The organism is Stenotrophomonas sp. G106K1 (assembly GCF_037969685.1).
Classification (GTDB): Bacteria; Pseudomonadota; Gammaproteobacteria; order Xanthomonadales; family Xanthomonadaceae; genus Stenotrophomonas; species Stenotrophomonas lactitubi.
This window is the reverse complement of the sequence record NZ_JBBPFR010000004.1, coordinates 1-57,671: the sequence shown is the minus strand read 5'-3', so window position 1 is coordinate 57,671 and position 57,671 is coordinate 1. Positions and strand designations below refer to the sequence as shown.

The window sequence follows — 57,671 nt, the reverse complement described above, 5'->3', positions numbered from 1 at the left end:
CAAAGCCCATCGCGTTGGTGCACGCATCCCATCGCGGCGAAGACATGCTCGCGTCCCTGCGGCTTGTGCTGTCGACCATCAGCTCCCGCTTCAACGAAGAACTGTTCCTGCGCTTCCCCTTCATGAAGATGGAGCCGGAGGCCATTGCCGATGCCGTAAGGCAGCCGGTCAATCGCGGACCGGCGGAGGCCTTTCTTCAGGAATTTGCCCGCTACTGCCAGCGACCAGAGGGCGATTGAACATGATCGTTGACGCAGTCTGCTGACAAGGGCTTGCGGTGTCAGCGGTTCACCGGCGCTTGCAGATGGGAATACCCCGCAGCCTCCACGAACTGCGGCAATGTCCACAGCTGGCCGTTGGGCCCCCACGTGCCATCGGTGACATCGCTCACCATGATCGAAGCGGCCAGCCGCTGGGTATCCGGCAAGGCCAGCGATTCCAGAATGGCCTGGTGCACAACCGCCGCGTAACGGGATCGGTGCTGTTCGTCGAGTACGCCGGCGGGTGCGAGGACGTGGACCAGGCACGGAATGAAGTGGAGGAAGTCGGCATTGCCGCCACAGCGCCAGAAGCCGGCCGGCACCTCCTCGGCAATCACCCAGCACAGGCTGCGTTGGCGAGGATCAGGCCCCAGGCCGCTGCATTGCGTTGCAGCGGTATTCACCGCGGCGATCATCCGCTCGCGCTGAAGAGCGGTCAGTGCGTCGGCGGGTGTCTTGATGAGGATGGTGGGCATGGATAGCGCTCGTGGGTGAGGGGGCGCCCATTCAACCGCGCTACGGCGCGGGTCTGAAGTGGCCGATTTGCCAACAATCGCGCAGAATCAGCCAATGCATGATTTCGTCCTGGTGGTGCCGCGCGCACCCTTTGCCTCCAGCGTCACCCTCACCCTTGATCTTCTGACCACCGCGGCCAAGCTGGCGTGCCGGGTCGGGGTTGCACCGCCGCGTTGGCGGGTCTGCGCGGTGACGCCAGGAAGCATTCCGCTTGGCAACGGCATGCAACTGCAGGTGGACAAGTTGCCTGCGCGCTCCTCTGCGCACGAATGCTGGATCCTGCCGGGCCTGGACATCGACGATGCCTGCCAGCTCGACGCTCGCCTGCGCCAGCCGGACATTCCGCCTTTGGTCGCTGCGCTGCGTCGCCATGCCAGAGCGGGCGGCACGATTGCAGCCTCCTGTTCGTCCGTTTTTCTGCTCAACGCAGCCGGATTGCTGGAGGGCCGCTGCGTGACCACAACGTGGTGGTTGGCCTCTGCGCTGCGGCGCGTGGCGCCCACTACCCGTGTGGAACCCGATCGCATGGTGCATGCCGATGGCCCGCTGATCACCGCCGGCGCCGCGATGGCGCACATGGACCTGGTGCTTTACGTGCTGCGCCAGCGCTTCGGCGAGCAACTCACTGCCGTGCTGGGCCAGGCGCTGCTGGTCGAACAGCGTCGCCGCCAATCGCTGTATATGTCGCCGGCGATGATGGTGCCCGGAAACAACCTGATAGCGCTGCTGACCAGCCACATTGCAGAGACACTCCCGGAAACAGTCACGGTGGGAACGCTTGCAGCGCGGGCCAACATGTCCACACGCACCCTCAACCGCCAAGTGAACAAGGTGCTCGGCTACGGGCCGCAGCAGTTGATCCAGTCGGTGCGCTTGAACCGGGCGCGGATGCTGCTGGAAAGCGGCGGGCTTTCGGTGGAAGAGGTGACCGCGCAGGTGGGATTTGGCGATTCTGCGACGCTCAGGCGACTGCTGCGCAGGCGATTGGGCCTGAGCCCCACCCAGGTACGAGGCTAGCAGCGCACGCAAGGCACGGCGCCGTTACCGGAAGAAACCTGTTGCAGGGACGAAGTGACACCGTCTGCCCCCACCGGACGCACGCTACATGAGCAACTGCACGCCCAGCGCAGCAGCGACGCACCACAGCACGACCCATGCCGCCGACATCCGCGCAACCATCAACAGGGCGAAGCCAACGGCAGCGATCGCAAGGTCGACCGGCGTACCCACGCCTTCTGTCCACACCGGGTCATGGAAGGCGGCAGCCAGCAGCCCGACGACGGCCGCGCCGGCCCCGGCCACCGCCCTGGCAGCCCACGGTCGGCGCACCAACCGGTTCCACATCGGTAGTACCGACAGCAGCAGTAGGAAGCCGGGCAGGAAGATGGCCAGCAGCGCAATCGCTGCAGTTGCCACCACCGGCAGGCCCGACGATGTCTCTGCGCCAAGGAACGCAGCAAGCGAGAACATCGGGCCAGGCATCGCCTGGGCGGCACCGTATCCGGCAAGGAATGTGTCCGCACTTACCCAGCCGCTGTCGACCACCGCATGCTGCAGGAGCGGCAGCACGACGTGGCCTCCGCCGAAGACCAGAGCCCCGGCCTGATAGAACGCGCCCGCAATGCCGGATGCCGTTGCTGCCGAAGAGGAGGGCAGCATGACCGATGTCACCAGCCCCGCCAGAAAGAGCGCCAGGCAGACGGTGGCGCCACGAACGCCGTACCGGACCGGAAACACCGCAGCAACGGGTGTCATTGCGCACCTGCACAGGCCCACGCCGAGCACGCATCCCAGTCCCACTGCAATCAGCGACCCCCACGCGTTGCCTGCCAGTACCGATACCGCCAGCGCGACGCAGGCGATCAACGCATGCCGCATATCGGGTACCAGTTGCCGGGCCATCCCCACCAACCCGTGGGCGACCACCGCCACGGCCACCAGCTTCAAACCGTGGATGACGGCCGGGTATGCGCCGTGGTTCAGTCGCGAAGCGGCTACAGCCAAGCCAAGCATCAGCACCGCGGAGGGGAGAGTGAACCCGGCGAATGCCGCCAATGCACCCCGCCAGCCGCTGCGGAACAGGCCAATGGCCAACCCCATCTGGCTGCTGGCCGGGCCCGGCAGAAACTGGCAGACCGTCAGCAACTGGGCGAACCGGACATCATCCAGCCAGCGCCGGCGCTGCACGAACTCGCGATGAAAATAGCCCAGATGGGCGATGGGGCCGCCGAAGGATGTCAGCCCCAGTCTGAGGAAGACAGAAAACACCTCCGTGGCGCTACCGCGGGCCTCCAGCGCGGCAGCGGCATCATGTTCGGGCAGGGGCGGCGATCCGGGCACGGGCCGAGGATACACAGTCTGTCTGTATCTGATTGCAGCACCACACCGGGCAGATGGGCGCGGCGGGCGGACGTCCGAACGGGCCTGGTGGCGCGCATGGATCCGTTCACGGGTACTGCTCTATATTCCGTGCCACAAGGCCGCATACCGTGGCTGGACCGGGAGCATCCCCATGAAAACCGGACATTTGCTTGGCATTGCCCTGGGCGCGGCAGTGGCCCTGGTTGCTGCCCCTGCCTGGGCCGATCCGCCGCACCATGCACGTGGCAACGGACCGCCGCCCCATGCAGGCGGCCCCCACAACCGCGACACCCCCCCGCCGGGCTGGCAGAAAAAGGCATGGCGCCGCGGTGACCGCTTGCCCTGGGCTGAGGTTGACAGGCGCTACTGGGTGGACGACTACGCGCATTACCGTCTGCGCGACCCCGGCCGCGGTCAGCGGTGGGTGCGGCAGTCGGATACGGAATATCTGCTGGTCGAGATCGCCACCGGCGTGATCATCGACGCCCTGCGTCGCTAGGGATTCCGGCATGGGCCCCGGGCGGCGCGCAGCCGCCGCGGGGGTAATGCAGGCACGGCCGCCGGTGGCATCGCGCGCTTACCCCGGCAACTCGCACTTCATCTTGCCATCCACGTAATACGGCTTGGGTACGTTCGGGTTGTCGCTGGTCTTCTCAAAGACCACTTCGAACGATGCCGTGTCGGGCGAGCCCTTGCGGTCGGTGCACGCGTCGTGGAGCTTCTTCTTGGCGGCGGCAATGCCGGCCTCGCGGTTGGCACCGTCGGCGCTGTTGGTCAGGTTTACGGTTTCAGCCAGGGCCAGTGGGCTGAAGGCAGACAGGCAGCCGGCGATCATCAGGGTATGCAGCTTGGTCAACGGGTGCACCTCGCGGAAGTTCAATGAGGCGTTCAGCATAATGCGGGAGCGTTAACAGCACGTGCCCGGTTGCGGCAGTTGGCTTGGCTGACGTTGTTTGGTACAAGCCAAGCTATCGAAGGTCAGAGAATGGGCGCGAGCCATGTCCGAACCCTATTCGGCCCTGCTCAGGCTGCGGCTGCCACGCGAGCGTCTTGCACGCTGGTTGGCCGCGCCGGTGCCTGCGGCATCGAGGTGGAAGGACTGGCGATCGATCGCCGGCCGGTGGCGCCTGCCCGGCGGCATCGATCTGGCTGCGTCCAGTGATGTGGAGTTGGGTGAATTCCTCGCCGATTGCAATGCAATGCTGGCCCGGTATGAGGACAATCACGCAGCGTTGGCCGCCATCCTGGAATCCGCGCAGGCGGAGAACATCAAGCTTGCGGCCTACGATCAGGCAGGGGCGTACTTCGTTGCAGGGTCACTGACGTATTCCGAGAACCTCCTTGACCTGGTCGTGTTTCTGGCCATGGCGCGCGGCGCCGCCGATTTCCTTGAGCCTGGCGAGCACGGCGAGGCACTGGTGCACGACTACCTGTGGGCCGAGGACGGCGAGCGGGAGACGGTTGCTGCGGTCCACCTCGCCGGCAAGGGCGATTCCGGCTTCATGACGCCTGCGCAGTCTGGCGAGACCGCTGCAACTTTCGATGCAATGGTCGAGCTCATGCTGGAGGGAGCGGACGACCCGCAGTTCACTCCACGCAATCAGTTGGACCGTATCCAGGAGCGCGGCCATGCTGCCCAGGAGAACTAGATGACAGACACGGGCATCCGCAGGGATCCGGTCGGCAGGAGAGCGCGCTGCGTGCCCGCCGCCCTTGTGCTCTGCCTCTGCCTGCTGGCGGAGTCCGCGCTGGCCGAGTCGGCACCGGCTGCGCGCACCTGGTTCGTGAGCGGAGCGGAGCTGGCCAGGCTCCTGCAGGGCAAGGGCGAAGGCGGATTCTGCAGCAGTGATCAGTGCCGGGACCTGTCGAGTGCCCGCGCGAGCGCCTATATCCAGGGTGTTGCGGACGCAGGCCGAGGGCAGTGGTGCGGCCAGGGGCAGATCCTTCCCCATGAACTGGCCGACCGGGTGGCTTCGCACATCCGGCAGCTGCCTGCCGAACGACTGCAGCAGGATGCCGCATCTCTGGTCATCGAAGCACTTCAGACCGCGCTTCCCTGCCAACACGCGGCGTCCAGCAGCGACCGCGCCCACGCCGCGCAGAGAGCGCGATGAGCGCGTGCTGCCGCTGCAGGTCGCCGGGCCGGAACGAAGAGAGGGCTGCCGCATGCGCGTGATGGAGACAGCGTTGTCTGCCGATGTGCTGGCCCTGCTGGAGGCCAGCGGCCTGCCAACAGAGGATCTGCGTGCAGGCAGGCCAATCACCCTTCTGGCAGCGACGTTGGATGGAGAGCTGCTCGGCTGTGTGGGCTACGAATCGAGCCGGGATGTGGTGCTCCTGCGTTCGCTGGCTATCCGGCCGATGTCGCAGGGCAGGGGTCTGGGGCGGCACCTGGTTGTGGAACTGGAGCGGCATGCCAGAGCGGCGGGCGGCAGGACGGTGTTCCTTCTCACGACCACAGCAGCGCCGTTCTTCGGGCAGCTTGGCTATGAGCGCGTCGCGCGCGATGCAGCGCCTGGATTCATTGCGGCGTCGACGCAGTTCAGTGGACTGTGCCCAGGCTCAGCCCAGCTGATGATGCGGCGGCTGTAGGGCAACCGGGCCCGGGGCGGTGCTTCAGCCGCCGCGCCCATCGGCGTCAGCGGATTGCCGCGTCGCAATCGGCGATGCCCGCAGTGCAGAGGGCCGCTGCGGTGTCGATACCGAAGCGCGCGTGATCAACCGGTGCGCGAGTACGTGATTGACCGTCGCGCGTCCCGGCGAGGCGGAGTGACGGATTGCCCGCAACAGGATGTCCATCGCGTTGTCGGCCATCTCCGCTACCGGCTGATGGATCGTGGTCAGCTCCGGCCACACCATCGTCGAAGCGGATGTGTCATCGAACCCGACCACCGAAAGATCGCCCGGTACCTGCAGGCCGCGACGATGCGCCACGGAAACGACCGCCGATGCCATGTCATCGTTGCTGGCGAAGATCGCGCTGGGTGGCGGCTGCAGCGTCAGCAGCTGCTCGGCAGCCTCCAGTCCAGACCGGTAGGTGAAGTAGCCCGGTTGGACGAGCGCGTCGTCGTAGACGATACCAGCTTCGGCCAGGGCATCCCGGTAGCCCTGCCAGCGATGCGCACTGGCCGTCTGGTTCGGATCGCCCTTGATGTAACCGATGCGGGTATGCCCATGGGAGACCAGATGCGCCACCATGTCATGGCTGGCCTGGCGGTCGTCGATGCGCACGCAGGAAATCCTGTCGCTGAAGCGGCTGGACGCGATCGAGACCGCGGGAATGCCGGCATTGACGAATACATCGACGATGTCCTTTGACTCACACAGGGGCGGCGGAAGAATCACCCCTGCCACGGTGGTGGAAAGTTGCCGTGCCGCCTCGCGACGTGCCTGGGCGCCCAGTTCATCCCATGCAGCGATCACCAGCTGCGCCGCCGACCGCGTGGACCCGCGCAGTGCGCCGACCAGCAGTTCGCGCAGGTAGCTGGAGCTGGGATTGGTGTAGATCAAGGCGATGCACGTGCGCTGCGCGGCAGCCAGTGCGGATGCGGCGAGGTTGGGCCGGTAGTCCAGTGCGTGCACGCTGCGCAGGACGCGTTCGCGGTTGCCCTCGCGTACCCCGGCGTGGCCGTTGATGACGCGCGACACCGTCATGGCGGAAACGCCTGCATGCGCAGCGACGTCATCGATGGTGATGGCGCTCGCTTTCCGGCGGACCGCTTTGTGGCCGTTCTTCAAGTGTCGATTCCCTTTGCTGCGCTGCATGATGACAAGCGCGATTGCGGGTGAGTAGTCTGCGCCCTGACGCGATGGTAGCGCTACCACTGGACCGGTGTAAGGCCAGCGGATGCCCCCCCCTTTACCGCGCGGCTGTTCCGGCAGGTCTGAAAGCGAGTGTGAGTCGCAGTGGGTGCAAAGCGCACTGCGATGTTCGGTGTGGAAGACGGGCATCGCCCGTGCGTGCCCCCAGGAGGGGCGGTACATCCATTCGATCGTATGTCAGAGGGGAGAGTCATGAGCGCTTTTTCGTTCCGTCGTACCCCAGGCCGGAGGGCTCGTCGATGAGCCGGACGCTGGCGAAGTTCACCTCCAGGGCCATGTTCACCTTTGTCGGTGGGGTCCTGGTCATCAATCCCGCATTCGCACAGGAGACGTCACCCGCCGCGCCTGTCGCCCAGCAGCAGAACCCGCCCAGTCCGAAACAGCTGGATACCGTGCAGGTCACCGGCATCCGCAACAGCCTCAGCCAGGCCATGGATATCAAGCGCGACTCGGCCGGCGTGGTGGATGTGATCAGTGCGGAGGACATCGGCAAGTTCCCCGACACCAACCTGGCAGAGTCCCTGCAGCGCATCACCGGCATCTCGATCGAACGACGTGATGGTGAAGGTGCACAGGTGACGGCGCGTGGCTTCGGCCCTCAGTTCAACATGGTGACCCTCAATGGGCGCCAGATGCCCGGCGCCGATGCATTCGGTGCGTCCGGGCAGGTCGCCATCGGTGGGGTCGACGGCGGTACCCGCGCCTTCAACTTCGCCCAGCTGGCTGCCGAAGCCATCAACGGCATCGAGGTCTACAAGACCAGCCAGGCCAATGTCCCCAGCGGTGGCATCGGTGCCACCATCAACATCCTTACCTCGCGGCCGTTCGACCATGAGGGCATCGTCGCCAGTGCCGGCGCGAAAGCTGTCTCCGACCGCAGCCAGCCATTCGGTGACGACCTGACACCGGAGCTGTCCGGCATCTTCAGCTACACCAATCCGGAAAAGACCTTCGGCGTGGGCGTGAGCGCCAGCTACCAGAAGCGCAAGGGCGGCTCGGTGCAGGCCACCGAGAACTACTGGAATGTGCAGCCGTGGACCGGCACCATGCCGGGCAACCCGAGGGTAGTCAATGCACCGGCGGTGGGCGCGCTGTACGCCCGGCCCAATGACCTGCGCTATGCGTTCTCCGAGTTCGAACGTGAGCGCATCAACGGCCAGGCGGTGCTGCAGTTCGCGCCGACCGATGCGGTGACCCTGACCCTGGACTACACCTATTCGACCAACGAGATCACCGAGAATCGTGGCGAGCAGGGTATGTGGCTGCAGAACAGCAACTACACCGACGTCGAATTCGACACCAGCGGCGCGGTAGCGACCCCGATCTACATCCGCGAGATCGCCGGCACCAAGGACTTCGGCCTTGAGCAGCAGCGCAGCATGCAGAAGTACAAGCTGGGGTCGCTGGGCTTCAATGCGGCATGGAACGTGACCGACCGCTTCAAGCTGACCTTCGATGCGCACAATTCGAAGAACGAAAGCCGCCCGAACGATCCGCTTACTGGCGGTGGCTCCATTTTCATGAGCATTGCCGGCACCAACAACTGCACCACCGGCCCGCATTGCGGCGGCTCATGGGTGCAGGAGCTGAACTTCAACAACGGCCTGCCGATCGGCACCCAGGTCTGGTTCCCGTCCACCGCCGATGCAGCCGCCAATACCAACGGCGTGGTCAACCCGGGATTCGTGCCGGGCGAAATCGGCAGCCAGGTGCTGCGCATCAACTCGCAGACCCAGATCAGCGAGATCAAGCAGGGCCGCGTGGATGGCGAGTGGATCTTTGACAGCGGCCGCTTCCAGTTCGGTGTGGACAGCAGCAAGTCCACCACCCATCGCATCCAGGCCGAAGAGGCCTATTCGACACTGGGTGACTGGGGCGTGGCCAACGTCAATCGTGACACGGCTGGCGGGCTGATGGACCTGATGCAGCCGGTCAACATCGTCGGTCTGTTTGATGATTACAGTGCCAGCAGCTGGACCGCATGGCGCGGCGACGCCGGCCGCCTCGCGCAGTGGGCGGCAAACGAGTATGGCGTGGGCCTGGGCGTGAGCCCCAAGCGCGCCGCCGACAACCTGGTGGAAGAGAAGACGAAGTCGGCCTACTTCCAGGTTGAGCTGGATGGCGAGCTGGGCGGCATGCGTACCAATACCCGACTGGGTGTGCGCTATGAAACGACCGACGTTGTCTCCACCTCGAACATCGCCATCCCGGAAGCCATCGAGTGGCAGTCCAACAACGACTTCCGTGTGGTGTTGTCCGACGAGCAACAGCCGTTCACCGAAAAGAGCAACTACAGCTACATCCTGCCCAACCTCGATTTCAGCATCGATCTTCGCGAGGACCTGAAGGGACGTGTCTCGTTCGGCAAGAGCATCGCGCGCGCGCCGATCGGCAACCTGTATGCCGGCCCGACTGCCCAGCAGCCGTTCGGCTCGGTCCTGATCGACCCGTCCTCGCGGGCCAGCGGCACTGCACAGAACCCGCAGCTGAAACCGTTGGAATCGGACAACCTGGACCTGGCACTGGAGTGGTACTTCGCCGACGCGAGCTACCTGTCGCTGACCTACTGGAACAAATCGGTCGACAACTTCGTCGGCAACACCATTGTCCAGGAAAGCCTGTACGGCCTGCGCGATCCTACCTCCGGTCCGGACGCGCAGGCGGCCCTGGCGTTCCTCAACAGCGGCGCCTGCGTCACCCAGGTGGGCGCTGCCAACGCGGCGGCGTGCTCGGCCAATGACACCTCGCTGTTCACCGCCCTGGCCCTGCTGCGCAACAATCCGGCCGGGCTGGGCGCCTACAACGGCACCGACGCCCAGGTGCTGGCCACCGAGGCAGCCTACGATCTCTACGGCACGGCTGCCGATCCGCTCTACCAGTTCAACGTCAACCGTCCCATCAACCAGAACAAGGCCAAGCTGCACGGCTGGGAGCTGGGTGGTCAGTACTTCTTCGGCGATACCGGCTTTGGCATTCTGGCCAACTACACCCTGGTCGATGGTGATGTGGGCTTCAACAATGCAGGCGATCCGGGCATCGACCAGTTCTCGCTCACCGGCCTGAGCGACACCGCCAATGCCGTACTGATGTATGAGAAATACGGCTGGTCGGTACGCCTCGCCTGGAACTGGCGCGACCAGTACCTGATCCTGGCCAACCAGGGTGCCAGCCGCAATCCGTACTATGTGGAGGCCTATGAGCAGTGGGATCTCAGCGTGAACTACACCCTGGATGATCACTGGTCGTTCGGCCTGGAGGCGATCAACCTGACCGGTGAGGATGTCCGCTGGCGCTCGCGCACCTCGCAGATGATCGTCAAGCTGGCCGACCAGAGCCCGCGGTATATGCTCGGCGTGCGCTACAAGTTCTGAACCGTAGGGGGTGCAGCTGCCACGGCAGCTGCACCGGTTGAAGGCATCTGACCGAACGGGACACGTCCATGCCGCGTTACGAAATGCTCAACAACGTTTCCCACCGCGATCTTCGCGTTGCCACCGGCTTCGGGCCGGAGTTCGGCGATGCGGTCGGCATGGTGCCAGCGTACCCGAGTGAATTTGCAGAATTGCAGCGGGAGTACCCGATCTTCCTGCGCAGGGACGCCGACACCGGTGGCTGGCAGTCGGTGGCTCTGCTGGGCTTCGAGCAGCACGAGAACCTGTTCCTGCAGGGCGACCGCTGGAATGCGGCGTACCTGCCCGGTGCGGCGGCCAAGGGGCCATTCCTGATCGGCTTCCAGGAGAACCACGTTGATGGCGCGCTCACCCGGGAGGCCGTGCTGCATGTGGATCTGGACCATCCGCGCGTGACCGCGATGCAGGGGGAGCCGATGTTCCTGCCGCAAGGCGGGAACTCGCCTTATCTCGAACACGTCGCCGGCGTGCTGCGCGGCATTCACGATGGCCATGCATTTGCCGCGGAGATGTTCGCCGCCCTCGATGCGAACGGGCTGATCCAACCGGTCACGCTGGACGTGCGGATCGACCCGGAGCATCGGGTCGGCGTCAACGGCCTGCACGCGATCGACCGTGATCGGCTGGCGCAGCTGGACGGTGCCGCGCTGGTCGCGCTCAACCGCGCCGGTTATCTGGAAGGCGCCTTTCTGATGCTGGCGTCACTGCACAACATGCGCCGCCTGATCGCCGAGAAGCAGCGGCGACTGCGGGCGCAGGATGCCGCCGCCGCGGCAGGCAGGAACTGACCGGTGCTGGACGGCCTCCCGATGCGTACCCTGGAAGGGCTCGATCCCACGGCGCTGCCGCTGCAGTCGCTGGTGGCTGCCGGCGAACCGGTGGTGCTGCGCGGCATCGCGAGCGGGTGGGGACTGGTGCAGTCCGGTGCACGTTCCCTGCAGGAGGCGATGGCCTACCTGCGTGGCTTCGACGCAGGCATGCCGGTTCCCTATACCTTCGGCGGCCCCGAGATCGAAGGGCGCCCGTTCTACAACGCCGACTTCACCCGCTTGAACTTCGAGGTCCGGCGTGGCGTGCTGACGGAGGTGCTGGACGCAATTGGCGACCATCTCGATTCGCCGAACCCGCCCACCTACTACGTCGCTTCGCTGCTGATCGCACGGGCGCTGCCCGGGTTCGCGCAGCACAACGATGCCAGCCTGGCCGGGCAGGGCATCGATGCCTCGGCCAGCATCTGGATCGGCAACCGGGTGACGGCCTCCTGCCATTACGACATTCCCGACAACCTGGCGTGCTGTGCGGTGGGCCGGCGCCGCTTCACCCTGTTTGCGCCGGAGCAGATCGACAACCTCTACCCGGGGCCGATGGAGCCGACCCCGGGCGGACAGGTGGTCAGCACGGTGGATTTCGAACGCCCGGACGTCGACCGCCATCCGCGCTTCCGTGATGCACTGGCAACGGCGCGGACCGCGACACTTGAACCCGGTGATGCCATCTTCATCCCGGGCCTGTGGTGGCACCACGTGCGCAGCCTGGAACCGTTCAACGTGCTGGTCAACTACTGGTGGCGCAGCGCGCCTGCCTTCCTGGGCTCGCCCGTGCCGGCGCTGCAGCATGCGATGTGGGCCCTGCGTGATCTACCGGCACGCGAGAAACAGGCCTGGGCAAGGATCTTCGAGTACTACGTGTTTGGTCCCGGCGAGCGGGCAGGGCAACACCTGCCCGAAGCCGCCCGGGGGGAGCTGGCACCGTTCGACGAGACGCAGGCGCGGCGCATGCGCGCCCAGCTGCTGGGTCGACTCAACCGCTGATGGGAGCATCGCATTGAACGCTGCGGACACTACACAAGGGCGGATCCGGAGAGTGGTGATCGCCGGTGGCGGCACTGCCGGCTGGTTGGCCGGCTGCGCGCTGGCGCACCAGTTCCGCCAGCAGCTGGACATCACCCTGGTAGAGTCCGAGCAGATCGGTACCGTGGGTGTGGGCGAATCCACCGTGCCGCCCATCCGCACGTTCCACCGCTTCCTGCAGATCGATGAGCAGGAGTTCCTGCGTGCGGTCGCCGGCACGTTCAAGCTGTCGATCTCGTTCGAGAACTGGCGTCGCCCGGGTGAGCGTTTCATCCATCCCTTCGGCACGATCGGGCAGGGTACGTGGGCCACGCCGTTCCATCATTTCTGGCTGGACAGCCTGCGTCGCGGCATGCCTTCGGAACTGGGCGACTTCTGCCTGGAAAGCGCCGCTTCCCGAGCCGACCGGTTCTCGCTGCAGACCCAGCCCCAGGTCAACTACGCGTACCATTTCGACGCCGGGCTCTACGCCCGATTCCTGCGCGGCAAGGCCGAAGCCAATGGGCTGCGGCGGGTGGAAGGCAAGATCCGTGAAGTGCGCCAGCATGCCCATGACGGCTCGGTTGCGTCGCTGCTGCTGGAGGACGGCCAGGTCATCGAAGGCGATCTGTTCATCGACTGCACCGGCTTCCGTGGCCTGTTGACCGAGCAGACCCTGCATACCGGCTATGAAGACTGGAACGAGTGGCTGCCCAGCGATCGTGCCGTTGCCGTGCAGACCGACGCGGCTACGCCACCGGTGCCCTACACCCGTGCCATCGCCCACGAGGCCGGATGGCGCTGGCATATCGCGTTGCAGCACCGGGTCGGCTGCGGCCTGGTGTTCTCCGGCCGCCACATGTCCGATGACGAGGCGCAGGCCAAGCTGCTGCGTGATGTCGACGGACGGCCCCTGCGCGATCCCTGGCTGGTGCCGTTCCGCAGCGGGCGGCGGTTGCAGGCCTGGAACCAGAACGTGGTGGCGCTGGGGCTGGCCAGTGGCTTCATCGAGCCGCTGGAATCGACCAGCATCCACCTGACCATCAGCGCCGTCGTGCGCCTAATCCAGCTGTTCCCGTCCGACGGCATCACCCCTTCGCTGGTGGCGCTGTACAACGACGTCAGCCGCCAGGAGATGGAGCATGTGCGCGATTTCATCATCCTGCACTACCACGCCAACCAGCGCGACGAGCCGATGTGGAAGGCCTGCCGCGAGATGGCGCTGCCTGAAACGCTGCAGGTCCGCCTGCGCGCGTGGCGCGAGCGTGCCCATGCCTGGCAGGACCCCGGCGAGTTGTTCAGGGTCGACTCCTGGACCAGCGTCCTGATGGGCCAGGGCATCCTGCCGGGACCGCCGCATCCGCTTGCGCGTGCGATCGGCGATGCGGACCTGCGCACGCTGTTGCATCGACTCCGCCAGCCGGTGCAGGAAGCGGTGGCGAAGATGCCCTCGCAGGCGGACTTCATCGAACGCTACTGCAAGGCCGCGCCCGGAGCCTGGCAAACGGGGCGGGCCGTGGCGTAGCCGCAGTGTGTGCTGTTGCACAGAATTGGTAGCGCTACCTTTACATCATTACGGGGTGCAGTAGATGGAATTGGTTGCAGGAATCGACGCCGGTACGCAGAGCCTGAAAGTGGTCGTCTACGATCCTGATGCGCGCAGCCTCGTTGCCAGCGCCAGCGCGCCACTGGAACTGACCAGCGCCACCGATGGCAGCCGGGAACAGCGCCCAGACGATTGGGTCGCCGCGCTGCAGGGCTGCTTTGCCGCGATCGATCCGGCGCTGCGCTCGCGCATTGCCGCGCTTGCGGTCTCCGGGCAGCAGCATGGCTTCGTACCGGTCGATGCGGCAGGGAAGGTCCTGGCACCGGCCAAGCTGTGGTGCGACACCAGCACCGCGGCCGAATGCGTGCAGATCATGGACGCGGTTGGCGGTGCCGCACGCACCATCGAACTGGCCGGCAACCCGGTGCTTGCCGGTTACACCGCCTCCAAGTTGCCGTGGACGAAGACGCACCGGCCCGACGCCTACGCCCGGCTGGCCACCATCCTGTTGCCGCACGACTATCTCAATTTCGTGTTGACCGGCCAACGCTTCTGCGAGTACGGCGACGCGTCCGGCACCGGCTGGCTGAACGTGCGCACCCGCACCTGGTCGGACGAGCTGCTGCACGCGACCGATCCGCAGCGAGATCTTGCCGGCTGCCTGCCGCGCATCGCTGCACCCGATGAGGTGTTCGACATTGCGCCTGAAGCCGCCGTGGCATTGGGACTTCCACCCACGGTGAAGGTGGCCGTCGGCGGTGGCGACAACATGATGGCGGCCATCGGCACCGGCTGCGTCGTGCCTGGTCGCCTGGTGATGAGCCTGGGCACGTCAGGCACGTTGTTTGCGTTCTCGGACACCCCCGTGGTCGATCCCGACGGAGCATGGGCCGCGTTCTGCTCGTCCACCGGCGGCTGGTTGCCACTGATCTGCACGATGAACTGCACCGTGGTGACCGGACAGGTCGCCGATGCCTTCGGTTTCAGCAGCCGCGATGGCGACGGCCACCTGCACGCCACGCCGCCCGGCGCCGACGGGCTGGTGATGCTGCCGTTCCTCAACGGCGAACGCACGCCGGACCTGCCGCAGGGCAAAGGGGTACTGGCGGGCCTGGATACGACCAACATGACGCCGGCGCACATCTACCGTGCGGCGATGGAAGGGGCCACCTACGCCCTGAAGTATGGCTACGACGCCTTTGTCCGCGCAGGCATGCAGTTCGACCGCATCGTGCTGACCGGTGGCGGCAGCAACAGCGGACAGTGGCGGCAGCTGGTGGCCGATGTGTTCGGCTTGCCGGTGGACGTACCGACCCAGTCCGAAGGCGCGGCGTTCGGTGCGGCATTGCAGGCGCTGTGGGCCGTCGGTCACGCACGCGGTGACGCCGCCTCGATCGCCGCGATCACCGACCGGCACGTTGCGCTCGACCCGCTGCGGTCGGCGCACCCGGTCCCGTCACGCAGCGAAGCCTACGCCGCCGCCTATACCCGGTTCCTGCGACATCTCGACGCCATCACGCCGCTTTACCGCGGCTGATTCCTCTTTCCGCGACACCTCGCACAACGACAGGAAGACGCACCATGAGCACGCAACCCTTCATCGGCGCCAAGGAATACTTCCCCGGCATCGGCCGCATTCCCTTCGAAGGACGGGGCTCGGACAACCCGCTCGCCTTCAAGGTCTACGACGCCGACAAGGTCATAGGTGGCAAGACCATGCAGGAGCATCTTCGCTTCGCGGTCTGCTACTGGCACACCTTCTGCAACGCCGGGCATGATCCGTTCGGCCCGGGTACCCGCCACTTCCCCTGGGAGGCCGGCTCGCCGATGGCCACCGCCGAGGCCAAGGTGGACGCAGCGTTCGAGTTCTTCACCAAGCTGGGTGTTCCGTACTGGTGCTTCCACGATATCGACCTGGCACCGGACGCCGACGACGTCACGCAGTACGAAAAGAACCTGAAGCACATGGTGGGCCTTGCCAAGGCGCGCCAGGATGCAACCGGCATGAAACTGCTGTGGGGAACGGCCAACCTGTTCTCGCACCCGCGCTACATGAACGGTGCGTCCACCAACCCGGACTTTGCGGTGGTGGCGCGTGCCGCCGTACAGGTGAAGGCCGCGCTTGAGGCCACCGTTGAACTGGGCGGCGAGCATTACGTGTTCTGGGGCGGCCGCGAAGGCTATGCCGCGCTGGCCAATACCCAGATGAAGCGCGAAGTCGACCACCTGGCGCGGTTCCTGACCATGGCGCGCGACCATGGCCGCAGCATCGGCCTGAAGGGCAACTTCCTGATCGAGCCCAAGCCGATGGAGCCGATGAAGCACCAGTACGACTTCGACAGCGCCACCGTGGTGGGGTTCCTGAAGGAGCATGGCCTGGACAAGGACTTCAAGCTCAACATCGAGGCGAACCACGCGACGCTGTCCGGCCACACCTTCGAACACGATCTGCAGGTCGCCTCGGACCACGGCCTGCTCGGCAGCATCGATGCCAACCGCGGCAACGCGCAGAACGGCTGGGATACCGACCAGTTCCCCACCGACCTGTACGACACCGTGGGCGCGATGCTGGTGGTGCTGCGCCAGGGCGGCCTGGAAGGCGGCCTGAACTTCGACGCCAAGGTGCGCCGTGAATCGACCGACCTGGAAGATCTGTTCATTGCCCACGTCGGTGGCATGGATGCCTTCGCCCGCGGACTGGAAGTGGCCCATGCGCTGCTGAACGACTCGCCGCTGGAGCAGTGGCGCAAGGAGCGTTACGCCAGCTTCGACAGTGGTGCCGGCAAGGACTTCGCGCGCGGCGCGCTCAGTCTCGCAGAGCTGGCGGCGCTGGGTGCCAAGGGCGGCGAGCCCAGGCAGATCAGCGGCAAGCAGGAGCGCTACGAGAACCTGATCAACCAGTACCTGCTGCGTTGAGCCAATGGCTCGCATCGATGACACCGAACCGGGGAGGGGCAGGGCAATGCAGCAGGCAATGAGCGGTGGGGAGAACACCCGGCTGATCATACTGATCAGCGTGGTGGCGACGATTGGCGGATTCCTGTTCGGGTTCGACAGCGGCGTGATCAATGGCACCCAGGATGGCCTGCATCAGGCGTTCAGGTCAGGCGAGTGGATGCAGGGGTTCGAGATCGCCTCGATGCTGCTGGGCTGTGCCGTCGGTGCCTTCAGTGCCGGCCGCCTGGCCGACCGTCTCGGTCGCCGTAACGTGCTGATCGTCTCGGCGGTGTTGTTCCTGCTGTCGGCGATCGGCGCAGGCGCCGCATCGTCCTCGGCGATGTTCATCGTCGCGCGGGTGTTGGGGGGCTTTGCGGTAGGGGCCGCCAGTGTCATCTCCCCGGCCTACATCGCCGAAGTGGCACCGGCGCGCTACCGTGGTCGACTCGCCACGGTCCAGCAGATCGCCATCATCAGCGGGTTGACCGTCGCATTCCTGTCCAACTACCTGTTGGCGGCCACCGCCGGTGCCTCCACCGAGGCGCTGTGGGGCGGGTATGCGGCGTGGCGCTGGATGTTCTGGATGCAGGCGGTGCCTTCGCTGCTGTTCCTGGCACTGCTGCTGACCATTCCGGAAAGCCCGCGCTACCTGATGGTGAAGCGCCGCAAGGACGAGGCGCTGCAGGTGCTTGCGCGGCTGTACGGCGGTGCCGAGGCGCAGGCGAAACTTGCCGAGATCGATGCCTCGCTGTCCACCGATCACCATCGGCCGCGGCTGTCGGACCTGCGCAGCAAGGCCACCGGCCGGATCCGCTCCATCGTCTGGGTGGGTATCGGCCTGGCCATCTTCCAGCAGCTGGTCGGCATCAACGTGGTGTTCTACTACGGCGCCGTGCTCTGGCAGGCCGTCGGCTTCTCCGAGAATGATGCATTGCTGATCAACGTGCTGTCCGGTGCGCTCAGCATCGGTGCGTGCATCGTCACCGTGCTGCTGATCGATCGCATCGGGCGCAAGCCGTTGCTGTGGGTGGGCTCGGCCGGCATGGCGGTGTCATTGGCGCTGCTGGTGGTGGCATTCGCCAGCGGTTCCCTGGTCGATACGCACCTGCAGCTGCCTGCCGGCATGGGCACGCTGGCGCTGGTGGCGGCCAATGCCTATGTCGTGTTCTTCAACATCTCGTGGGGGCCGGTGATGTGGGTGATGCTGGGCGAGATGTTCCCCAACCAGATCCGCGGTTCGGGCCTGGCAGTGGCCGGTGCGGCGCAGTGGACCGCGAACTTCGCCGTTACCGTGACCTTCCCCATCCTGCTGGCCGCCATCGGTCTGGCAGCCACGTACAGCATCTACCTGGTGGCAGCGGTCATTTCGGTGTTGTTCGTGCTCAGGTACGTGCACGAAACCAAGGGCAAGGAACTGGAGCAGATGGAAGGATGAACGCGATGATCCATCGACACTATGGCCGCGCCCATGCTGGCGTGCTGTTGACCACGCTGCTGCTGGCACTGGTGGCCTGCGGCAAGGATGAGAGAGTTGCCGCCTCTGCGCCGGCCGCCGCCGACCCCTGGCCGCAGGTCAGCTGGCCGTTGGCCGAAGACGCGGCGCTGGAGAAGCGCATCACCGAGCTGATGGCCACCCTGACGGTGGAGGAAAAGGTCGGCCAGCTGGTGCAGGGCGATATCGCCAGCATCACCCCCGACGACGTGCGCCGTTATCGGCTGGGCTCGGTCCTGGCCGGCGGCAACTCGGATCCCGGTGGCCGTTACGATGCCTCACCAGCCGAATGGCTGGCACTGGCCGATGCGTTCTACGCAGCCTCCATGGACACCTCCAACGGTGGCAAAGCGATTCCGGTGCTGTTCGGCATAGATGCCGTGCACGGGCAGAGCAACATCATCGGCGCGACGCTGTTCCCGCACAACATCGGCCTGGGCGCGGCCCGCAACCCGGATCTGTTGCGCCGGATCGGCGAAGTCACTGCACTGGAGACCCGTGCGACCGGCATGGAGTGGGCATTCGCACCGACCGTGGCGGTACCGCAGGACGACCGCTGGGGGCGTACTTACGAGGGCTATTCCGAATCGCCCGAGGTGGTGGCCAGCTATGCCGGTGCAATGGTCGAAGGCCTGCAGGGCAAAGTGGGTACGCCCGCGTTCCTCGATGGTCGTCATGTGATCGCCTCGGTGAAGCACTTCCTCGGCGACGGCGGCACCACCGATGGCAAGGACCAGGGTGACACCCGGATCAGCGAAGCAGACCTGGTGCGCATCCACGCGGCCGGGTATCCGCCGGCGATCGCGGCAGGCGCACAGACCGTCATGGCGTCCTTCAACAGCGTCAACGGCGAAAAAATGCATGGTCACAGGCAGTACCTGACCGATGCGTTGAAGGGCCGCATGCACTTCGGTGGGTTCGTGGTGGGCGACTGGAACGGACATGGACAGGTCAAGGGATGCACGACCACCGATTGCCCGGCCACCATCAATGCAGGGCTGGACATGGCCATGGCCTCGGACAGCTGGAAAGGCTTCTACGAAACCACGCTGGCGGCAGTGAAGAAGGGCACCATCAGCCAGCAACGGCTGGATGAAGCCGTGCGCCGGATCCTGCGGGTGAAGATGCGACTGGGCCTGTTCGAGGCCGGCAAGCCATCCGCCCGCGCGGTCGGCGGGCAGTTCGCCCTGATCGGTGCACCGGAACATCGCGCCCTCGCGCGGCAGGCCGTGCGCGAATCACTGGTAATGCTGAAGAACCAGGGCGGTGTACTGCCGTTGTCCCCCCGCCAGCGCATCCTGGTCGCCGGTGATGGTGCCAACGACGTGGGCAAACAGGCCGGTGGCTGGACGTTGAACTGGCAGGGAACCGGCACCACGCGCAAGGACTTCCCAAACGCGGACACGATCTACGAGGGTATCGCCCAGCAGGCGTCGGCCGCAGGTGGCGAGGCAGTGCTTGCGGTCGATGGGAAATACGTGTCGAAGCCGGATGTGGCCGTGGTGGTGTTCGGCGAGAACCCTTACGCCGAGTTCCAGGGTGATCTGCCGACGCTGGCGTACAAGCCGGGGAATGATTCGGATCTTGCCCTGATCAAACGGCTGAAGGCCGAAGGCATCCCTGTGGTGGCCGTGTTCCTGAGCGGACGCCCGCTGTGGGTCAACCGCGAGATCAACGCCGCGGATGCGTTCGTTGCAGCGTGGCTGCCCGGCTCGGAAGGTGCCGGCGTTGCCGACGTTCTGCTGCGCAAGGCTGATGGCAGCGTGCAGCACGATTTCAAGGGCAGGTTGAGCTTCAGCTGGCCGCGCACGGCCACGCAGTACGCCAACAACGTGGGGCAGCAGGATTACGACCCGCAGTTCGCTTTCGGTTTCGGTCTGACCTACGCCGACAACGGCGATCTGGCGGCGCTGCCGGAGGTCTCCGGCGTGACCGGCAACGAAGGCGCCACCGGCGTGTTTTTCGCGCGCGGCGATGCCGGTTCGGGCATGGCCCTGCGCCTGCAGAACGGTACGGGGCAGGGCGTGACGGTCACCAAGGTGCCGGAGGCATTGGATGGCGATCTGCTCAAGATCACCGGGGTGGATCACCTGGCGCAGGAGGACGGTCGCCGTCTTGCGTGGTCGGGCAAGGGGGAGGCGCTTGCCACGCTGCAGTCACACACAGCGCTGGACCTGCAGCGCGAAAGCAACGGCGACCTGATGCTGCTGACCACGCTGCGGGTGGATTCTGCTCCGCGGGGCGAGGCGTGGTTGTCGGTCGGATGCGGCACTGGCTGCTCGGCCCGCATTGCGCTCACGCCGACCCTGGCAACGCTGCCGGTGGGCCAATGGACGCGCGTGGGGGTACCGCTGAAGTGCCTGGTGGCCGCTGGTGCGGATGTCGGCAAGCTGGATCGCCCGTGGTCGATCGGAACAGCAGGCGTGATGACGCTGTCGGTGTCGCGTGTCGCACTGGGCGCTCTGAACGAAGCAGAGACCACCATCGGCTGCGCGGGCGCGGGCGCGGGCGCGTGACCGTGACGCCGCGCCCTGCGCTATCGGGAACCAGGTGGGCGCGCGACCGAATCGCGTACCACCAGCTGGTGCGGCACCACGTGGTCGATCAGCACCCGCTCGCCGTCGGTGCGGCGGCGGATGGTGCGCAGCAGGATATCGATGGCCGCGTCGGCCATCGAGGCGATCGGCTGATGGATGGTGGTGAGTTCAGGCCAGACAGTGGTGGCCGCCGAGCTGTCATCGAAGCCCACCACCGACAGGTCGCGGGGCACCTCCAGGCCACGGCGGTGGGCGACAGAGATTGCCGCCGCGCCCATGTCGTCGTTGCTGGCGAAGATGGCAGTGGGCGGCCGGGGCTGGCACAGCAGCTTTTCAGCAGCAACGAGCCCCGAGCGATAGGTGTAGTCGCCCTGTTCGACCAGGGCAGGGTCGACCTCCAGGCCGGCGTCCTGCAGCGCGCTGACAAAGCCGTCGTAGCGCCGCGCGCTCGCGCTGAGATCGGTACGCCCGCAGATGAAGCCGATGCGGCGGTGACCGTGCTGGATGAGGTGTTCGCCCAGTTCCCTGCCAGCGTGGTAGTCGTCGATGCGCACGCAGGAAATGCCGTTGCCAAGGTGACCTGGCGCGATCGCGACCACGGGGACGCCGGCTTTGACCAGCTCGGTCACCACGGGCTGCGATTCGCACAGCGGCGGCGGCAGGATGACGCCGTCCACCCGCCCGGCCAGGGCGCGCGCGGCCTTGCGCTGGACGGCGGGGCCCGGCTCGTCCCAGTAGTCGATGACCAGCTGGATGGCAGCGTTGGACGCTACGCGCAGCAGGCCGACCAGCAGTTCGCGCAGGTAGGCACCGCTGGGGTCGGTGTAGATCAGTGCAATACGCGTGTGCTGCGCGGCGGCCAGCGAACTGGCGGCCAGGTTGGGCGTGTAGCCCAGTTCACGCACCGCGCGCATCACGCGCTCACGGGTGACATCGCGCACCTTGCCCTGGTTGATCGCCCGCGACACCGTCATCGGCGACACTCCGGCCAGGGCCGCCACCTCGTCGATCGTCACGCCACTGGTTCTGCGGCGGACCGATTTCTTCGGCTTATCCAATACGCGCTCCCATTCTTCTTCGTGACGCTGCTGCATCCAGCGCACGCGCCGAGCTTACAAGGTTTGCAGTCCCCGCTGCGGTTCGGCAGTAGTGGCGAGCGGTGTCATTGGATGTTCGCCATCGCGCTGGCGCTGCTGGCCTGCATGGGCAACGCGCGCGCAGAGGATGGCTATGCGCTGTGGATGCGCTATGCCCCGCTCCAGCCGACGCTCGCTGCCGACTACCGCACCCGCCTGGGGCTGGTGGTGGCCCCTGGTCAGACAGCCACGCAGCGTGCCGCGCGCGATGAGCTGGAGCGTGGACTCGGCGGACTGCTCGGCAGCGCTCCGCAGGCGCCGGGTACGGCGGCCACCGGCCCGACGCTGGTGCTGGGTACCCCGCAGTCGTCAGCGTTGATCGCACCGTTGCGGGCGCAGCTGCAGTCACTGGGCGAGGAAGGTTACCTGCTCAAGCGCACCCGGGTGGGTGGGCGCGATGTGCTGCTGGTCGCCGCACCACGGGATATCGGCGTGCTGTACGGCGTGTTCCATCTGCTGCGGCTGCTGCAGACCGGCGCAAGCATCGATGCCCTCGATGTGCGCCAATCGCCACGGCTTCGGCTGCGCGTGCTCAACCATTGGGACAACCTGGACGGGTATGTGGAACGCGGCTATGCAGGCCGATCACTGTGGGACTGGCAGACGCTGCCGGAGTGGCGCGACCCGCGCTACACCGACTACGCACGCGCCAATGCGTCCGTAGGCATCAACGGCACCGTGCTCAACAACGTGAATGCAAACGCACAGAGTCTTGCGCCGGACTATCTCGACAAAGCGGCAACACTGGCGGATCTGTTCCGGCCGTACGGCATCCGCGTCTACCTGAGTGCGCGCTTCAGCGCACCCATCGAGCTGGGCGGGCTCGACACCGCCGATCCGCTCGACCCGGCCGTGCAACGCTGGTGGCGCGACAAAGCCGACCAGATCTACGCGCGCATTCCCGATTTCGGTGGCTTTCTGGTGAAGGCCAATTCGGAAGGGCAGCCCGGCCCGCAGGACTACGGCCGCTCGCACGCCGACGGCGCCAACCTGCTGGCCGATGCGCTGGCCCCGCACGGCGGCGTGGTGATGTGGCGCGCCTTCGTCTATGCGCACGACGTCCCTGCGGACCGGGCCACGCAGGCCTACAGCGAATTCGCCGGCCTGGATGGTGCGTTCCGCCCGAACGTGGTGCTGCAGGTGAAGAACGGGCCCATCGACTTCCAGCCGCGTGAGCCGTTCCATCCGCTGTTCGGGGCCATGCCGCGCACGCCGCTGACGATGGAAGTGCAGATCACCAAGGAATACCTGGGCTTCGCCACGCATCTGGTTTACCTGGGGCCGCTGTACGAGGAAGTGCTGCGGGCCGACACCCGCGCACGCGGCAAAGGTTCTACCGTGGCCCAGTCCCTGGCCGGCATGGCCGGCGTTGCCAACATCGGCACCGATCGCACCTGGAGTGGATCGCACTTCGACCAGGCCAACTGGTACGCCTTCGGGCGCCTTGCGTGGGATCCGCGGCAATCGGCCGGGGACATTGCGGCGGACTGGACGGCGCTGACCTTCTCGGCCGATCCCGGCGTGGTGCAGCCTATTGTCGGGATGATGATGGCCTCGCGCGAGGCCGCGGTGAACTACATGACCCCGCTGGGCCTGCACCATCTGATGGCGCGGGGACACCACCATGGTCCGGGTCCGTGGGTCGATGGCGGCCCACGCGCGGACTGGACGTCGGTGTACTACCACCGTGCGGATCACAGCGGCATCGGCTTCGACCGCACCGCAGGCGGCAGCAATGCCGTGGCCCAGTATTCCCCCGGCGTGGCCGAGCAGTATGGCGACCTGGCGCGGGTTCCAGAGCCGCTGCTGCTGTGGTTCCACCACGTGCCGTGGGACCACCACATGGCCTCGGGGCGGACGCTGTGGGACGAGCTGGTCGGGCGCTACTCGCAGGGGGTACGGCAGGTGCAGGGCATGCAGGCCACCTGGGCGGGGCTGCAGGGCAGGGTGGATGCACAACGGCATGCGCAGGTCGCGGCCTTCCTGCACATCCAGCTGCGCGAAGCGCAGTGGTGGCGCGATGCCAGCGTGGCGTACTTCCAGTCGGTGAGCGGCAGGCCGTTGCCTGCAGGCGAACCCGCGCCGCCGCACCCGCTGGCCTGGTACCAGGCGTTGCAGTTTCCGTCCGCACCGGGAGATGGGCGATGAAGCGGACCTGGTGGACCGGCTGGACGCTGGCGATCGCCCTGGGCTGCACCACCATGGGGTCAACGGCGCAGGCGACTGGGATGACGCTGCTGCATCCGCTGTTCCAGGATCATGCCGTGCTGCAGCGTGAGCAGCCGGTTCCGGTATGGGGCCAGGCCACGCCGGGGGCCTCGGTTTCCGTGGCGTTTGCAGGCCGCGCTGTCAGCACCCACGTAGCTGCCGATGGCCGTTGGCAAGCAACGCTGCCGCCCATGGCCGCCGGCGGACCTTACGAAATGTCGGTCCGGGCGGGGGACGCCACCCAGATCGTACACGACGTGCAGATCGGTGATGTCTGGCTGTGTTCCGGGCAGTCGAACATGGAACTGCCGGTGTGGCGCACGCTGGACGCAGGCAGCGAGATCGCCAGCGCCACGCAACCGAAGATCCGCCTGTTCACCGTGCCGAAGGCGGCGGCGGTTTCACCACAGAGTGATTTTCCGGCGTCCGTGGCCTGGCATACGGCGGCGCCGGACACGGTGCGCGACTTTTCCGCTGCGTGCTTCTACTTTGCGCGCGAACTGCAGAGGACGGTCGATGTCCCCATGGGCTTGATCCAGGCGGCGTGGGGTGGTTCGCGCATCGAGGCGTGGACCAGCACCGATGCCCTGCGCATGCAGGGCGGCATGGGTCCAGCACTGGACGTGCTCGCCTTGTCTGCCCGCGATCCCGCAGCGGCAAACGCCCGCTGGGGCCAGCACTGGCAACACTGGTGGACAACACTCGAAGGTGCCGCCGCCGATACGCCCTGGCAGCCCGGCACCGACAGCCGCGGCTGGCAGCGCGCACCCGCCACGCTCGGGGCGTGGGAGCGCTGGGGTGTGCCGGCGCTGGCCGGCTACAACGGCATGGTCTGGTACCGCACCCAGGTGACCCTGACTGCCGCGCAGGCCGGCAAGCGCGCCTGGCTTGAGCTGGGTCCCGTCGACGAGACGGACATGACCTGGGTGAATGGCGTGGCGGTGGGCAGCCAGTACGGGGCAGGTGAGCGGCGGACGTATGCGCTGCCGCCCGGGTTGCTGAAAGCCGGTGCCAACACGGTGGTGATCAATGTTCTGGACACCTACGGTGAGGGTGGGCTTGCAGGGCCCGCGAGTGCGCACGCCATCGGCCTGGATGACGGTACGCGCATCGCGCTGGATGCACGCTGGCAGTACCGGGTGGCGGCCGGTGTACAGGCGCCGCCGCTGGCACCGTGGCACGCCGCTACAGGACTGTCGACGCTGTACAACGGCATGATTTCGCCACTGGGCAACTACGGCCTGCGCGGAATGCTGTGGTATCAGGGCGAATCCAACACAGGGGACGGCGCTGCCTATGCGGCACGGCTGCGCGGCTTGCGCGATGACTGGCGCAGGCGGTTCGGCGCGCAGCTGCCGGTGCTGCTGGTGCAGCTGGCCGGCTATGGCCAGCCACCTGTGACGCCAGTGCAGAGTGGCTGGGCGCTGGTGCGCGAGGCACAGCGGCTCGTCGCTGCGGAAGATCCGCACACCGGGCTGGCCGTGGCCATCGACATCGGCGATGCCTACGACATCCACCCGCCGAACAAGCAGGAACTGGGCCGGCGGCTGTCGCGGGTGGCGCGCCGTGTGGTCTACGGCGAGCGCGACGTAGCGCCCTCCGGCCCGATAGCGCGCCAGGCATCCGCCACGCGGGCCGGTGTACGTATCGCGTTCGACGACGTGGCCGGCGCTCTGGTCACGACCGGCGCGACCGGCCCCATCGGCTTCGAGCTGTGCGACGCCGAAGCACGGCGCTGCCGCTATGTCGACGCGGTACTGGATGGACGCGATGTCATCCTGCGCAGCGCGGAGGCTGGTTCCGCCGCCCGCGTGCGCTACTGCTGGGCCGATGGCCCGGTGTGCACGCTGCGCGGCAGCAGCGGCGCGCCCGCCGGTCCCTTCGAGCTTTCCATTACTCCTGCGGAGGTTCCCTGATGCGCCTGCTGCTGGCCCCACTGCTCGTGTTGTCTTCCATCCTGCCGCAGGCGTGGGCAGCGCCGCCCGCGGCGCCGGTCTACTTCGACTGGTTCGAGTACAGCGGTCGCGACGCGGCGTTCGAGGCGCCGTTGCCGGCCGGACACTATCGCAACCCCATTCTTGCCGGGTTCCATGCCGACCCCAGCGTCGTCGCCGCAAACGGGCGCTTCTATCTGGTCAATTCCAGCTTCACCTACTTCCCGGGCATCCCGGTGTTCGAAAGCGTGGACCTGGTGCACTGGAAGCAGATCGGCAACGTGATCGACCGACCGTCGCAGCTGGACTTCGACGGCCTGGGCGTGTCGCGCGGCATCTTCGCACCGGCCATCAGTTACCACGATGGCATGTTCTACGTGGTCACCACGGCGGTCGACAGCGGCGGCAACTTCATCGCTACCGCGCGCGATCCCGCCGGTCCCTGGTCCGATCCGCACTGGCTGCCCGGCATCGACGGCATCGATCCGTCGTTGTTCTTCGACAATGACGGCACCGTGTATCTGCTCAACAACGACGTACCGCCCGGCCCGCCACGCTACGAGGGCCACCGTGCCATCTGGATGCAGCAGATCGATCTGGAGCGTTTCACCCCGGTGGGACCGCGCAGGGTGTTGATCGACGGCGGGGTGGAGCCGGCCAGGAACCCGATCTGGATCGAGGGGCCGCACCTCTACAGGCGCGATGGCTGGTACTACCTCTCCGATGCGGAAGGCGGCACCGGCCCGCAGCACTCGCAGGTGGTGCTGCGCAGCCGCGAGGTATGGGGGCCTTACGTGCCGTATGCGGGCAATCCGATTCTCACCCAGCGCGACCTGCCCGATGGCAGGCCACTGCCGATCACCAATGCCGGGCATGCCGATCTGGTGGAGGGTCCGGATGGCTCCTGGTGGGCGGTGTTCCTTGCCAGCCGCAACTACGACATCCGCCACTACAACACCGGGCGGGAGACCTATCTGCTGCCGGTGCAATGGCAGGACGGCTGGCCAGTGATCCTGCCGGCCACCCAGGCCATTCCGTATGTGGCCAAAGCGCCCTCGTGGATGCAGGGCGAGGCGTCGCAGGCGCCTTCCACCGGCAATTTCACCGAGCGCGACGAATTCGATGCGCCGACACTCGGCAGCGGCTGGTTGCGCGTGCGCATCCCCAGACAGCCCTGGGCGGACCTGCGCGAGCGGTCGGGGTCGTTGGCCGTGCATCCGCTGGCGGAGAATCTGGACACGCTGCGCAACCCCGCGTTCCTCGGCCGACGCCAGCAGCACCTGCGCTTCGAGGCCAGTACCGACATGACCCGCCCGGCAGCAGGCGTGGCCGCTGGCCTGGCAGCTTTCCAGAACGAGACGCACTGGTACTTCCTGGGTGTCCGCAGTGTCGGCGGTGACCACGTGGCGGTCTTCCTGGAAGCGCGCGACGGCAGCGGTGCTACCCGCACCCTGGCAACCCGTGAGGCGATGGCATCCGGCTCGCTGCGCCTGAAGATCGCCGGTGACGAAGGCAGGTACGCGTTCGCCTTCGACACCGGTGATGGGCGTGGCTGGCAGTCGCTGGTCGGGAACGTGGACGGAACGGTATTGAGTACGGATCGTGCAGGCGGCTTCGTCGGCGCCCTGCTGGGACCATTCGCACGCGACGAGCGTGCCCTGAGGAGCAAATGATGACGCGCACTCCCATCTTCCGCACGCTGGCCCTGTGCGCTGCCATCGCGCTGGCAACGACCGGTCACGCTACCGCGCCCGCGCCCTGGCTCGACACCTCGGCCAGCGTTGAAACCCGCGCCGCCGCCCTGGTCGCACGGATGACCCTGGAGGAGAAGGCAGCGCAGATGCAGAACGCCGCGCCCGCCATCGAGCGCCTGGGCGTTCCTGCCTACGACTGGTGGAACGAGGGCCTGCATGGCGTGGCGCGGGCGGGGCAGGCCACCGTGTTCCCGCAGGCCATCGGCCTGGCGGCCACCTTCGATGTGCCGCTGATGGGGCAGGTGGCGAACACCATCAGCGACGAGGCCCGGGCCAAGCACCACCAGTTCCTCCGTGAAGGTTCGCATGGCCGCTACCAAGGACTGACCTACTGGTCGCCGAACATCAACATCTTCCGTGACCCGCGATGGGGCCGGGGCCAGGAAACCTACGGCGAGGACCCCTATCTCACCGCCCGCATGGGCGTAGCGTTCGTGCAGGGCCTGCAGGGTGACGACCCGGTGTACCGCAAGCTCGACGCCACCGCCAAGCACCTGGCCGTGCACAGCGGCCCCGAAGCTGATCGCCACCACTTCGATGCCCGCCCCAGCAGGCGCGACCTGTATGACACCTACCTGCCCGCGTTCGAGGCGCTGGTGAAAGAGGGACAGGTGGACGCGGTGATGGGGGCCTACAACCGGGTGTATGGCGAGTCCGCCAGCGCCAGCCGCTTCCTGCTGCGCGATGTGCTGCGCCGCGATTGGGGCTTCAAGGGCTACGTGGTATCCGACTGCTGGGCCATCGTCGACATCTGGAAGCATCACCGGATCGTCCCCAGCCGCGAAGCAGCGGCCGCGTTGGCGGTCAGGAACGGCACCGAACTGGAGTGCGGCCAGGAATACGCCACGCTGCCAGCCGCCGTGCGGCAGGGCCTGATCAGCGAGGCGGAGATCGACGACGCAGTGACGCGCCTGTTCGCCGCGCGGATGCGGCTGGGCATGTTCGACCCGCCCGAGCGCGTGCGCTGGGCGCAGATTCCCGCGTCGGTCAACCAGGCCCCGGCGCACGATGCGCTGGCCCTGAAGGCCGCGCAGGAATCGCTGGTGCTGCTGAAGAACGATGGCGTGCTGCCGCTGTCGCGCAACCTCAAGCGCATCGCCGTGATCGGCCCCACCGCCGATGACACCATGGCACTGCTGGGCAACTACTTCGGCACCCCGGCCGCGCCGGTCACCCTGCTGCAGGGCATCCGCGATGCCGCCAAGGGCATCGAGGTGAGCTACGCGCGCGGTGTGGACCTGGTTGAAGGGCGTGACGATCCCAGCGCCACGCCCTTGATCGAAGCAACCTACCTGCGACCCTCGGCCGACTCCCCGGAGCGCGGCCTGCGCGGCGAGTACTTCCGTACCGCAGATCTTTCAGGCACGCCGGCGCTGGTGCGCACCGATGCCCAGATCGGATTCCGCTGGGACCGGGGTTCCCCGACCGACAACCTGCTGGCCCGTGGTGAAGCCGCGCCGGGGCAGGGCATCCCCAGCGATGGTTTCAGCATCCGCTGGAGTGGCCAGCTGCTGCCGCCCGTCTCGGGGCGCTACCGGATCGAGGCGGCTGCCGACGACGGCTTCCGCCTCTACGTGGACGGCAGGCGGGTGCTGGACCACTGGGCCAACAGCGATCGCCTGCACGGCGATGGCGTGGACCTGGACCTGCAGGCCGGCCGCGCCTATGACCTGAGGCTTGAGTACTTCGACGCCGAGCGCGACGCCGGTGTCCGCCTGGGGTGGCGCATGCCCGGTGCCAAGCCGCCGTTCGAAGCGGCGCTGGAGGCCGCGCGCAACGCCGATGTGGTGGTGTTCGTGGGCGGCCTCACCGGCGACGTCGAAGGCGAAGAAATGAAGGTCAACTACCCGGGATTCGCCGGCGGTGACCGTACTGACCTGCGTCTGCCCGCGCCACAGCGCACGCTGCTGGAAGCGCTGCACGCCACTGGCAAGCCGGTGGTGATGGTCCTCACTGGTGGCTCGGCGATGGCGGTGGAATGGGCGCAGCAGAATCTGTCCGCCATCCTGATGAGCTGGTATCCCGGGCAGCGCGGTGGCACCGCCGTCGGCCAGGCGCTGTTCGGCGGGATCAATCCCGGTGGGCGCCTGCCGGTGACTTTCTACAGGGCGGACGACACATTGCCCGCGTTCGACGACTACACGATGGAAGGCCGCACCTACCGTTATTTCCGCGGTACCCCGCTGTATCCGTTCGGTCACGGGCTGTCCTATACCCGGTTCGACTACGGCAGGCTGCAGCTTGATTCGCCGCGCATCGCCCACGACGGCAAGCTCAGGGTGCAGATCGAGATAGCCAACACCGGCAAGCGTGCCGGCGACGAAGTGGTGCAGCTGTATGTACGACGGCTGGAGGCGGGCCCCGGCGACGCACGCCAGACATTGCGCGGCTTCCAGCGCGTCCACCTGGCCGCCGGTGAGCGGCGCACCGTGGCGTTCGATCTGCAGGCACAGCAGGACCTGCGCCAGTATGATGAGGCGCACGGCGGCTACGCGGTGCCGGCGGGTCCGTATGAAGTGAGGGTGGGAAGCTCCAGCGCCGACATCCGTGCGAAGGGCGGGTTCCGCGTGGAGGCCAACCGTGACTGATGCACGTCGCATGGAAAGCACCGGGCACACGCTGTCCATCCGGGAGAAGCTCGGGTACAGCCTGGGCGACCTCGCGGCGAACCTGATCTTCCAGACGCTGATCACGTATCTCGCGTTCTTCTACACCGATGTGTTCCGGCTGCCGCCGGCCACGGCCGCAACGATCATCTTCGTGATCGGCGTGCTCGGTGCGTTCGTGTTCACCCCGCTGATCGGCATCGCCGCCGATCGAACGGCCAGCCGGTGGGGCAAGTTCCGGCCGTGGATCCTGTGGACCGCACTTCCATTCGGGGCGCTGTCGCTGCTTGCCTTCAGCACCCCCGACCTGGCACCGCGCGGCAAGATCATCTACGCCGTGACCACCTACGGCCTGCTGATGCTCGTGTATGCGGCCAACAACCTGCCGTATTCGGCGCTCAGCGGCGTGCTCACCGGCAGCATGGCCCAGCGCAACAGCCTGTCGGCCTATCGGTTCGTGGCGGTGATGGTCGCGCAGTTCATCATCCAGGTCCTGCTGTTGCCGCTGGTGTTGATCCTCGGCGACGGCGACCGCGTGCTGGGCTTCGAGCGTGTCATGACCGTGTTCGCGGTGGTGGGAACGGTGTTCTTCCTGATCACCTTCGCCACCACGCGCGAGCGCATCGTACCGGCGAAGGAACAGACCGCCGGCGTGCTGCAGGACCTGTCCGATCTGCTGCGCAACCGTCCTTGGAAGGTGATGCTGGCCCTCACCATCCTGGTTTTCATCAACCTGTCCCTGAAGGGCGGCACCTACGTCTACTACTTCCAGTACTACATGAGCGAAGCCGCCTTGGCGGGTTTTCTCGACAGCTCCGGGTTCAACCGCTTCATCGCTGCCGTCAACGCGGCGCTCAACGGCATGGGCCTGTCCGGGTTCGCCTGGCCGAAGGACCCGGCAACGTCGGCATTCAGCCTGTTCAACGCCTGCGGCATCGTCTGCATGATCCTGGGCATCGGCGTATCGCGCCGCCTGGCCGACCGGTTCGGCAAGCGTGATGTCTTTGGTGGTGCACTGCTGGTGTCCACCGTGTTCCTGCTGGCGTTCTATTTCTTTCCGCCCACGGCGGTTGCCGTGGCTTTCGCTGCCTTCATGCTGCACGGGTTCTGCTACGGCATCACCATCCCGCTGCTGTGGGCGATGATCGCCGACGTCGCCGACTATTCCGAATGGAAGAACCATCGCCGTGCTACCGCGATCGTCTTCTCGGCAATGCTGTGTGGCCTGAAGATCGGGCTCAGCATCGGTGGTGCGCTGGTCGCCGGCATCCTCGCCCACCATGGCTACCAGGCAGGCGCACCGCAGCAGCCGCAGGCCGTGGTGGACGGCATCCGCCTGACGGTGAGCGTGTACTGCTCACTGCCGTTCCTGGCCGCGGTAGCGCTGCTTTTCCTCTACGAGATCAACAAGCACATGGAGACCCGCATCGAGCAGAACCTGCAGTGGCGGCGACAGGGCCGCAGTCTGGATCAGCTGGCGGCGCACGCCATCTCGCAACCGCTGGTAACGCACATCTACACCGCCGACCCTTCGGCGCACGTATTCGAGGGGCGGCTGTACATCTATCCGTCGCACGACATCGACAGCGGCGCGCCCTTCGACGATGAGGGCGGGCACTTCGGCATGCAGGACTACCATGTGCTGCGGATGGACTCGCCCGACGGCGAGGCCAGCGACTGCGGCGTGGCGCTGCATGTGCGCGACGTGCCGTGGGCCAGCCGGCAGATGTGGGCGCCGGACGCCGCCTGCCGCGATGGCCGCTACTACCTGTACTTCCCGGCCAAGGATGCCGACGGCATGTTCCGCATCGGCGTTGCGGCGGCGGATCGGCCGGAGGGCCCGTTCACTGCCGAGCCCGAGCCCATCGAGGGCGCGTACTCGATCGACCCGGCCGTGTTCGAGGACGACGACGGCACGCACTACCTCTGTTTCGGTGGCATCTGGGGTGGCCAGCTGCAGAAGTACCGGGACAACCGCTACGACGTGGCGCATGAAGAACCTGCCGGCGATGCGCCGGCACTGGGCCCGCGTATCGGGCGACTGGACGCGAGCATGACCCGGCTGGCCGAACCCGCGCGTGAGATCGTCATCCTGGACGAGCACGGACAGCCACTGCGCGCCGATGACCACGCACGCCGCTTCTTCGAGGGGCCCTGGTTGCACAGGTACCAGGGCCGGTATTACCTGTCGTACTCCACCGGCGACACGCACCTGCTGTGCTACGCCACCAGCGACAGCCCGTACGGACCGTTCACCTATCGCGGCGTGATCCTCACCCCTGTGGTGGGCTGGACCACCCATCACTCCATCTGTGCGTTCCGGGGGCGGTGGTACCTGTTCTACCACGACGCACTGTTGTCGGGCGGGGTCACCCACCTGCGTTCGGTCAAGTGCACGCCGCTGCACATGGAAGCAGACGGCAGCATCCGGACCATCGATCCCTATGGCGCCTGAGACATCTCCGCAGGATGATGCGCAGGCCGCGATGCCTGCCGGTCTACTGCATTGGTTGCGGGCAGGCAGGCTGGAAGTGGCAGTGGCACCGGAGGCGGGTGGACGCATCGCGCGGATCCGTTTCGACGGTGTGGAATGGCTGATCGGCGAACAGCAGGAGGCGGCCGCCATCGGCTGGGGGTGCTATCCAATGGTCCCCTGGGCCGGGCGCATCCGGCAGGGACGCTTCAGCTTCGACGGCAGCCCCTTCAGGTTGCCGGGCAACTTCGGCGTGCATGCCATCCATGGCGTAGGTTTCTCACGACCCTGGCACAGCGAACACCTTGATGCGGCCAGTGCCGTGCTGACACTGGCACTTCCCGAGGACGGCTACTGGCCGTTCGGAGGCGTTGCAACGCAGGCCATCCACGTGCAGCCCGACCGCCTGCAACTGCGCCTGGCGGTGCAGGCAGGCGACACGCCGATGCCGGCGGTGCTCGGCTGGCACCCGTGGTTCCGCAAGCCGGATCGGTTGCTGTTCGCGCCAGCCGCGATGTACCCGCGAGACGGGGAGGGCATCGCCGTCCTGCCCTGCGTGGATCCGGCGCAAGGCCCGTGGGACGATTGCTTCATCAACCATCGCGAGGTCACGCTGGTTTCGGCTGGCCAGCGGCTGCAGCTGCGCGCCGACACCGATCACTGGGTGGTCTATGACGGCGCCGCGCACGCCACCTGCGTGGAGCCACAGACCGGCCCGCCGGATGGGTTCACGTTGGCGCCGAACCGGCTGCAGCCGGGGCAGCGGCTGCAGCTGACATTCGAGCTGCGCTGGGAGGTCGACACCGGTGACAGGCTGGCCGGTGACGACGTCACCTGATCGCAGTCGGGGCGCGGTCAGGATGGCCCGCCTGCACCGGCAATTGACCTGTTGTTGACGTGCAGATGCCAGACTCGCAGGCAAACGGATGTCTGGGCGCATGGCAGAGGAGATCATCGGGAGAGCCGGCAATGCCGTTCTTCACTGATTCAACGGAAGTCGCTGTCGAGGGCGTCGGCGCGGCAAGGCGTATCGGCTGGATGCGGTTCGTGGGAAATGGGTTGGGGGCGCTTCCGATTGCCTCGATCATCCTGGAGCGTGAGGCGGATGCGTCGGCGTGGGTACTGCTGCTGCTCAATGCCGTCGCATGGCCTGCAGTGGCGCTGGTGCTGACACGCCGCGCGCGCGAGCCGGCCGCGGTGCAGTTCCGCTGCATGATCCTCGACTCCCTGCTGGGAGGCGCGTGGATCGCCTTCATGGCCCTCAGTACCGTGCCCAGCGCGTTGTTTGCCGCGCTGCTGGTGGCCGACAAGATCGCCGCCGGCGGTATCCGCCTGGCAACGCGGGCAACCCTGGCATTGGTGGCCGGATTCGTGGTCGCCTGGCTCGCCCTGGGCTTGCCGTTTCAGCCGGTCACCTCGCAGCGCACGATCGTCCTCTGCCTGCCTTTCCTGTTTGTCTATGGCATCGGTCTGAGCGTGCTGAGCTGGCGACTGGCGCGGCGGGTGAAATCACAGAATCGCCAGCTGCAGCGGCTGAGCCGGATGGATCCATTGGTCGAACTGGCCAACCGCGGCTTCCTGATCCAGCGCGCCCAGCAGATGCTGGAGAAGGGGCCGCACCAGGGCGCGGGTGCATGCCTGCTGATGCTCGATGTTGATGATTTCAAGCAGATCAATGATTCGCACGGCCATCGCGCCGGCGACGAGGTGCTTCGACGCATCGCGGCAGTGCTGCGTCAGCTGGCCCAGCCGGGCGACATGCCGGCGCGGTTGGGCGGCGATGAGTTCGCCGTCCTGTTGGGTCAGCGCACAGCAGCCGAGGCCATGAAGGTGGCCGAGCAGATCAGGCGGCATCTGCAGGAACCGGGCACGGCCGAGGCCGCCGACATCGACTTCAGCGTCAGTATCGGGATCGCCGCCGCCGCTGGCACAGGCACCGCAGAGGACTGGCTGGCGAAGGCGGACAAGGCGCTCTATCACGCAAAACGGCACGGCAAGAACACCGCAAGCTGCGCCGAGTGATGTGCACCCGGCGGGGGCGCTGCCAGGACAGGTGGACGCCCATTTCACCGGATACCGCAGCGCCAACCGCCACACTCGCCACTTCCCTGGGCCCATCGGCGCTCACAGAATCAACCGATGTTCGATCGTCAACCTCTCCGCGCACGCCTGTCAGCGATGGTGCTGACCGAAGGATGGCGCCGGCGCGCGGCCTTGTGGAGCGGCGCGGTGGCCGTGGCACTGGTTGCCATCGTGTTCGCCAAGGCCAGCGATGCCGCCTTCCATGTCTTCCAGCGTGTCATTGCCCATTCCCCGTGGTGGGCGTTGCTGCTCACGCCGGGGATCTTCGCGCTGCTGGCCTGGCTGACCGCCGGTGCGCTCAGGCCCACCCGGGGCAGCGGCATTCCGCAGGTCATCGCAGCTCTGGATCAGCCGGACCCGCAGTTCAGGCAGGTCAACCTCTCGCCTGCGGTTTCGGCGGGCAAACTGCTGCTGACCTCGCTGTCGCTGCTGGGCGGCGCGTCGGTTGGCCGCGAAGGGCCCACCGTGCACGTGGGCGCCAGCCTGATGTACCTGTTTGGGCGCTGGTTCGGGTTCAAGGATCCCCGCGAGCTGTCGCATTTCCTGCTGGCAGGGGGCGCAGCGGGCATCGCCGCGGCCTTCAATACGCCGTTGGCGGGCATTGTGTTCGCCATCGAAGAGTTGAGCGGGCGGTTCGAGCACCGCTTCTCGGGCACCCTGCTCACGGCGGTCATCGTGGGCGGCGTGGTGTCCCTCGGCCTGCTGGGCAATTACACCTACTTCGGCCACGTCTCGGCGCTGCTGCCTCTAGGCCAGGCCTGGGGCGCCATTGTGCTGTGCGGCGTGGTCGCCGGCCTGCTGGGCGGACTGTTCGCCCGGGTCGTGCTGCTGACCATGTCCGGTCATCCGCGTTGGCTGGGCCGGCTCAAGCGGGACCATCCGGTGCTACTGGCCGCGGCCTGTGGCTTGATCGTGGTGGTACTGGCGCTGATCTTCGGCGACGGCGCGTTCGGTACCGGCTACGAGCAGGCGCGCAGTCTGGTGCAGGGCCAGGCAATCGTCGGTCACGAATTTGGCCTGATGAAGCTGCTCGCCAACCTGGCGTCCTATGTGGCGGGCATCCCCGGCGGTCTGTTCTCACCCGCCTTGGCGGTGGGGGCAGGGCTGGGGCACAACCTGGCAGTGCTGATGCCGGCGGTGGACCCGAAAGCGTTCGTGCTGCTGGGCATGTGCGCCTACCTGACAGGCGTGACCCAAGCGCCGCTGACCTCGGCAGTGATCTCGCTGGAGCTGACCGACAGCGGCGATCTGCTGCTGCCGATCCTGGCCACCGTGCTGATTGCCCGGGGCGTGTCCGGCATGGTCTGCCGTGTGCCGATCTACCGCGGCCTGGCCGAACAGTTGCTGGCCAGCAGCGCCGTTGATGGCGGCACCACAGCCACAGCGGGAACGCGCCCTGCGGACTAGGCCGCGCTCAGGTCTGCGCGCGCCACTGGCTCATCAGCATCTGCAGGAACCGCTCTGCGGTGGGTGAGAGCAGGGCACCGCGACGGCGCACGATACCGATGGTGCGCGACACCACCGGATTGCCGATCGAACGCGTCACCAACGTCGGATGATCGCCGTCGGGGGTCGCCATTTTCGGCAGCACCGATACCCCGATACCGGCCTCGACCATGCCCAGTGACGTGGACAGGTGGGTTACTTCGTAGTGCCAGCTCAGCTTGAGGTTCTCGCGCGCCAACGCCCCGTCCAGCAGCGTGCGATTGCCACTGGTGCGATGCACGGTGATCAACTGGTGCTCGGCCAGGTCGGCCCATTCCACCGTGCGCTTGCGGGCCAGCGGATGATCGCGCCGGCACGCCAGCACGAACGGATCCTCGGCCAGCACGTCGAAATCGAGATTGGGGTCGTTGGCGCCCATGAAGTTGATGCCGAATTCGACTTCGCCGCGCTCCACCGCCTGCAGGCCCTCGGTGGCCGGGATATCCAGGATGCGGAAGCGCACGTTCGGATGCGCCTCGTGGAAGCGCGCCATCACGCTGGGCAGGAAGTAGAACGCCGCCGTAGGCAGGCAGGCGATGGTCACGGTAGCGCCGCGGGTGTCTTCGCGGCCGCGCAGTGAGAACAGCGATCCATCGAACTCTTCCAGCATGCGCCGCACCAGCGGCAGCAGGTTCTCGCCCACGGCCGTGGTGCTGACGCTGCGCGTGGTGCGCTCCAGCAGCGGCGAGCCCACCGCCTGCTCAAGCTTCTGGATGCGTCGGCTCAACGCCGGCTGGGAGACATGCAGGATCTCGGCAGCGCGATGGAAGCTGCGGGTTTCCGACACCAGCAGGAACGCGCGCAGATCCAGAATTTCGCAATTGATGCTCATCAGGTATCAATCATCCAAAAATCAGCAATTCACAGATCAATTCGGGTCATGCCAGTATCGAATCACAGAGGGGTCATTCATCCCCTATACGCATCAATCTATCACACGTATGTCCAACGATCTGCTCAGCATTCCCTGCGTGCTCATGCGCGGCGGCACCTCCAAGGGCCCGTTCTTCCTGGCCAGCGATCTGCCGGCCGATACCGCCGAACGTGACCGCCTGCTGCTGGAGGTGATGGGTTCGGGCCACCCACTGCAGATCGACGGCATCGGCGGCGGCAACGCCCTGACCAGCAAGGTGGCCATCATCGATCGTTCGAGCCGCCCCGATGCCGATGTGGACTATCTGTTCGCCCAGGTACGGGTGGAGCAGCAGGTGGTCGATACCTCACCCAACTGCGGCAACATGCTGGCGGCAGTGGGTCCGTATGCGATCGAGCGCGGTCTGGTGCAGGCACAGGATCCACAGACCGAAGTGCGCGTGCACAACGTCAACACCGGCAAGCTGATCATCGCCACGGTGGAAACGCCGGGCGGCAACGTGGTCTACCGGGGCGACACCCGCATTGCCGGCGCGCCGGGCTCGGCCTCGCCGGTGCGGCTGTCCTTCCTGGACGCGGCCGGGGCACGTACCGGCAAGCTGCTACCCAGCGGCCATGCCCGGGAAACCATCGACGGCGTGCCGGTCAGCCTGGTCGACTGCGCGATGCCGCTGATGCTGGTGCAGGCCGAAGACCTGGGCATACGCGGCGATGCCTCGCCTGCCGAACTGAATGCGGATCCTGCGTTCATGGCGCGGCTGGAGGCGCTGCGTATCGAAGCCGGCGCCCGCATGGGCATCGCCGACGCTGGCAACAAGGTCATTCCCAAGCCGGTGCTGCTGTCCGCACCGCAACACGGCGGGCAGCTGCAGGTGCGCTATTTCATGCCGCACCAGTGCCACACCGCGCTGGCCATCACCGGTGCGGTGGGCATCGCGACCGCCGCCGTCACCCCGGGTACGCTGGCCAACACTTTGGTCGGGTGCCTGCCGCTGCCCGGCAGCATTACCCTCGAACACCCGAGTGGGGCCCTGGAGGTGGGCCTCAGTCGCAGCTCGGACGACGCGCCGGTGGTCGCCAGCGTGGTGCGCACCGCACGTCGTCTGTTTGAAGGTCGCGTGTTCGCCACGTCGCCCGCGCCCGCCAGGGCCAGTGCTACCCAAGCCCGCCAATGGACGTCAGCGGCATGATCTGAAACCGGTCGGGCCGGCACAGCCGTGTTTGCCCGCCACCACAACGTAGATGCTTCACTCCTGGGAGGGATGATGTACAAGCAGTTCTTCATGGCCGCGCTGTGCGCGGTCGGCCTGGCCGCAGCCGGATGCAGCAAGCCGGACGCCACTGCCGCCGGCGGTGCCGCGCGCGGCGGCGACAATGCCCCGGTGCGCATCAGCGTCGGTTCCTACAACCTCAACAACCTGCCGTTCTTCATCGCCGACGCCAAGGGCTACTTCAAGGACGTCGGCCTGGACGTGAAGACCGAGAACTTCGCCCAGGGTGGCTCCAAGGTGCTGCAGGCGCTGGTTGCCAACTCCACCGACGTGGCCGTCGGCTTCTACGACCACACCATCCAGATGCAGGCCAAGGGCAAGGACGTGGTCGCCTTCGTGCTGCTCTCGCGCAATTCCGGCCTGGTGATGGCCGGCCGCGAAGACGCCACGTTCGATCCGGCGCGCCCGCAGACCATCAAGGGCCAGAAGATCGGCATCACCGCACCGGGCTCCTCGTCGGACTTCTTCGTGCGGCATTTCCTGGCCCAGCATGACATCCCGGTCGACAGCGTCTCGCTGATCGGCGTGGGCTCCGGTGCCGCTGCAGTCGCCGCGCTGGAGCAGGGCAAGATCGACCTGCTGGTGAACTATGACCCTGCCGCCACCCTGATCACCGAACGCAAGGTCGGGAAGATCATCCTCGACGCACGCAGTGATGACGGCGCACGCCAGGTCTATGGCGGCCTGTATCCGACCTCGGTGATGTACGCCAACCAGAGCTTCCTGGACAAGCGTCCGGAAGCGGCCGAGAAGATCGCCCGTGCCGAGCAGATGGCGCTGAAGTTCATCGCCGACAACAGCGCCGAGGACATCGTCGCGGCCCTGCCTGACAGCTATGTCTCCGGCGACCGCGCCACCTATGCCCGCGCCGTGGAGAACGCCCGCGCGATCTTCACCACCGATGGCCACTTCACCGCCGCCGATCTGGAAACACCGCTGAAGGTACTGCGCGAGTTCAACACGGACGTGGCCAACGCCAACATCGATCTGTCCAGGACCTACACCAATGCCTTCGTCGAGCGTGCCCACGCTGCGGCGTCGGCAGCCCAACGTTAAGCGGAGGTAACCCCATGGCCCTCAATGCCACCGTGCGCCAACTCAACGGCGCGCCGCAGCTGGAGCCTGCACAGACCATGGTCGCCATCAACAAGGTGACCATGTCCTTCGGCGAATTCACCGCCGTGCGCGATGTCGACATCCAGGTGGGCGACGGCGAGTTCCTCGCCATCGTCGGCCCCACCGGCTGCGGCAAGAGCACCATCCTCAATTCCGTGGCGGGCCTGCTGACCCCGTCGTCCGGCGACGTCGCCATCGATGGCCGCAAGGTCAGCGGCGTGCAGGAATCGGTCGGCTATCTGTTCCAGCAGGATGCACTGCTGCCGTGGAAGACCGCCTACCAGAACGTCGAACTGGGCCTGCGCTTCCGAGGCGTGCCTGAAGCCGAGCGCAAGGCCAAGGCCAATGCCTGGCTGGCCAAGGTCGGCCTGAGCGGCTTCGAGCACCGCTACCCGCACCAGCTGTCCGGCGGCCAGCGCAAGCGCGTGCAGATGGCGCAGGCGTTGATCGTCGAGCCGAAGGTGATCCTGATGGATGAACCGTTCTCGGCGCTGGACATCCACACCCGCCACCTGATGCAGAACGAACTGCTGCGACTGTGGCAGGAGGACCGCCGCTCGGTGATCCTCATCACCCACGACCTGGAAGAGGCCATCGCGCTGGGTGACCGCGTGGTGGTGCTGTCCTCCGGCCCGGCAAGCCGCGTCGTGCGCAGCTTCGACGTGGACCTGGAGCGGCCTCGCAACGTGGCCGAAATCAAGCTGGACGAACGATTCACCGACCTGTACCGCGACATCTGGGCCTGCCTGCGCGGCGAAGTGGAGAAGAGCTATGCACGCCAAGACTGACAAATTCATCCAGATGGCCCTGGTGGTCGCCGTGTTCGGCGGCTGGGAAGGTGGCATCGCGCTGGGCGTGATCGATCCGTTCTTCTTCCCCTCGCCAACGGCGATCGTGCAGCAGGCCTGGACCTGGCTGTCCGATACCTCGTTCTACCAGCACGTCTACATCACCCTGACCGAAACCGCGCTGGGCTACATCATCGGCACCGGGCTGGGCGTGGCCGGTGGCGTGTGGCTCGGCCTGAGCCGCCGTTCGGCACGCATCCTGGACCCCTTCATCAAGGGCTTCAACGCGATTCCGCGCGTGGTGCTGGCGCCGATCTTCGTGTTGTGGCTGGGCCTGGGGCTGTGGTCGAAGGTGGCGCTGGCGGTCACGCTGGTGTTCTTCACCACCTTCTTCAACGCCATGCAGGGCGTGCGTGAAGTGAATCCGGTGGTGCTGGCCAATGCCCGCATCCTCGGCGCAGGCCGCAGCGACCTGCTGCGTCACGTGTACTTCCCGGCGGCGGCCAGCTGGATCCTGTCTTCGCTGCGCACCTCGGTCGGTTTCGCCGTCGTCGGCGCGATCATCGGCGAATACCTCGGTGCCTCGGCAGGGCTGGGCTACCTGATCGCCCAGGCCGAAGGCAACTTCAATGCCGTGGGCGTGTTCGCCGGCATCATCATCCTGGCCGCCTTCGTGCTGGTCATCGACGCCATGCTGGATGTGGTCGAGAACAAGTTGATCACCTGGCGCCCGAACGCGCAGACGCAGGCCACCAGCTGAGCGCGGCCGCCTGAGCCCGCTTGCCGCGCCGCCGGGCTGATCCGGCGGCGCGCGCCTCCTTACCCGATCTTCCCCCGCACCACCGCAACAGGCCAGCGCCAGGCTAGGGGGCCGGCTGGCCGGAGAGAGAGACCATGAACCACTCCACCGTGCTGCCGCCGGCAGCGCTGTCGGTCGCGCTTGGCCTGCTGTTGGCCAGTGGCCATGCCGGCGCCCAGTCAACGTCGTCACCGCCTGCACCACTGAGCCAGGCCCAGCTCTCGCAACTGGTGCAGCAGCAGGCAGTGCAGATCCAGCAGCTGGAGGCGCGCCTGCGCGCTGTCGAGGGCGGGCAGGGCACTGCAGCCCAACCGGCAACGCCCGCGCCCGCGCTGGAAACCCGGGTTGCCGCGCTGGAATCGGGCCAGTCCAAACAGCCCAAGGTGTCCTGGTCGAAGGGCGCGCCGGAGTTCAGCAGCGCCGACGGCAACGTCACCTTCCGGCCGCGCGGGCGCCTGTTTGTTGATGCCTCCAGCACCGACGGCTCCGCGGTGAACGACCGCAACCTGTCCGGCACCGAAATCCGTTCGGTGCGCCTGGGCGCCGAAGGGCGTTACGGCATCCTCGGCTGGGCCGTGGAAGGCGATTTCGCCGACAACGACGTGGCCTGGAAATCGGTCTATGCCACCGTCGATCACCGCCTGTTCGGCCTGCCTGCGGACCTCGCCGTCGGCAACCGCCTGAACGATCGCGGCATCGACGGCTCCAGCAGCACCTCCAGCACGCCCTTCCAGGACCGCAACGTGGTGGGCACCTTGATGCTGCCGCAGCGCGGGCTGTTCGGTGTCGGTCTTACCGAGCGCGTGTACGGCAAGGGCTGGCACGCCAGCCTCTCGGTGGCGGGCAATGACCTCAACAACGCCGGCACCGACAACGACAGCCAGACCTGGGCCACGCGCGTGCACTGGAACCCCATCGAGCGTTCCACCGCGACGGTGCATCTGGGCGCATGGGCCTTCCACGAGGAGATCGCCGCCGGCGCCAGCAGCGTGGTGCGCAGCTCGGCCATCGCCGGGCATTTCAACGACCTGGTCAAGATCACTCCGGGCACGCTGCTGGGCGCCGAGCGCAGCACCGGCTATGGCGCAGAGCTGGCGGGCTTCTTCGGCCCGGCCTGGGCGACCGGCGAATGGGGCACCCGCAACCTGCGCGGTGCCGATGCCAGCGGTCGCTACGACCTCGACCACCAGGCCTGGGCCGTCTCGGCCGGCTGGTTCCTGGCCGGTGCCATGCCAGCCTATTCGGGCAAGGCCGGCACCTGGGGCCGGGTGAAGGTGGCCGACCCGGTCACGCGCGGCGGCAGGGGCGCGTGGGAGCTAAAGGCACGCTATGAAGACGTGGATTACGCCGAACTGCCCAGCGGCGGTACCGGCCATGCGTGGACGCTGGGCACGAACTGGTACCTCAACGATTTCAGCCGCGTGATGTTCGAGGCCATCCGCTGGCAGACGAACAACCGCAGCGGCACCGGGCCAGGGAAGGACGAAGGCACCACCTTCAACACCCGCCTGCAGGTGGCGTTCTAACTAACTAGGCCAGCACGCTAGGCCAGCACGGCGCCCGCACCCTGATCAGAGCAGCAGCAACGCTCCGATCAGCGCGGGCGGCATCACCAGCGCGCCGACCCGCAGGAAGTCGAGCGCGCTGACATGCTCGCCTTCGCGGCGCAGGGCCACCAGCCACAGCATGGTGGCCAGCGAACCGGTCACCGACAGGTTCGGGCCCAGGTCCACGCCGATCAGCAGCGCTGCGCGCGTCTGCGCCGGCAGCTCGGCCATCTGCCCCAGCGAGCCGGCCGCCAGACCCACCGGCAGGTTGTTGGCTACGTTGCTGAGCAGTGCGGCTGCGGCGCCGGCCAGCCAGCCCGCCTGATGCGGCGAGGTCTGTGCCTGCGCCTGCAGGGCGCTGGCCGCCGTCTGGATGACACCAGTCTGCGACACCGCTTCAACCAGCACGAACAGGCCGGCCACCAGCGGCAGTACGCCCCACGACACGTGGCGCAACAGCGGCAGCGGGCCGCGGCGCTGGCGGATCGCCACCACCGCGACGCTCAGCGCGCCTGCACAGAAGGTGGCCAGGCCCAGCGGGCCGTTCATTGCCGAGGTCACCAGCAGCACGGTGCCGGTGAACAACACGCCCAGCGCACTCAGCCGGCCACCCTCGGTAAGCGGGCGATGCGCGGGCGCGGCGGCCAGCGGCTGTGCGATCTCGCGGCGATGCACCCAGCGCAGCACCAGATAGGTGGCGCCGATCGCCGCCAACGAAGGCAGCGCGAACTGCGCCAGCCATTGCAGCAGCGAGGGCATGTGGCTGCCATACACCACCAGGTTGGCCGGGTTGGAAATGGGCAGCACGAAGCTGGCTGCGTTGGCGATGAACGCACAAACAAACAGATAGGGCAGGGGGTTGGCGCGGGCCGCCTTGCATGCCGCATAGACGGCGGGTGTGAGCACCACCGCCGTGGCATCGTTGGACAGGAATACCGTCACCACCGTGCCGACCAAGAACACGAGATCGAACAGGCGCCGCCCCGAGCCGCCGGCATGCCGCACTGCATACAGCGCCAGCCAGTCGAACAGGCCCTCGCGCCGCGCCAGCTCGGCCAGCACCATCATGCCGATCAGGAACAGGTAAACGTCGCGCCCTTCGGCCACCGCGTGCCAGGTCGTGCCGAGCGACACCGCCCCGAGCAGCGGGAGCACTGCGGCGGCGCCCAGCGCCCACACGTATTCCGGAATGCGGAAGGGCCGGAACAGCAGGCCGACGGTGGCAACGGCCACGGCCGCCCAGATGATGAGGGGGGAATGGGAAGCAAGCATGGAGTAAGTGGGGTCTCGGCTGCACCGGCGCGTAGCCAACAGCAACGCGCGCTGCATCGCGGCAAGTGCGAGAAAGCCGGCATCATACCCGGTCGATGGTTCACGCCATTCACCGTGACGCGTCACGGTAATGGCGATTCCGGCCACTGGCTCTACGAGCGTGTGCAGGAACTGTCGATCGCAGCATCTACCCAAAGACGGGCCGACTGGAGAAGTGGTCGTTCTGGGTGGGCATGCTCGCAGCCGTCGTCGGTGTCCTGATCGGCCTCGCCCCCGGCCGATGGCTGCCTGTCAATGTCGCGGTGGTGCTTGTCGTGGTTTGTCTGGTTGTTGAGATCTCAGGTTTCGTTCTCAGTGTCGTGCTTATGGCACAGAGAGAGCTTCACCAGTACATCCAGCCCAGGTTGTCGCATGCCAGGGAAATGGACAGCGAGTTCACTCATTGGCGGGCGGTGATTACAGACCTCCGCAGCTTTCCGAGGGGCCAGCGCGAGCAACGTCTCAAGTACGTCAGCAACCTGCGGACCAATATGATCGACCGCATGGGCTTGATGTACGGAGGACTGCAGCGTCTTGGCCCGTTTCCACTACTTATCGCACTCTACCTTCAGTTTCGCAGCTGGAAATGGGGCGATTGGGGCGCTGTCTTTGATGTTGGCTGGGCAGGCGCGCTGCTCATCTTTGGAATGGCGTTCTTCTATCTGATGGGCTGGGTGCTTATCGGTCAGCGCATACGATTGGATACCTACGTGGCCCTGCTGGAAGCTTCCATCCAAGAGCCCGAACCGGAGCCGGCGCCATCCCCGTCAACGCAGCAGGTCACGCAGCCATCCTGTGTGTAGCGTCCAGCGTCTCATCTGCGCTACGGGTTCTACCGCGAAGAATTCATGCCCTTCGTGAAGACGGAGGGCATGTGTGCGGCGTGGCGCCGCTTTACAGACTCCAATCGACGCGAAGGCCCGCGATCAGCGCATTGGGCAGGTCGCGCTGGCGAGCCGGCTCGTCGAACTGGTCAGGATGCACGATGTAGTGCAGGTTCGGCGCGATGCGAAGCTGCGGGGTGAGCTGGATGCCATAGCTCAACTCCATCATCACCTGGCTGTCGTACGGGGTGCCGCTGCCGCCGGCCGCGGCACGGGCAAGGCGCAGGTTCTCCAGTGCGATGTCGCTGTACTTCTGCTGGGTGACAACAAAGGCGATGCTGTCCTGCGGTCGGCTGGCGAACGTGCCTTTCTGCACCAGGCCGGCCTGCAGGAAGTGGTCTTCGATCAACTGGCCGGAGGTGCCCTTGAGCGCCGCGCCGAACACGGTCAGCCCACGGCCGTTGCCATCGCTGCTGACCTGCTGTTCGAAGCGCACGAACGCGCCGGAGCGGCCGTGACGGGACGCAGGCGCCTGGCCGCTGAGCAGCGCCGGATTGCCGTTGGCATCGCGCAGCGGATCGCGGTAGGTCGAGTTGTCCTGCCAGCCGCCGACTTCATACTTGGCTTTCAATCGTGCCGAAGCCGGGCTGCGCCAACCGATCGTGTAGGGCACGACCCAGCCCGTGGCCTGGTTCGTACTCCACTTCAGGCCGTGCTGCCCGTCTTCGGCCTGGCTCGGATCAACCTGGTAGGCGCCGACGCGCACGTAGACATCGGGCATCACCCAGGCGGTGGCATCGGCCATCCAGCTCGATACCGGCCACCAGGTAAAGTTGCTGGTACGGAACACGTAGGTCGGGTTGCCGCAGGCCGAATTGCCCTGGAAGTACTGGCACAGCTCGGAGCCGAGGAAATGGATGTTGGCCACGCTGCGGCCGGCTTCCAGCACCAATCGATCGTTCAGCAGTTTCTGCTCGAGGGTCAGGTTGGCCAGGCGGGTGCCCTGGCCACCGTAGATTTCCTGCACCGAGGTGCTGTTGCCCGTGCTGCTCCTGGCGAGGTTGGTGCCATGACGGTTGATGCCATAAGCCTTGATGGTCGCGCCTCGCCAACCGAACGCGGCATCAAGATTCACGTCGGCACCAAACATCAACTGGCCGGCATAGGCCGTGCCGCTGCTCTTGCCCCCGTCGAGCGTGGCGGCAGCTTCACCGGTGTAGGCAAGTTTGGGGGCGAAGACTTCGCTTGCGTCGGCGGCGGTAGCCAGCGACGGCAGGGCCAGCAGGATGGCGACCAGCAACAGGCGTCGGCGGGAAGGGCAGGTCATGCGTGGCTCCTTGTGCAGGGCGTAGGTCGCCTGGCCCCTGCAGCAGCAGGGGCCCGCGGATAGGTCTGGGAGGACGGGTCAGGCCGGGGACGTGACCGGCTTTTTGAGCACGCGCAGCGCGACCGCAGTGACCGCGACACCGGCCAGCAGCGCCACCAAGTAAATGCCCAGGTGGGTGACCGCGTTCGGGATCGGCAGCACGAACACACCTCCGTGCGGCACCTTCAGTTCAACCCCCGCAGCCATCGAGATCGCGCCGGCCACGGCAGAGCCGAGGATCAGTGCCGGGATGGTGCGCAGCGGATCGCGCGCCGCGTAGGGAATCGCACCTTCGGTAACGAAGCTGAGGCCGAGCACGCCGGCTGCACCGGCCGTACCGCGCTCCTCGGCAGTGAAGCGGTTGCTGAACAGCCATGTTGCCAGCGCGATGCCCAATGGAGGCGTCATGCCACCGATCATCGTCGCCGCCATCGGCGTGTAGACCTGGCTGGAGATCAGCGCGGTGGAGAAGGCGTAGGACGCCTTGTTGACCGGCCCGCCCATGTCCACCGCCATCATCCCGCCCAGCAGCAGCCCCAGCAGGATCGCGCTGCTGCCCTGCATGCCGCGTAGCCAGTCGGTCAGCCAGGCCAGCAGTTCGGCGACCGGTGTGCCGATCACGTACATCATCAACAGACCGACCAGCAGCGTTCCCAGCACCGGCAGGATAAGCACCGGCTTGAGGCCCTCCAGGCTGCGCGGCAGGCGCAGCGCACGGTTGATCCAGTACACGCCGTAGCCGGCGATGAAGCCGGCCAGGATGCCGCCGATGAAGCCCGCATCCATGTTGACCGCAACCAGCCCGCCGATCATGCCCGGCGCGATGCCGGGACGGTCAGCGATGGAGTAGGCGATGTATCCGGCCAGTGCCGGCACCATCAACATGAAGCCGGACTTGGCGCCGATCTGGAACAGCGACCAGGCCAGTGTGCCCTTGTGTGCATCATCAAAGGCGTAGATGCCGCCGAGCGCGAACGCCAGTGCGATCAGCAGGCCACCGGCGGTGACGAACGGCAGCATGAAGGACACGCCGGTCATCAGGTGCTTGTACGGGCCGGTGGCCTTGGTCTTTTCGGTTGTGCGACCGGCAACGGCCGCGCCGGCCTGCACGTTGGCCTCGGCCAGTGCCTTGCGGATCAGGTTCTGGCCGTCATTGATCGCCGGCTTGGTACCGCTCTTGAACAGGCGTTTGCCAGCGAAGCGCGACAGATCCACTTCGCGGTCGGCCGCGATCAGCACCAGGTCGGCGGCGGCGATTTCTTCGTCACTCAATGCGTCCTGTGCGCCCACCGAGCCCTGGGTTTCCACCCGGATCGCGTGGCCCAATGCTTTGGCGGCCTGCTGCAGTCCTTCGGCCGCCATGAAGGTGTGGGCAATCCCGGTCGGGCAGGAAGTGACGGCGACGATGCGCTTGCCGTCGTTTGCAGTAGAAGCGGTTGCTGATGTCGCGGCGAGCAGCGCCAGCGCGGCAAGTGGATCGTCCAGCACTTCGCCAAGACTCGCGCGCACGATCCGGGCACTGCCAAAGCGGGACGCGTCTGCCTCGCCATCACCGACCAGCAGCAGCTGTGTCGCGGCGGCCTGCGCGGCGGGCAGTGCGCCGGTTACGCCCTGGTCGCTGCGGATTTCGATCGCCAGTTCGACCCCTTGCTGGCGGGCGGCGCGGCGCAGCGCTTCGGCGGCAAGAACCGCCTCGATGCTGCGTTCGCCAGCGGCGATGACTACGGTGGAAGCTTGCATGGGAACTCCTGGAATTCTTCAGGTTCGTCCTTGCAGGAGGGGCAGGGGTGGCCCGGGGCCAGCCGCAGCTCCCTCCGCAGGGGTTTCAATCCAACCGCTCGATCAGTACATCGCCGGTCCACTCTCGCACCTGCGCCGGGTCCAGCCGTCGCGCGTCGCCGCTCTCCAGTCGGCTCATCGAGAACGCCGTCGCCAGGCGTGCACCGCCGGCCAGATCAAGGGAGGGCTCCAGCAATGCGGCGGCGATGCCGGCGACCATGGCGTCCCCCGCACCGACCGTGCTGCCCTGGGCCAGTCGCGCCGGTCGCGCGACCAGGGCGCCGCTGCGATCAATGAAAAGCGCGCCGTCGGTGCCCATCGAGATCGCCACAAGCGCGACTCCGCGTTCGACCAAGGCCTGGCCAGCGGCCCGCAGGGCGCTGCGATCCGGCAGTCGCGTGCCGGTCCAGGCCTCCAGTTCGTGGCGGTTGGGCTTGACCGCGTAGGGCAGCGCGCCCTGCGCGCCGCTCAACGCGGCGACAAGTGCGTCGCCACTGGTATCCAGCAGTATATGTGCGCCGGCGGCGCCAGCCTGCGCCTGCAGTTGCGCCCATGCATCGGCTGGCAGCCCGGCTGGCAGGCTGCCGGACAGCACCACCGGCAGGCCCGGCTGGAGCAGAGTGGCGAGTCGGCGGGATACCGCATCCAGATCGGCGTCACACAACGACAGGCCGGGCAGGTTGATGTCGGTGGTCTCGCCGCTGGCCTCTTCGACCAGCTTGATGTTGGTGCGGGTGTGCCCCGGAATACGCAGGCACCCGTCTGCGATGCGGCGCTCAGCGAACAGTGCGCTGAACACGCCGTCGTTGCCATCGCCGAGCACGCCCAGTGCGGTGGTCGGCACGCCCCAATCGGCCAGGCAGGCGGCTACGTTGACGCCTTTGCCGCCGGCGTCGTCGCGGCAGCTGCGGGCACGATGCACGTGGCCCGGTTGCAGGTGCACCAATCGCACGGTCTGGTCGATCGCCGGGTTCAGGGTAACGGTGACGGCGCGGGCGCTCATGCGCGCGCTCCGTCGAGGGCGCGCACCTGCTCGGCGGTTTCGCAGTCCAGCGCGGTGTCGGCCAGCGCTTGCAGATCGGTCAGCGCGTTGCCACGTAGGCGTGCCTTCACTGCCGGGATGTCGTTCGGGGTCATCGACAGTTCGTCCACACCCAGGCCGGCCAGCAGCATTGCACCGAAGGGATCGCCTGCCAGGCCGCCGCAGACGCCGACCCAGCGCCCGTGCATGCGTGCACCTTCCACCGTGGCGCGGATCGCGCGCAGCACGGCCGGGTGCAGGCTGTCGGCCTCGGCAGCGAGTTCCGGGTTCTGGCGGTCGATCGCCAGCACGTACTGGGTCAGGTCGTTGGTGCCGATCGAGAAGAAATCGGCGTGGCGTGCCAGCACGTCGCTCTGGGCAGCTGCAGCCGGCACCTCGATCATGATGCCGACCGGTACTTCCGGCGCATCAAGCTCGGTGCGCAACCGCTCGCAGATGGCGCGCAGACTGATCAGCTCAGGCACCGAGGTGATCATCGGGAACATGATGGACAGGCGTGCACCGTCCTTCGCCGCGCGATACAGCGCACGCAGCTGCGGTTCCAGCAGGTCGGGGCGGCGCAGCAGCAGGCGCGCGCCACGCACGCCGAGGAACGGGTTTTCCTCGTGCGGCAGCTCCAGGTGTGCAACCTGCTTGTCGCCGCCGATATCGAGCGCGCGCACGATCAGCGGACGGCCGTCGAGTGCCTTGGCCATCGCGACATAAGTGGCGTACTGCTCATCCTCGCTGGGCGTACTGCCACGTTCGAGGAACAGGAACTCAGTGCGCATCAGGCCGACGCCCTCCGCGCCCTGTTCCAGTGCAAGCGGCACCTGCTCGGGCAGGTTGACGTTGGCGCCGATGTCGATGCGGTGGCCATCGGTGGTCTGTGCCGGCTGCGCGCGTTGCGCTGCTTCACGCTCGCGGATCTGCTGCTGTTCGGCGATCCAGACACGTGCCGAGGCGAGATCGGCTTCGGAGGGGGACAGATAGAGGCGCCCGCTGCTGCCGTCGATGATCGCCTCCTGCCCCGTGCTGATCGCGAGCAGTTCCGCGCCAGCGGCGACCAACGCCGGCAGGCCCAGCGTGCGCGAGAGGATCGCAGTGTGCGAAGTCGGCCCGCCCTGTGCGGTGGCGAGGCCGAGCACGCGACCGATGTCGAGGTTGGCCGTGTCGGACGGCGACAGGTCGGCGGCGAGCAGGATGCACGGTTGCGCAGGCAGATCGGCAAGGCCGCCACCCGCCGCGGACGGATCAAGCTGTGCCAGCACGCGCCGGCCCACATCACGCAGATCGGCGGCGCGCCCGGCCAGCACCGGGTTGCCCAGCGCTGCCAGGCCGGAGGCGATCTGCTCGATGGCGTGGTGCCAAGACCACGCGACACCATGTCCTTCAACCATCAGCTGGCAGGTGCGGGTAATCAGATCGGTGTCGTCGAGCAGCGCGGCCTGCGCGCTGAAGATTGCCGCATCCGAGGCGCCGAGCCGGCGCTGGGTGTCGTCCTGCAGCGCAATCAACTGCTGGCGGGTGCGGCTGAGCGCATCCTGCAGGCGCGCGCCGCCTTCGCCGAGCGGGGTGGGACGGTCGGCAACGTCGGCATGCGTGCTGGCAAGCACATGCACCGGGCCGATCGCCAGCCCGGGGCTGGCGCCGATGCCGATGATCGCAGCCTGTGCGTCGGGCGGATTCCAGCCCGCAACCGGCGTGGCCTTGCGCTGCGCTGCGCGCTCCGCATCGGCCTTTTCCTGGACCACCAGCCCGTCCATGACCTTGCGCAGCGCCGTCAGCAGCGCGGGCGCGTCGCTCCCTTCGGCAGACACGCTGACCGCGTCGCCATGGCGCAGCCCGAGTTGCAGCAGCGCGACCAGACTTTTGGCGTCAGCAGCCTGATCACCCGCACGTACCTGGGCGCGGGCAGCGAAGCCGCGCGCGGTCTCGGCCCAGCGCGTGGCCGGGCGCGCATGCAGCCCGTTGGGGTAGGCGATGGTCCAGTCGAAATGCTCGGCCAAGTCAGTCACTGGCGCATGGGTGGCCATGGTCGCAACATCGCCGGCCAACGCGTTGACGATCTCGCTCGCATCGGCCGTGGTGAACAGGCGCTGCAGCGTGGCGTCATCCTGGATCAGCCGGGTCAGCCGGCGCAGCAGGGTGATGTGGGTATCGGACTGGGCAGCGATGCCGACCACCAGACGGGTGACCTGGCCCGGATTCCACTCCACGCCTTCCGGGAACTGCAGCACGGCAATGCCATCGCGGCGCACCAGGTGACGGTCTTCGCCAAGCCCGTGCGGAATGGCCACGCCGTGCCCGAGGAAAGTATCCGCCAGCTGCTCGCGGCGGCCCATGCTGGCCTCGTAGCCGGGAGCGACGCAGCCGGCGGCCACCAGCATCTGCGCCGCCTGGGCGATGGCGTCGGCCTTGTCGTGCGCTCGCGCCTCCAGGCGGATCAGTTCCCGGCTGACGGGGGCAGGGGAGGTCAAGGGCTGCAAGGCGGGCTCCAGGAAGGGGGTGCTGTTGCGTATTGGGAACGTTCCCAGTCGTTATTTCAATGTGCACTGCACAAAAAACCAATAGTCCTTTGGCGTTAGCATTGTCCTGAATGGCCATCCGGCCATGAACAGCAACAGTTTCCGGGAACGGTTCCAATGAGCATCAGCATCAACGACGTCGCGCGCGTGGCGGGGGTATCCAAATCCACGGTGTCGCGGGTGCTCGGTGGCGGCCCGGTCAGCGCGGGCGTGCGTGGCCGGGTGGAGGCGGCGATCCGCCAGACCGGCTATCACCCCAACCTGCAGGCAAGGCGCCTGCGCGCCCGGCACACCGGCATCATCGGGCTGATCGTGGCGGACATCCGCAACCCGTTCTTCACTGCGTTGATCCGCGCGGTGGAGGAGGCCGCCTATCGTGAAGGTCTACGCGTCACCCTCTGCAACACCGATGAGGACCCCGAGCGCGAGGCGCTGTATCTGCAGTTGATGCACGAGGAGCGTATCAGTGGGCTGATCTTTGCACCCACCCGGACCACGGTGGGGCGGCTGGAACGGCTCGCACTGGACTATCCAACGGTGCTGGTAGACCGCGCCGCGCCCGGCGGGTCGATCGACAGCGTGGTCCTCGACAATCCGGCCGCGATGGCCGGCCTGGTCGAGCACCTGGTCGAGCGCGGCTATCGCCGCATCGGCGGCCTGTTCGGGAGCACCAGCACCACGGCGGCGGAGCGTCGTGACGGCTATCTCGCGGCAATGCGCGCACATGGGTTGGAGCCGGATTATCGCGAGGTTGAACCCACGGCTGAAGCGGCCATCTCGACGGTCGGACAGTGGCTGGCCGACCCATCGCGGCCGGAGGCGCTGGTGGCCAGCAACAGCCTGCTGCTCATGGGGGCGTTGAAAGCCGCCCGCAGCGCGGGCCTGGCAATTCCGGAAGCGCTGGCGTTGGCGGGCTTCGACAACGAACGCTGGACCGAGCTGGTCGAACCGGGCATCACCGTGATTGAACAGCCGGTCGAAGAGATGGGACGAGCAGCGATGTCGCTGTTGCTTGAGCGCCTGCACACACCGGAGTTGCCGGTGCGCCGACTGGTGATGACGGGACGGTGCGTGGTGAGGGGATCAACGGCCTTGCGATGAACCGGCGGCCGTTTGCGGGCGTCCATGGGGTGGATGTCGACGCGCCGTTGCGGCCTTTGGTCCTTTGTGAATCAGCAAACCACACGTCGTTCGACCAGCACCCCTAAGCAGGAGCGGTTGAAAGCCCCCTTGATCAAGTCGCCTTCCCAGTGGCCCGGAACCAGTCGCTGCTGCACATCTTCCGGGCGATGGACGATACGCAGCCGCTTTGGCAGCAATCTGCTGGGACGACCAGCGATACAACACCAAGTGATCACGGACGAACCGAGAGCGCTCGCCGCCCTCGATCACGCCACGGTACACAAGTACTTCCGGCTCTTCAGGCTCTGGCCAGTGAATCCGTGCTGCAACGACCAGTGCCAGAAAAGGCGCCCACATCACCCCGTGGTGCGCCTTCATTTCGGGCTCCACCAGCGCAATCGTTCAGTCTGTCGGCAACATTTTCAGAATCGTTGCGTACCACGCAGCGACGCTGGAGCCTTGCGCTGCAATGCTATCGGCGATGTCGGCTGTGCCTGCCTGCGGGCTGTCGGCATCCGCCCGGCGGGGCCATGAGCGGGGCGGATGCGACAGGGTTGCCAGAGGCTGACAGGCGTCAGTAGCCCTTCAACGCTGCTTTGGTACGTTCCAGCCACGCGGCATTGTGGCTGCGCGCGTGCCGAGACCAATGCTGGGCATCGTCGATGATGCTGGCGAACAGGGTGCGGGCCTGCTCGCGGTCGTCGGGCTGCGGCTGTGCCATCAGCCATTCGGCGTACAGGCAGCGAGCGGCCGCGTCGTTTCCGCATTCCACGGCACGCTCGAACGCGGCGCGGGCGCCGGGAGACTGGGCGGCTGCCAGTGCCTGCGCGTAAAGCAGGGTCTGTTCCGACTTGCGACGCACGTCCGGGTGGCGGGCGAACAGACCATCAAGCGTTTCGACCGCAAGTGCGGGCTGCCCGGAATCGAGGCGGGCACGCGACAGGCCGGTCAGGATGTACGGATCGTCGCCGAGCGGCGAGCTGGCTGCCTGCTCGAGCAGGGTTCTGGCTTCCTCTGCTTGGCCGGCATCCAGCAGCGTCATGCCCAGACGGACACGGTTCTGCACGGTGGGCGTGCGTGCCAGCTCGGAGCGCGCGTTGCGCAGCTCCTGGCCTGGGTCCATGAGCTGCTTGGCGGAGCGGATGGCCTGGCGGGCGCCGCGCGAGTTGCGGGCTTCGGGGAAGTAGATCGCCAGGAAGTAGACGATGCTGCCGAGCAGCGGGAACGAGAAGAGCAGGATGAGCCAGTAGAGGCTCTGGCCTGAGCGGATGGCGTGCACCGCGAAGTAGATGGCTGCCAGTACGTGGAGTCCGATTCCGATATAGGGCATGAGTGCCGCCTCGTCCTTGTGGGGGGTGCACTATAGTAGGCGTGGGGTGGGGCGCCAATGGGGTGGCAAAGTGGGCAGGCTGGAGATCACGCGAATGGCCTCGCTGCCTGCCAGGCCTGTCAAGTCGAGATAAGCGTGCGTTATCGGGGGTGGAGAGTGCCCTGCTTGCGGGAGATGGCGGACGTTGAGCAGGCTAGGTGATAGCGATGCCGTCACGGGGCCCATCACGGGCTCGATTGCCGTCGTGATGGGCCGACCTCCAAGGCTCTATCCGCCTCCGCAACGCGAGGAGGTTAGGAAGCTCTGTCTACGCCAAGGTGATGTGGACCGGTACCGATTTGTACGAAGGTGTTCCACTCACTGGATCAATATAGTTCAGCGGAATTAGGCAATTGCCTTCCGGATAGTACGTTGCCACGGAGCCACGGGAAATCCTGTAGCCGACGGCAATGACGTTCTCCAGGACCCGGCCTTGCTCATTCTCGAGTGCAGTGGTTATGCGAATCTGATCGCCTTGCTGGATGCCTCGCTCGCTCATGTCATCTTCGTTCATGAAGACCACGTCGCGCCTGCCAAAGACCCCGCGGTAGCGGTCATCGAGGCTGTAGATTGTGGTGTTGTACTGATCATGACTGCGCAGAGTGGCGAGCTTCAGGACTGCAGAATCGATTGGCGCCGGATCCTCTGCCAATCCTTGGAAGCGGATGAACTCAGCCTTTCCCGAGGCCGTCGGCCACACCCGCTCAGTGGGGGGGAGGGGAAGGCGGAATCCACCAGGAATGCGAATTCTAGCGTTGTAATTCGAGAATTCAGGGAATACCGCTTCAATTGCGTCACGTATGACGTCGTAGTCAGCAACCATATCCGACCAGCGCACCTTGCTGGAGGGCAGGGTTGCACTGGCAATCCCCGCAATGATAGCGGGCTCCGATCGCAGCAGATCCGAGGCGGGTTTCAGCTTGCCTCGTGATGCGTGCACCATGGACATGGAGTCTTCGACCGTAACCGCTTGGGGGCCCGTCGCCTGCACATCTTGCTCGGTTCGGCCAAGGCATGGCAGGACGAATGTGTTCTTTCCGACCAACAGATGGCTTCTATTCAACTTGGTCGCAATATGCACTGACATTTCCAATCCCCGCATTCCTGCAAAGCAGGCGTCTGAGTCAGGCAGAGCAACCGCCAGGTTTCCGCCGAGGCAGATAAGTGCCCGTGAGCGCCCCTCAATGATGGCCTGCATTGCAGCAACTGCATCGTGGCCGTGATGGCTTGGAGTGCGGAATCCGAATCGCCTCTCGATCCTCTCGATCATGTCTGCGCTCGGTTTCTCGGTGATCCCGACGCTGCGATCCCCCTGGACGTTTGAATGGCCGCGCAAGGGGCATATGCCAGCACCGGGCTTCCCGAAATTCCCCCTCAGCAGGAGGAGATTGGCAATCTGCTGAACGTTCTCGGTTCCCGTGCTGTGTTGGGTTATACCCATCCCATAGGTAACGATAGTTGCGTTGGACTTGGCGTAGGCCGCTGCCACTTTACGCAAGTCATCTTCGGACAAGCCGGACTGAGCCACAATATCCACCCAGGCGGTAGAGCGCAGATCGTCAGCGAAGGCCTCGAAGCCTTGGGTGTGCCCACTTATGAATTCGCGATCAAGGATGTTGGCTGCCTCCCCATGGATGGCATCCATCTCAAGGAGGGCCTTCATGATGCCCTTCAGCGCCGCGGCATCACCTCCAACGCGTGGCTGCAAATAGGTTGAAGCGATCTCGGTCGCACCGAACGTTGCCATCTCCAATGCATCCTGCGGATCAGCAAAACGCTCAAGCGCTCTCTCGCGCAGAGGATTGAAAACGATGATGGGGGCGCCACGCCTGGATACCTCGTGAAGGGTGCCCATCATGCGCGGATGGTTCGTACCGGGATTGTGTCCCATGGCGATGATGAGTTCGCAGGAATCAAAATCGTCCAGCGAAACAGTTCCTTTTCCAATCCCGATCGACTGAGGAAGCCCAACACTGGTTGCCTCATGACACATATTGGAGCAGTCAGGGAAATTGTTGGTTCCAAACTCACGTGCAAAGATCTGGTACAGGAAAGCGGCCTCATTGGAGGCGCGGCCCGATGTGTAGAACTCAACCATGTTCGGATCTGCTTGCGACCGCAGGATCTCGCCAATTCGACTGAGCGCCTGATCCCAATCCATTGCTTCAAAGATGTCCTTTTCCGGGTTGTAGACCATGGGATTGGTTAGGCGACCCTGATCTTCCAGTTGATAGTCCGTCCACTTCAACAGTGACGTTACGGTGTTGGAAGCGAAGAATTCAGGGGTCACCCGCTTTTTCGTAGCCTCCCATGTCACCGCTTTTGCACCGTTCTCGCAGAACTGGAAGGTCGATGTGTGCTTGCGATCTGGCCACGCACACCCAGGGCAATCGAAGCCTTCCGGCTTGTTTGTCCGGAACAACGTGATGGCTGCCTCCGGTGCCACCATCTGTTCGCTGATTGCCTTTGCAGTCGCGCGCAGGGCCCCCCAACCACCAGCCGGCGCATCGTACTTGCGAATGCCGGGAATGTCCTTCTCTGCCATGACGCACCTCATGTGTCGGAACATCGATGAATGGGAGGGCCAGCGAAAGCCCGGTAGTCGGTACAAGCGGGCTCGGTGCGCTTCCGAATGTGATGTTTCTGGAGCCAAGCGGCTCGTCTGTAGCAGGAGACTGGGCGCCACAATGTTGATTCCATGTGATGGCCCAATAGTGGACATCTTGTCCATGCAAATAGACATTCTGGCCGTTGTTTCAGCATCGACCGCCGGGCTACGCTGTTCACGAATCGCCACTGAATTTCCCTGGCGAGTGGGCTGATATCGCCGCAGGGGGTTCCCTCCTTGGAGCTTCTTCTTCCTTGGAGCTTCTTCTTCAATGATTGGGGTCATCGCATGAGGATGGACAAGCTCACCTCGCGTTTCCAGCAGGCGCTGGCAGACGCACAGTCGCTGGCGGTAGGCCGCGACAACAGCATCATTGAACCGGTACATGTCTTCAGTGCCCTGCTGGACCAGCAGGGCGGCAGCACCCGGCCGTTGCTGGCGCAGGCCGGCGTCAACGTGCCGGTGCTTCGCGAGCGCCTGGACGAGGCGCTTGAAGCGCTGCCGAAGGTGTCCGGCCAGGCCGGCAACCTGTCGATCGGCAACGATCTCAACCGCCTGCTCAACCACACCGACAAGCTGGCGCAGCAGCACGGCGATGCCTTCATCGCCAGCGAGTGGTTCGTGCTGGCCGCGCTGGAAGACGGTGGCACGCTGGGCATGGCGCTGCGCGCTGCCGGTGCCGACAAGGCGCGCCTGCAGGCCGCCATCGACAAGCTGCGTGGCGGCGAGAACGTGCAGTCGGAGAACGCCGAGGAACAGCGGCAGGCGCTGGAGAAGTACACCATCGACCTGACCGCGCGTGCCGAGAGCGGCAAGCTCGACCCGGTGATCGGTCGTGACGAGGAGATCCGCCGCACCATCCAGGTGCTGCAGCGTCGTACCAAGAACAACCCGGTGCTGATCGGCGAACCCGGCGTGGGCAAGACCGCGATCGTCGAAGGCCTGGCCCAGCGCATCATCA

Annotated in this window: 43 protein-coding genes and 2 pseudogenes (1 of these 45 running past the window's edge); 31 read left to right on the top strand and 14 right to left on the bottom strand. The window is 66.3% G+C overall.

Going from position 1 to position 57,671, the window contains the following annotated elements:
* Positions 1-239, top strand: the end of a protein-coding gene (locus WKB25_RS05555) for an NADPH-dependent FMN reductase (RefSeq protein ID WP_340569206.1). The gene continues 301 nt to the left of window position 1, outside the view; only the last 239 of its 540 coding nucleotides appear in the window; its start codon lies beyond the left edge, outside the window; the stop codon is at positions 237-239.
* A gap of 41 nt (positions 240-280) precedes the next feature.
* On the opposite strand, the gene WKB25_RS05550 is transcribed toward WKB25_RS05555, so the two are convergent.
* A complete protein-coding gene (locus tag WKB25_RS05550; RefSeq protein ID WP_340569204.1) occupies positions 281-736 on the bottom strand; it encodes a hypothetical protein in 456 nt (151 codons plus the stop codon).
* Positions 737-830: 94 nt separating this feature from the next.
* Here WKB25_RS05550 and WKB25_RS05545 point away from each other — a divergent pair, with 94 nt between their 5' ends.
* Entirely contained in the window at positions 831-1,793 is a 963-nt protein-coding gene (locus WKB25_RS05545) for a helix-turn-helix domain-containing protein (protein WP_340569202.1), read from the top strand.
* 84 nt (positions 1,794-1,877) lie between these two features.
* On the opposite strand, the gene chrA is transcribed toward WKB25_RS05545, so the two are convergent.
* On the bottom strand, positions 1,878-3,116 hold the full coding sequence (gene chrA, locus WKB25_RS05540) for a chromate efflux transporter (RefSeq protein ID WP_340569201.1): 1,239 nt from the start codon (positions 3,114-3,116) through the stop codon (positions 1,878-1,880).
* A 172-nt stretch (positions 3,117-3,288) separates the two neighbouring features.
* Here chrA and WKB25_RS05535 point away from each other — a divergent pair, with 172 nt between their 5' ends.
* Positions 3,289-3,636 carry an RcnB family protein gene (locus WKB25_RS05535; protein WP_340569200.1) on the top strand — a complete coding sequence of 116 codons (348 nt, stop codon included), beginning with the start codon at positions 3,289-3,291 and terminating at the stop codon, positions 3,634-3,636.
* A gap of 78 nt (positions 3,637-3,714) precedes the next feature.
* Here the strand turns inward: WKB25_RS05535 and WKB25_RS05530 are convergent, their stop codons facing one another.
* Entirely contained in the window at positions 3,715-3,993 is a 279-nt protein-coding gene (locus tag WKB25_RS05530) for a hypothetical protein (RefSeq protein ID WP_340569199.1), read from the bottom strand.
* 142 nt (positions 3,994-4,135) lie between these two features.
* Between WKB25_RS05530 and WKB25_RS05525 the strand changes: the two genes are divergently transcribed.
* Genes WKB25_RS05525 through arsN2 form a run of 3 tightly spaced genes read left to right on the top strand, consistent with a single transcriptional unit; the run spans position 4,136 to position 5,729 of the window.
* On the top strand, positions 4,136-4,786 hold the full coding sequence (locus WKB25_RS05525; protein WP_340569197.1) for a hypothetical protein: 651 nt from the start codon (positions 4,136-4,138) through the stop codon (positions 4,784-4,786).
* Entirely contained in the window at positions 4,787-5,251 is a 465-nt protein-coding gene (locus WKB25_RS05520) for a Rap1a/Tai family immunity protein (protein WP_340569195.1), read from the top strand. It begins immediately after the preceding gene.
* A 4-nt stretch (positions 5,252-5,255) separates the two neighbouring features.
* A complete protein-coding gene (gene arsN2, locus WKB25_RS05515) occupies positions 5,256-5,729 on the top strand; it encodes an arsenic resistance N-acetyltransferase ArsN2 (protein WP_340569194.1) in 474 nt (157 codons plus the stop codon).
* Between the two features lie 24 nt (positions 5,730-5,753).
* On the opposite strand, the gene WKB25_RS05510 is transcribed toward arsN2, so the two are convergent.
* The gene (locus WKB25_RS05510; protein WP_340569192.1) at positions 5,754-6,791 is read right to left on the bottom strand and encodes a LacI family DNA-binding transcriptional regulator; all 1,038 of its coding nucleotides are present in this window, start codon (positions 6,789-6,791) and stop codon (positions 5,754-5,756) included.
* 407 nt (positions 6,792-7,198) lie between these two features.
* Here WKB25_RS05510 and WKB25_RS05505 point away from each other — a divergent pair, with 407 nt between their 5' ends.
* From WKB25_RS05505 to WKB25_RS05470, 8 genes are all read left to right on the top strand, one after another.
* Entirely contained in the window at positions 7,199-10,330 is a 3,132-nt protein-coding gene (locus WKB25_RS05505) for a TonB-dependent receptor (RefSeq protein WP_340569190.1), read from the top strand.
* 68 nt (positions 10,331-10,398) lie between these two features.
* A complete protein-coding gene (locus WKB25_RS05500; RefSeq protein WP_340569189.1) occupies positions 10,399-11,157 on the top strand; it encodes a SapC family protein in 759 nt (252 codons plus the stop codon).
* Positions 11,158-11,160: 3 nt separating this feature from the next.
* Positions 11,161-12,180, top strand: coding sequence for a cupin-like domain-containing protein (locus WKB25_RS05495; protein ID WP_340569188.1), 1,020 nt, complete (start codon positions 11,161-11,163; stop codon positions 12,178-12,180).
* A 13-nt stretch (positions 12,181-12,193) separates the two neighbouring features.
* Positions 12,194-13,723, top strand: a complete 1,530-nt coding sequence (locus tag WKB25_RS05490) for a tryptophan halogenase family protein (RefSeq protein ID WP_340569187.1) — start codon at positions 12,194-12,196, stop codon at positions 13,721-13,723.
* 64 nt (positions 13,724-13,787) lie between these two features.
* The gene (gene xylB / locus WKB25_RS05485) at positions 13,788-15,281 is read left to right on the top strand and encodes a xylulokinase (protein ID WP_340569185.1); all 1,494 of its coding nucleotides are present in this window, start codon (positions 13,788-13,790) and stop codon (positions 15,279-15,281) included.
* 44 nt (positions 15,282-15,325) lie between these two features.
* Entirely contained in the window at positions 15,326-16,660 is a 1,335-nt protein-coding gene (xylA, locus tag WKB25_RS05480) for a xylose isomerase (RefSeq protein WP_340569183.1), read from the top strand.
* Positions 16,661-16,706: 46 nt separating this feature from the next.
* Complete coding sequence (locus WKB25_RS05475; RefSeq protein WP_340569481.1) at positions 16,707-18,116, top strand: sugar porter family MFS transporter; 1,410 nt, start codon at positions 16,707-16,709, stop codon at positions 18,114-18,116.
* Positions 18,113-20,689: an exo 1,3/1,4-beta-D-glucan glucohydrolase gene (locus tag WKB25_RS05470; RefSeq protein ID WP_340569180.1), complete on the top strand. Its 2,577-nt coding sequence runs from the start codon at positions 18,113-18,115 to the stop codon at positions 20,687-20,689. The genes WKB25_RS05475 and WKB25_RS05470 overlap by 4 nt, the downstream gene beginning before the upstream one ends.
* A gap of 20 nt (positions 20,690-20,709) precedes the next feature.
* On the opposite strand, the gene WKB25_RS05465 is transcribed toward WKB25_RS05470, so the two are convergent.
* On the bottom strand, positions 20,710-21,768 hold the full coding sequence (locus WKB25_RS05465) for a LacI family DNA-binding transcriptional regulator (RefSeq protein WP_340569480.1): 1,059 nt from the start codon (positions 21,766-21,768) through the stop codon (positions 20,710-20,712).
* 111 nt (positions 21,769-21,879) lie between these two features.
* Between WKB25_RS05465 and WKB25_RS05460 the strand changes: the two genes are divergently transcribed.
* From WKB25_RS05460 to WKB25_RS05420, 9 genes and pseudogenes are all read left to right on the top strand, one after another.
* The gene (locus WKB25_RS05460) at positions 21,880-23,994 is read left to right on the top strand and encodes an alpha-glucuronidase family glycosyl hydrolase (RefSeq protein ID WP_340569178.1); all 2,115 of its coding nucleotides are present in this window, start codon (positions 21,880-21,882) and stop codon (positions 23,992-23,994) included.
* Positions 23,991-25,970: a sialate O-acetylesterase gene (locus WKB25_RS05455; RefSeq protein ID WP_340569177.1), complete on the top strand. Its 1,980-nt coding sequence runs from the start codon at positions 23,991-23,993 to the stop codon at positions 25,968-25,970. Before WKB25_RS05460 ends, WKB25_RS05455 begins: the two co-directional genes overlap by 4 nt.
* Positions 25,970-27,661 (top strand): glycoside hydrolase family 43 protein, encoded by a 1,692-nt coding sequence (locus WKB25_RS05450; protein ID WP_340569175.1) that lies wholly within the window; start codon positions 25,970-25,972, stop codon positions 27,659-27,661. The genes WKB25_RS05455 and WKB25_RS05450 overlap by 1 nt, the downstream gene beginning before the upstream one ends.
* On the top strand, positions 27,661-30,330 hold the full coding sequence (locus tag WKB25_RS05445) for a glycoside hydrolase family 3 C-terminal domain-containing protein (RefSeq protein WP_340569173.1): 2,670 nt from the start codon (positions 27,661-27,663) through the stop codon (positions 30,328-30,330). The genes WKB25_RS05450 and WKB25_RS05445 overlap by 1 nt, the downstream gene beginning before the upstream one ends.
* Before the next feature lie 10 nt (positions 30,331-30,340).
* Positions 30,341-31,819 (top strand): annotated as a pseudogene (locus WKB25_RS05440) (MFS transporter); the annotation flags it as partial.
* Entirely contained in the window at positions 31,814-32,803 is a 990-nt protein-coding gene (locus WKB25_RS05435; RefSeq protein WP_340569478.1) for a glycoside hydrolase family 43 protein, read from the top strand. The pseudogene WKB25_RS05440 and the gene WKB25_RS05435, both read left to right, overlap by 6 nt.
* Positions 32,793-33,659 carry an aldose epimerase gene (locus tag WKB25_RS05430; RefSeq protein WP_340569172.1) on the top strand — a complete coding sequence of 289 codons (867 nt, stop codon included), beginning with the start codon at positions 32,793-32,795 and terminating at the stop codon, positions 33,657-33,659. Before WKB25_RS05435 ends, WKB25_RS05430 begins: the two co-directional genes overlap by 11 nt.
* 131 nt (positions 33,660-33,790) lie before the next feature.
* Positions 33,791-34,843 carry a diguanylate cyclase gene (locus tag WKB25_RS05425; protein ID WP_340569170.1) on the top strand — a complete coding sequence of 351 codons (1,053 nt, stop codon included), beginning with the start codon at positions 33,791-33,793 and terminating at the stop codon, positions 34,841-34,843.
* A gap of 117 nt (positions 34,844-34,960) precedes the next feature.
* Positions 34,961-36,310, top strand: a complete 1,350-nt coding sequence (locus WKB25_RS05420) for a chloride channel protein (protein ID WP_340569168.1) — start codon at positions 34,961-34,963, stop codon at positions 36,308-36,310.
* A 7-nt stretch (positions 36,311-36,317) separates the two neighbouring features.
* On the opposite strand, the gene WKB25_RS05415 is transcribed toward WKB25_RS05420, so the two are convergent.
* Positions 36,318-37,220 (bottom strand): LysR family transcriptional regulator, encoded by a 903-nt coding sequence (locus WKB25_RS05415; RefSeq protein ID WP_099818458.1) that lies wholly within the window; start codon positions 37,218-37,220, stop codon positions 36,318-36,320.
* Positions 37,221-37,329: 109 nt separating this feature from the next.
* Between WKB25_RS05415 and WKB25_RS05410 the strand changes: the two genes are divergently transcribed.
* The 5 genes from WKB25_RS05410 (at position 37,330) to WKB25_RS05390 (ending at position 42,761) form a co-directional block, all read left to right on the top strand.
* Positions 37,330-38,451, top strand: coding sequence for a 4-oxalomesaconate tautomerase (locus tag WKB25_RS05410; protein WP_340569164.1), 1,122 nt, complete (start codon positions 37,330-37,332; stop codon positions 38,449-38,451).
* Between the two features lie 75 nt (positions 38,452-38,526).
* Positions 38,527-39,588: an ABC transporter substrate-binding protein gene (locus WKB25_RS05405; RefSeq protein WP_340569163.1), complete on the top strand. Its 1,062-nt coding sequence runs from the start codon at positions 38,527-38,529 to the stop codon at positions 39,586-39,588.
* A gap of 14 nt (positions 39,589-39,602) precedes the next feature.
* Entirely contained in the window at positions 39,603-40,436 is an 834-nt protein-coding gene (locus tag WKB25_RS05400; RefSeq protein WP_340569161.1) for an ABC transporter ATP-binding protein, read from the top strand.
* Positions 40,420-41,196: an ABC transporter permease gene (locus tag WKB25_RS05395; RefSeq protein WP_340569160.1), complete on the top strand. Its 777-nt coding sequence runs from the start codon at positions 40,420-40,422 to the stop codon at positions 41,194-41,196. The genes WKB25_RS05400 and WKB25_RS05395 overlap by 17 nt, the downstream gene beginning before the upstream one ends.
* A gap of 134 nt (positions 41,197-41,330) precedes the next feature.
* On the top strand, positions 41,331-42,761 hold the full coding sequence (locus WKB25_RS05390) for a porin (protein WP_340569158.1): 1,431 nt from the start codon (positions 41,331-41,333) through the stop codon (positions 42,759-42,761).
* A gap of 45 nt (positions 42,762-42,806) precedes the next feature.
* Here WKB25_RS05390 and WKB25_RS05385 read toward each other — a convergent pair whose 3' ends face one another.
* Entirely contained in the window at positions 42,807-44,054 is a 1,248-nt protein-coding gene (locus tag WKB25_RS05385) for an arsenic transporter (RefSeq protein WP_340569157.1), read from the bottom strand.
* Between the two features lie 233 nt (positions 44,055-44,287).
* Between WKB25_RS05385 and WKB25_RS05380 the strand changes: the two genes are divergently transcribed.
* Positions 44,288-44,896 carry a hypothetical protein gene (locus WKB25_RS05380; RefSeq protein ID WP_340569155.1) on the top strand — a complete coding sequence of 203 codons (609 nt, stop codon included), beginning with the start codon at positions 44,288-44,290 and terminating at the stop codon, positions 44,894-44,896.
* Positions 44,897-44,987: 91 nt separating this feature from the next.
* On the opposite strand, the gene WKB25_RS05375 is transcribed toward WKB25_RS05380, so the two are convergent.
* From WKB25_RS05375 to ptsP, 4 genes are all read right to left on the bottom strand, one after another.
* Positions 44,988-46,244, bottom strand: coding sequence for a carbohydrate porin (locus WKB25_RS05375; RefSeq protein ID WP_340569154.1), 1,257 nt, complete (start codon positions 46,242-46,244; stop codon positions 44,988-44,990).
* A gap of 78 nt (positions 46,245-46,322) precedes the next feature.
* The gene (locus WKB25_RS05370) at positions 46,323-48,023 is read right to left on the bottom strand and encodes a fructose-specific PTS transporter subunit EIIC (RefSeq protein ID WP_340569152.1); all 1,701 of its coding nucleotides are present in this window, start codon (positions 48,021-48,023) and stop codon (positions 46,323-46,325) included.
* Between the two features lie 85 nt (positions 48,024-48,108).
* On the bottom strand, positions 48,109-49,065 hold the full coding sequence (locus tag WKB25_RS05365) for a 1-phosphofructokinase family hexose kinase (protein ID WP_340569151.1): 957 nt from the start codon (positions 49,063-49,065) through the stop codon (positions 48,109-48,111).
* A complete protein-coding gene (gene ptsP, locus WKB25_RS05360) occupies positions 49,062-51,572 on the bottom strand; it encodes a phosphoenolpyruvate--protein phosphotransferase (RefSeq protein WP_340569150.1) in 2,511 nt (836 codons plus the stop codon). The genes WKB25_RS05365 and ptsP overlap by 4 nt, the downstream gene beginning before the upstream one ends.
* A 156-nt stretch (positions 51,573-51,728) precedes the next feature.
* On the opposite strand from ptsP, the gene WKB25_RS05355 reads away from it, so the two are divergent.
* The gene (locus WKB25_RS05355; RefSeq protein WP_340569148.1) at positions 51,729-52,712 is read left to right on the top strand and encodes a LacI family DNA-binding transcriptional regulator; all 984 of its coding nucleotides are present in this window, start codon (positions 51,729-51,731) and stop codon (positions 52,710-52,712) included.
* An 86-nt stretch (positions 52,713-52,798) separates the two neighbouring features.
* Here WKB25_RS05355 and WKB25_RS05350 read toward each other — a convergent pair.
* The 3 genes and pseudogenes from WKB25_RS05350 to WKB25_RS05340 form a co-directional block, all read right to left on the bottom strand.
* Positions 52,799-52,915 (bottom strand): annotated as a pseudogene (locus WKB25_RS05350) (IS30 family transposase); the annotation flags it as partial.
* Positions 52,916-53,307: 392 nt separating this feature from the next.
* Positions 53,308-54,063, bottom strand: coding sequence for a tetratricopeptide repeat protein (locus WKB25_RS05345; protein WP_340569147.1), 756 nt, complete (start codon positions 54,061-54,063; stop codon positions 53,308-53,310).
* Between the two features lie 307 nt (positions 54,064-54,370).
* A complete protein-coding gene (locus WKB25_RS05340) occupies positions 54,371-56,647 on the bottom strand; it encodes an FdhF/YdeP family oxidoreductase (protein ID WP_340569145.1) in 2,277 nt (758 codons plus the stop codon).
* Between the two features lie 351 nt (positions 56,648-56,998).
* Between WKB25_RS05340 and WKB25_RS05335 the strand changes: the two genes are divergently transcribed.
* On the top strand, positions 56,999-57,671 hold a 673-nt coding region (locus WKB25_RS05335; protein ID WP_340569143.1), incomplete at its 3' end, for a Clp protease N-terminal domain-containing protein.

Bases quoted from the DNA above. Each gene is read 5' to 3' on its own strand.
- WKB25_RS05400 (WP_340569161.1), top strand. From the start codon at position 39,603: ATGGCCCTCAATGCCACCGTGCGCCAACTCAACGGCGCGCCGCAGCTG.
- WKB25_RS05425 (WP_340569170.1), top strand. From the start codon at position 33,791: ATGCCGTTCTTCACTGATTCAACGGAAGTCGCTGTCGAGGGCGTCGGC.
- WKB25_RS05340 (WP_340569145.1), bottom strand. From the start codon at position 56,647: ATGGCAGAGAAGGACATTCCCGGCATTCGCAAGTACGATGCGCCGGCT.
- WKB25_RS05520 (WP_340569195.1), top strand. From the start codon at position 4,787: ATGACAGACACGGGCATCCGCAGGGATCCGGTCGGCAGGAGAGCGCGC.
- WKB25_RS05535 (WP_340569200.1), top strand. From the start codon at position 3,289: ATGAAAACCGGACATTTGCTTGGCATTGCCCTGGGCGCGGCAGTGGCC.
- WKB25_RS05470 (WP_340569180.1), top strand. From the start codon at position 18,113: ATGAACGCGATGATCCATCGACACTATGGCCGCGCCCATGCTGGCGTG.
- WKB25_RS05405 (WP_340569163.1), top strand. From the start codon at position 38,527: ATGTACAAGCAGTTCTTCATGGCCGCGCTGTGCGCGGTCGGCCTGGCC.
- WKB25_RS05445 (WP_340569173.1), top strand. From the start codon at position 27,661: ATGACGCGCACTCCCATCTTCCGCACGCTGGCCCTGTGCGCTGCCATC.
- WKB25_RS05390 (WP_340569158.1), top strand. From the start codon at position 41,331: ATGAACCACTCCACCGTGCTGCCGCCGGCAGCGCTGTCGGTCGCGCTT.
- WKB25_RS05365 (WP_340569151.1), bottom strand. From the start codon at position 49,065: ATGAGCGCCCGCGCCGTCACCGTTACCCTGAACCCGGCGATCGACCAG.
- xylA (WP_340569183.1), top strand. From the start codon at position 15,326: ATGAGCACGCAACCCTTCATCGGCGCCAAGGAATACTTCCCCGGCATC.
- WKB25_RS05430 (WP_340569172.1), top strand. From the start codon at position 32,793: ATGGCGCCTGAGACATCTCCGCAGGATGATGCGCAGGCCGCGATGCCT.
- WKB25_RS05385 (WP_340569157.1), bottom strand. From the start codon at position 44,054: ATGCTTGCTTCCCATTCCCCCCTCATCATCTGGGCGGCCGTGGCCGTT.
- WKB25_RS05370 (WP_340569152.1), bottom strand. From the start codon at position 48,023: ATGCAAGCTTCCACCGTAGTCATCGCCGCTGGCGAACGCAGCATCGAG.
- WKB25_RS05525 (WP_340569197.1), top strand. From the start codon at position 4,136: ATGTCCGAACCCTATTCGGCCCTGCTCAGGCTGCGGCTGCCACGCGAG.
- WKB25_RS05410 (WP_340569164.1), top strand. From the start codon at position 37,330: ATGTCCAACGATCTGCTCAGCATTCCCTGCGTGCTCATGCGCGGCGGC.
- WKB25_RS05375 (WP_340569154.1), bottom strand. From the start codon at position 46,244: ATGACCTGCCCTTCCCGCCGACGCCTGTTGCTGGTCGCCATCCTGCTG.
- WKB25_RS05420 (WP_340569168.1), top strand. From the start codon at position 34,961: ATGTTCGATCGTCAACCTCTCCGCGCACGCCTGTCAGCGATGGTGCTG.
- WKB25_RS05500 (WP_340569189.1), top strand. From the start codon at position 10,399: ATGCCGCGTTACGAAATGCTCAACAACGTTTCCCACCGCGATCTTCGC.
- WKB25_RS05460 (WP_340569178.1), top strand. From the start codon at position 21,880: ATGTTCGCCATCGCGCTGGCGCTGCTGGCCTGCATGGGCAACGCGCGC.
- WKB25_RS05550 (WP_340569204.1), bottom strand. From the start codon at position 736: ATGCCCACCATCCTCATCAAGACACCCGCCGACGCACTGACCGCTCTT.
- WKB25_RS05380 (WP_340569155.1), top strand. From the start codon at position 44,288: ATGCTCGCAGCCGTCGTCGGTGTCCTGATCGGCCTCGCCCCCGGCCGA.
- WKB25_RS05545 (WP_340569202.1), top strand. From the start codon at position 831: ATGCATGATTTCGTCCTGGTGGTGCCGCGCGCACCCTTTGCCTCCAGC.
- WKB25_RS05475 (WP_340569481.1), top strand. From the start codon at position 16,707: ATGCAGCAGGCAATGAGCGGTGGGGAGAACACCCGGCTGATCATACTG.
- WKB25_RS05455 (WP_340569177.1), top strand. From the start codon at position 23,991: ATGAAGCGGACCTGGTGGACCGGCTGGACGCTGGCGATCGCCCTGGGC.
- WKB25_RS05505 (WP_340569190.1), top strand. From the start codon at position 7,199: ATGAGCCGGACGCTGGCGAAGTTCACCTCCAGGGCCATGTTCACCTTT.
- WKB25_RS05510 (WP_340569192.1), bottom strand. From the start codon at position 6,791: ATGACGGTGTCGCGCGTCATCAACGGCCACGCCGGGGTACGCGAGGGC.
- WKB25_RS05415 (WP_099818458.1), bottom strand. From the start codon at position 37,220: ATGAGCATCAATTGCGAAATTCTGGATCTGCGCGCGTTCCTGCTGGTG.
- WKB25_RS05450 (WP_340569175.1), top strand. From the start codon at position 25,970: ATGCGCCTGCTGCTGGCCCCACTGCTCGTGTTGTCTTCCATCCTGCCG.
- WKB25_RS05345 (WP_340569147.1), bottom strand. From the start codon at position 54,063: ATGCCCTATATCGGAATCGGACTCCACGTACTGGCAGCCATCTACTTC.
- xylB (WP_340569185.1), top strand. From the start codon at position 13,788: ATGGAATTGGTTGCAGGAATCGACGCCGGTACGCAGAGCCTGAAAGTG.
- WKB25_RS05395 (WP_340569160.1), top strand. From the start codon at position 40,420: ATGCACGCCAAGACTGACAAATTCATCCAGATGGCCCTGGTGGTCGCC.
- WKB25_RS05355 (WP_340569148.1), top strand. From the start codon at position 51,729: ATGAGCATCAGCATCAACGACGTCGCGCGCGTGGCGGGGGTATCCAAA.